General features: G+C 44.0%; 43 protein-coding genes, 4 tRNA genes, 1 pseudogene and 1 riboswitch (2 of these 49 only partly in view). Of the genes and pseudogenes, 24 read left to right on the forward strand and 24 right to left on the reverse strand.

Features of this window, described 5'->3' with window-relative positions:
- On the forward strand, positions 1-559 hold the 3' portion of the coding sequence (rluB, locus tag QWZ04_RS06150) for a 23S rRNA pseudouridine(2605) synthase RluB (protein WP_290326029.1). Its footprint begins 434 nt before the window's first position; the window shows 559 of its 993 coding nt (coding positions 435-993); its start codon lies beyond the left edge, outside the window; its stop codon occupies positions 557-559.
- 90 nt (positions 560-649) lie between these two features.
- On the opposite strand, the gene QWZ04_RS06155 is transcribed toward rluB, so the two are convergent.
- Together QWZ04_RS06155 and efpL are read right to left on the reverse strand one after the other, a co-directional pair.
- The gene (locus tag QWZ04_RS06155; RefSeq protein WP_102521245.1) at positions 650-970 is read right to left on the reverse strand and encodes an HI1450 family dsDNA-mimic protein; all 321 of its coding nucleotides are present in this window, start codon (positions 968-970) and stop codon (positions 650-652) included.
- 1 nt (position 971) lies between these two features.
- Positions 972-1538 (reverse strand): elongation factor P-like protein EfpL, encoded by a 567-nt coding sequence (gene efpL / locus QWZ04_RS06160; protein WP_102521246.1) that lies wholly within the window; start codon positions 1536-1538, stop codon positions 972-974.
- A 236-nt stretch (positions 1539-1774) separates the two neighbouring features.
- Here efpL and QWZ04_RS06165 point away from each other — a divergent pair, with 236 nt between their 5' ends.
- Together QWZ04_RS06165 and QWZ04_RS06170 are read left to right on the forward strand one after the other, a co-directional pair.
- Positions 1775-2554, forward strand: coding sequence for a nucleotidyltransferase domain-containing protein (locus tag QWZ04_RS06165; protein WP_290326033.1), 780 nt, complete (start codon positions 1775-1777; stop codon positions 2552-2554).
- Between the two features lie 179 nt (positions 2555-2733).
- On the forward strand, positions 2734-4833 hold the full coding sequence (locus QWZ04_RS06170) for a PTS sugar transporter subunit IIC/EAL domain-containing protein (RefSeq protein WP_290326035.1): 2100 nt from the start codon (positions 2734-2736) through the stop codon (positions 4831-4833).
- A 104-nt stretch (positions 4834-4937) separates the two neighbouring features.
- Here QWZ04_RS06170 and QWZ04_RS06175 read toward each other — a convergent pair whose 3' ends face one another.
- The 4 genes from QWZ04_RS06175 to QWZ04_RS06190 form a co-directional block, all read right to left on the reverse strand.
- Positions 4938-5999, reverse strand: coding sequence for a succinylglutamate desuccinylase/aspartoacylase family protein (locus QWZ04_RS06175; protein ID WP_290326037.1), 1062 nt, complete (start codon positions 5997-5999; stop codon positions 4938-4940).
- Positions 5959-6921 (reverse strand): 30S ribosomal protein S6--L-glutamate ligase, encoded by a 963-nt coding sequence (rimK, locus tag QWZ04_RS06180; RefSeq protein ID WP_290326039.1) that lies wholly within the window; start codon positions 6919-6921, stop codon positions 5959-5961. Before rimK ends, QWZ04_RS06175 begins: the two co-directional genes overlap by 41 nt.
- Positions 6921-7358 carry an ATP-dependent zinc protease family protein gene (locus tag QWZ04_RS06185; RefSeq protein WP_290326041.1) on the reverse strand — a complete coding sequence of 146 codons (438 nt, stop codon included), beginning with the start codon at positions 7356-7358 and terminating at the stop codon, positions 6921-6923. The genes rimK and QWZ04_RS06185 overlap by 1 nt, the downstream gene beginning before the upstream one ends.
- A 231-nt stretch (positions 7359-7589) precedes the next feature.
- Positions 7590-9965, reverse strand: a complete 2376-nt coding sequence (locus QWZ04_RS06190) for a DNA polymerase II (RefSeq protein ID WP_290326043.1) — start codon at positions 9963-9965, stop codon at positions 7590-7592.
- 437 nt (positions 9966-10402) lie between these two features.
- Between QWZ04_RS06190 and uvrY the strand changes: the two genes are divergently transcribed.
- Genes uvrY through pgsA form a run of 3 tightly spaced genes read left to right on the forward strand, consistent with a single transcriptional unit; the run spans position 10403 to position 13487 of the window.
- Positions 10403-11047 (forward strand): UvrY/SirA/GacA family response regulator transcription factor, encoded by a 645-nt coding sequence (gene uvrY / locus QWZ04_RS06195; protein WP_102521249.1) that lies wholly within the window; start codon positions 10403-10405, stop codon positions 11045-11047.
- Positions 11047-12882, forward strand: coding sequence for an excinuclease ABC subunit UvrC (uvrC, locus tag QWZ04_RS06200; protein WP_290326047.1), 1836 nt, complete (start codon positions 11047-11049; stop codon positions 12880-12882). The genes uvrY and uvrC overlap by 1 nt, the downstream gene beginning before the upstream one ends.
- Before the next feature lie 47 nt (positions 12883-12929).
- Positions 12930-13487: a CDP-diacylglycerol--glycerol-3-phosphate 3-phosphatidyltransferase gene (gene pgsA, locus QWZ04_RS06205; protein WP_290326049.1), complete on the forward strand. Its 558-nt coding sequence runs from the start codon at positions 12930-12932 to the stop codon at positions 13485-13487.
- A 113-nt stretch (positions 13488-13600) separates the two neighbouring features.
- On the opposite strand, the gene QWZ04_RS06210 is transcribed toward pgsA, so the two are convergent.
- A complete protein-coding gene (locus tag QWZ04_RS06210) occupies positions 13601-15679 on the reverse strand; it encodes a GGDEF domain-containing protein (RefSeq protein ID WP_290326051.1) in 2079 nt (692 codons plus the stop codon).
- Between the two features lie 312 nt (positions 15680-15991).
- On the opposite strand from QWZ04_RS06210, the gene QWZ04_RS06215 reads away from it, so the two are divergent.
- From QWZ04_RS06215 to nspC, 9 genes are all read left to right on the forward strand, one after another.
- Positions 15992-16065 (forward strand) — tRNA-Cys (locus tag QWZ04_RS06215).
- Between the two features lie 3 nt (positions 16066-16068).
- Positions 16069-16144, forward strand: a tRNA-Gly gene (locus QWZ04_RS06220).
- 93 nt (positions 16145-16237) lie between these two features.
- Positions 16238-16324 (forward strand) — tRNA-Leu (locus QWZ04_RS06225).
- Positions 16325-16357: 33 nt separating this feature from the next.
- Positions 16358-16433 (forward strand) — tRNA-Gly (locus QWZ04_RS06230).
- A 175-nt stretch (positions 16434-16608) separates the two neighbouring features.
- A complete protein-coding gene (locus QWZ04_RS06235; RefSeq protein WP_290326053.1) occupies positions 16609-16899 on the forward strand; it encodes a hypothetical protein in 291 nt (96 codons plus the stop codon).
- Between the two features lie 126 nt (positions 16900-17025).
- The gene (locus QWZ04_RS06240; protein ID WP_290326054.1) at positions 17026-18201 is read left to right on the forward strand and encodes an HD domain-containing phosphohydrolase; all 1176 of its coding nucleotides are present in this window, start codon (positions 17026-17028) and stop codon (positions 18199-18201) included.
- Between the two features lie 529 nt (positions 18202-18730).
- Entirely contained in the window at positions 18731-21619 is a 2889-nt protein-coding gene (locus QWZ04_RS06245) for a pyridoxal phosphate-dependent class III aminotransferase (RefSeq protein ID WP_290326056.1), read from the forward strand.
- Positions 21620-21630: 11 nt separating this feature from the next.
- Positions 21631-22875, forward strand: coding sequence for a carboxynorspermidine synthase (locus tag QWZ04_RS06250; RefSeq protein ID WP_290326058.1), 1245 nt, complete (start codon positions 21631-21633; stop codon positions 22873-22875).
- Between the two features lie 105 nt (positions 22876-22980).
- Entirely contained in the window at positions 22981-24114 is a 1134-nt protein-coding gene (nspC, locus tag QWZ04_RS06255) for a carboxynorspermidine decarboxylase (RefSeq protein ID WP_290326211.1), read from the forward strand.
- Positions 24115-24139: 25 nt separating this feature from the next.
- Here nspC and QWZ04_RS06260 read toward each other — a convergent pair whose 3' ends face one another.
- A complete protein-coding gene (locus QWZ04_RS06260; RefSeq protein WP_290326060.1) occupies positions 24140-24517 on the reverse strand; it encodes a ParB N-terminal domain-containing protein in 378 nt (125 codons plus the stop codon).
- A 51-nt stretch (positions 24518-24568) separates the two neighbouring features.
- Positions 24569-24964: a DUF3465 domain-containing protein gene (locus QWZ04_RS06265; protein WP_290326062.1), complete on the reverse strand. Its 396-nt coding sequence runs from the start codon at positions 24962-24964 to the stop codon at positions 24569-24571.
- A gap of 246 nt (positions 24965-25210) precedes the next feature.
- Between QWZ04_RS06265 and QWZ04_RS06270 the strand changes: the two genes are divergently transcribed.
- Positions 25211-26167, forward strand: coding sequence for a transposase (locus QWZ04_RS06270; RefSeq protein WP_435433589.1), 957 nt, complete (start codon positions 25211-25213; stop codon positions 26165-26167).
- 386 nt (positions 26168-26553) lie between these two features.
- Here the strand turns inward: QWZ04_RS06270 and gbpA are convergent.
- From gbpA to QWZ04_RS06285, 3 genes and pseudogenes are all read right to left on the reverse strand, one after another.
- A pseudogene (gene gbpA, locus QWZ04_RS06275) lies at positions 26554-28013 on the reverse strand (N-acetylglucosamine-binding protein GbpA).
- A gap of 70 nt (positions 28014-28083) precedes the next feature.
- Positions 28084-28172, reverse strand: a riboswitch (cyclic di-GMP riboswitch).
- 366 nt (positions 28173-28538) lie between these two features.
- Positions 28539-29051: a glycine cleavage system transcriptional repressor gene (locus QWZ04_RS06280; RefSeq protein ID WP_290326064.1), complete on the reverse strand. Its 513-nt coding sequence runs from the start codon at positions 29049-29051 to the stop codon at positions 28539-28541.
- A 364-nt stretch (positions 29052-29415) separates the two neighbouring features.
- Complete coding sequence (locus tag QWZ04_RS06285) at positions 29416-30312, reverse strand: DUF3943 domain-containing protein (RefSeq protein WP_290326065.1); 897 nt, start codon at positions 30310-30312, stop codon at positions 29416-29418.
- 218 nt (positions 30313-30530) lie between these two features.
- Between QWZ04_RS06285 and QWZ04_RS06290 the strand changes: the two genes are divergently transcribed.
- Positions 30531-31766: a CinA family nicotinamide mononucleotide deamidase-related protein gene (locus QWZ04_RS06290; RefSeq protein WP_290326067.1), complete on the forward strand. Its 1236-nt coding sequence runs from the start codon at positions 30531-30533 to the stop codon at positions 31764-31766.
- 81 nt (positions 31767-31847) lie between these two features.
- A complete protein-coding gene (locus tag QWZ04_RS06295) occupies positions 31848-32258 on the forward strand; it encodes a hypothetical protein (protein ID WP_290326068.1) in 411 nt (136 codons plus the stop codon).
- Here QWZ04_RS06295 and yfaE read toward each other — a convergent pair.
- The 4 genes from yfaE to ubiG all read right to left on the reverse strand — a co-directional run bounded on the left by yfaE (position 32255) and on the right by ubiG (position 37283).
- Positions 32255-32533, reverse strand: a complete 279-nt coding sequence (gene yfaE / locus QWZ04_RS06300) for a class I ribonucleotide reductase maintenance protein YfaE (RefSeq protein ID WP_290326070.1) — start codon at positions 32531-32533, stop codon at positions 32255-32257. The two genes, QWZ04_RS06295 and yfaE, sit on opposite strands and share 4 nt — an antisense overlap.
- On the reverse strand, positions 32533-33666 hold the full coding sequence (nrdB, locus tag QWZ04_RS06305; RefSeq protein ID WP_102521266.1) for a class Ia ribonucleoside-diphosphate reductase subunit beta: 1134 nt from the start codon (positions 33664-33666) through the stop codon (positions 32533-32535). The genes yfaE and nrdB overlap by 1 nt, the downstream gene beginning before the upstream one ends.
- A gap of 95 nt (positions 33667-33761) precedes the next feature.
- Positions 33762-36044, reverse strand: a complete 2283-nt coding sequence (gene nrdA / locus QWZ04_RS06310) for a class 1a ribonucleoside-diphosphate reductase subunit alpha (RefSeq protein WP_290326074.1) — start codon at positions 36042-36044, stop codon at positions 33762-33764.
- A gap of 525 nt (positions 36045-36569) precedes the next feature.
- Positions 36570-37283 (reverse strand): bifunctional 2-polyprenyl-6-hydroxyphenol methylase/3-demethylubiquinol 3-O-methyltransferase UbiG, encoded by a 714-nt coding sequence (ubiG, locus tag QWZ04_RS06315; RefSeq protein ID WP_290326076.1) that lies wholly within the window; start codon positions 37281-37283, stop codon positions 36570-36572.
- 275 nt (positions 37284-37558) lie between these two features.
- On the opposite strand from ubiG, the gene gyrA reads away from it, so the two are divergent.
- Together gyrA and QWZ04_RS06325 are read left to right on the forward strand one after the other, a co-directional pair.
- Complete coding sequence (gyrA, locus tag QWZ04_RS06320) at positions 37559-40216, forward strand: DNA topoisomerase (ATP-hydrolyzing) subunit A (protein WP_290326078.1); 2658 nt, start codon at positions 37559-37561, stop codon at positions 40214-40216.
- 200 nt (positions 40217-40416) lie between these two features.
- Positions 40417-41061, forward strand: coding sequence for a tetratricopeptide repeat protein (locus QWZ04_RS06325; protein ID WP_290326081.1), 645 nt, complete (start codon positions 40417-40419; stop codon positions 41059-41061).
- A gap of 184 nt (positions 41062-41245) precedes the next feature.
- On the opposite strand, the gene cydC is transcribed toward QWZ04_RS06325, so the two are convergent.
- The 4 genes from cydC to QWZ04_RS06345 form a co-directional block, all read right to left on the reverse strand.
- Entirely contained in the window at positions 41246-42967 is a 1722-nt protein-coding gene (cydC, locus tag QWZ04_RS06330; RefSeq protein WP_290326083.1) for a heme ABC transporter ATP-binding protein/permease CydC, read from the reverse strand.
- Entirely contained in the window at positions 42960-44744 is a 1785-nt protein-coding gene (gene cydD / locus QWZ04_RS06335; protein ID WP_290326085.1) for a heme ABC transporter permease/ATP-binding protein CydD, read from the reverse strand. The genes cydC and cydD overlap by 8 nt, the downstream gene beginning before the upstream one ends.
- Before the next feature lie 119 nt (positions 44745-44863).
- Positions 44864-45820, reverse strand: coding sequence for a thioredoxin-disulfide reductase (gene trxB, locus QWZ04_RS06340; protein WP_290326088.1), 957 nt, complete (start codon positions 45818-45820; stop codon positions 44864-44866).
- 175 nt (positions 45821-45995) lie between these two features.
- Entirely contained in the window at positions 45996-47705 is a 1710-nt protein-coding gene (locus QWZ04_RS06345) for a hypothetical protein (protein WP_290326113.1), read from the reverse strand.
- 373 nt (positions 47706-48078) lie between these two features.
- Between QWZ04_RS06345 and QWZ04_RS06350 the strand changes: the two genes are divergently transcribed.
- Together QWZ04_RS06350 and QWZ04_RS06355 are read left to right on the forward strand one after the other, a co-directional pair.
- Positions 48079-48723: a 2OG-Fe dioxygenase family protein gene (locus tag QWZ04_RS06350; RefSeq protein WP_290326115.1), complete on the forward strand. Its 645-nt coding sequence runs from the start codon at positions 48079-48081 to the stop codon at positions 48721-48723.
- Entirely contained in the window at positions 48723-49976 is a 1254-nt protein-coding gene (locus QWZ04_RS06355) for a cysteine desulfurase-like protein (RefSeq protein ID WP_290326216.1), read from the forward strand. The genes QWZ04_RS06350 and QWZ04_RS06355 overlap by 1 nt, the downstream gene beginning before the upstream one ends.
- Positions 49977-50073: 97 nt before the next feature.
- On the opposite strand, the gene QWZ04_RS06360 is transcribed toward QWZ04_RS06355, so the two are convergent.
- On the reverse strand, positions 50074-50904 hold the full coding sequence (locus tag QWZ04_RS06360) for a DUF2797 domain-containing protein (protein ID WP_290326117.1): 831 nt from the start codon (positions 50902-50904) through the stop codon (positions 50074-50076).
- A gap of 291 nt (positions 50905-51195) precedes the next feature.
- Here QWZ04_RS06360 and QWZ04_RS06365 point away from each other — a divergent pair, with 291 nt between their 5' ends.
- Positions 51196-52557: a GGDEF domain-containing protein gene (locus QWZ04_RS06365; protein WP_290326119.1), complete on the forward strand. Its 1362-nt coding sequence runs from the start codon at positions 51196-51198 to the stop codon at positions 52555-52557.
- 26 nt (positions 52558-52583) lie between these two features.
- Here the strand turns inward: QWZ04_RS06365 and QWZ04_RS06370 are convergent, their stop codons facing one another.
- From QWZ04_RS06370 to QWZ04_RS06380, 3 genes are all read right to left on the reverse strand, one after another.
- Positions 52584-53309 carry a SanA/YdcF family protein gene (locus QWZ04_RS06370; RefSeq protein ID WP_435433586.1) on the reverse strand — a complete coding sequence of 242 codons (726 nt, stop codon included), beginning with the start codon at positions 53307-53309 and terminating at the stop codon, positions 52584-52586.
- On the reverse strand, positions 53306-53629 hold the full coding sequence (locus QWZ04_RS06375; RefSeq protein WP_290326121.1) for a DUF3392 domain-containing protein: 324 nt from the start codon (positions 53627-53629) through the stop codon (positions 53306-53308). The genes QWZ04_RS06370 and QWZ04_RS06375 overlap by 4 nt, the downstream gene beginning before the upstream one ends.
- A 103-nt stretch (positions 53630-53732) precedes the next feature.
- Positions 53733-55427: an NAD-dependent malic enzyme gene (locus QWZ04_RS06380; RefSeq protein ID WP_290326124.1), complete on the reverse strand. Its 1695-nt coding sequence runs from the start codon at positions 55425-55427 to the stop codon at positions 53733-53735.
- Positions 55428-55753: 326 nt separating this feature from the next.
- On the opposite strand from QWZ04_RS06380, the gene QWZ04_RS06385 reads away from it, so the two are divergent.
- On the forward strand, positions 55754-57671 hold the 5' portion of the coding sequence (locus QWZ04_RS06385) for a helicase-related protein (RefSeq protein WP_290326220.1). It continues 440 nt past the right edge of the window; only the first 1918 of its 2358 coding nucleotides appear in the window; the start codon lies at positions 55754-55756; its stop codon lies off the right edge, out of view.

Below are 57671 nucleotides of genomic sequence, written 5' to 3' on the forward strand. Positions count from 1 at the left end.
TGAAGTGACTGAAGACAACATTCGTAACCTAGTTCGTGGCGTTAAGCTCGAAGATGGTATGGCACGTTTTGAAGACGTGGTGTATGCGGGTGGTGACGGCATGAACCACACATTCTACGTTGTGATCAATGAAGGTCGTAACCGTGAAGTTCGTCGTTTATGGGAATCTCAAGGTTCAACGGTAAGCCGTCTGAAACGTGTTCGTTACGGTGATATCTTCCTAGACAAAAAACTGCCTCGTGGCGGTTGGATGGAAATGGATCTGAAAGAAGTGAACTACCTACGTGAGATGGTAGAGCTTCCACCAGAAGAAAATACCATGATTGATCCAATGAACACTTCTCGTCAGCGTGATCGTTCTCGTAGTCAAAAAATTCGTCGTGCTGTTAAGCGCCACGAAGAGCGCGTAAGCACTCCAGGTGGTCGTTCTAATCAACGCCGCAAACCTGCGACAAAAGGCAGTAAGCCAGGTACGAAGAACACAACGACAGGTGGCAAGCCAGCTCCTCGTAGTGCGAACAAAGACCGCGCCACGAATAAGACGCGAGCAGGTCGTTAATATCGTCCGTTGTTATTGAAGTCATATATAAAAAAACACCTCGCTAAATAGTGAGGTGTTTTTGTATCTCAGTACTTATTTAAGTCTGAATTAATCACGCTTCCAAAGCATATGACAAAACTTGTTGTCTGGATCACGGCTGATAAGCATGCGAGCAAACACGTCGTCTAGTACGTCATCTTCTTCGTTAACAAGGCCAATGCGCACTTCAGCGTAAACTTCTTTGTCTACATCAAAGCCCACTTGTTCTGCCCAATCGTCGCCGGTTTCAACTAACTCCGCTGCACCGCGATCTTCAAACTGAGCGGTAAACAAAATTACGTCAGCAGGTTCTAGGTTTTCAGGCGCCATTTCTAAAAAAATATCGTAGCCTGCGTCGATAACATCATCGTAAGAAATTAGTTCAGACATATTAAGCTCGGTTCATGTATTTTTTTTCAGCAGTGTTAACCACCACACGATCACCTGTAGCGATATACTCAGGCACTTGTACTGTTAGGCCAGTAGATAAACGAGCCGGTTTAGTACGAGCAGAAGCAGATGCGCCTTTAATCGAAGGATCTGTTTCTTCAATGACGAGCTCTACCGTAGAAGGAAGTTCAAGGCCAGCTGTTTTGTCGTTAACCACAACAACCATCATGCCTTGAGTTTCTTCGTTAATGAACTGCAACTCATCTTCAAGTTCTTCTGCTTTGAACGTGTATTGAGTGTAGTCTTCAGTATCCATGAAGATGTACTCGTCGCCATCTACATAAGAGAAAGAAACTTGGCGTTTGAACATATCAACCGTATCAACCACTTCGTCGGCTTTAAAGCGTTCGTCAACACGCACGCCTGTTGCTATTTCAAAGCAACGCATTTTGTAAATTTTAGTTCCACCACGGCCGCCTGGTGTGGTTACTTCAATGTCTTTTACTAACAGTGTTTTACCGTTAGATTCAATTGCAAAACCTTTTTTAATCTCACTCGCCCTTGGCATCGATACGTTCCTATATGTGTTATTTGGTTATAGTTTGATAAGGACAGATTATACCGACTTATTTTAAGTTATTCATCTTCTTGTTATGGGTTTCATTGGCCGTTAGGTATGAGAATCAAGACTAGCTAAAATGGTAAGTAATAAAGTGAGTTAGTGAGTAAAAATCGCATCCATTTCTTGATTGCTAAGCCAAGCTAAGCGAAACTAACGAAGCAACAATTAATCGGAATCCTTTCTTGAACACGAATTCAGCATTACCCATTATTGACCCTAGCGCTCCCTTTCAAGCGGAGTTTGAGCCCGTTATCGATGATCTAAAACGTTACGTGGCGGGTGGCCTTGGCGCCAATCTACACAGTATCTATCTGTTCGGTAGTGTGGCGAGAAAAACGGCTCGAATTGCACACTCAAATATCGACGTTGTTGTGGTAACTCAGCAACCCTTGTCGGAAAAAAGCACTAGCTTAATTAACACCATTAAGTGGCGCTTTGCTCGGGAGTATCCGCAAATTACTGGCGTTTCTTTTCAGTTTGGTGAACTGGCCGATGTACTCAGCCTAGAGGGAATCTTCACTTGGGGATTTATGCTGCGGCATTGCTGCGTGTGCGTGAAAGGGGACGATTTATCTGACCGATTCGGTGAGTTCGAACCGAGTTGGGAGATAGCCAAGCATTGGAACATGGACGTAGAAGATTGGTTGTCTGTTTATCGCAATAAAATTGTTCGAGCGGACAATCTTGATGCTCAACTTAAGTCTCAAAAGTTGATTGCTAAAAAGCTACTTCGAGCCAGTTATTCGCTGATCATGCACAAAGATAAGCAGTGGATTGAAAACCCGGTTGAATGCGGTAAAGTGTTTTTGCGCTATTATCCGAAGAAAAAAGTCGAGATCCAACGTTTGGTTGTTTTGCTTGCTGGCAAGCCTGTGCCCAAGCGCTCCGTCATCGGTATTCTTGATGGATTTGGCGAGTGGTTAGTGAAAGCGTATCAAAAAACCGAGTTTCGAATCGGCTAAATGAGTTAATCATTACAGGTTTCATTTTCAACATGGCAAACTTAAATTCTATTGTTAAATATTAGCGAAAGTTGATGTAAGTTCGGTTTTCGCGGCTGTTTGTCTTAGTGTGTTTCTAACGTTCGACCATTCTTATGCTACGTTTAAAAGATAGGGTAGCTAATTATTTGAGTCCATGGATGCACACGAGATCACATGTTTCCTCCCATAAATACATCGACTTAACCCGCGCGTTTGTGTCGAAAGCGATCCTGCCATCGTTAAGCGCCATCCGAGAGGGGCTACTATGGCTGGTTCCTTGTCTGATGATTTCGTCACTCGTGTTATTCATTGCGGCGATTGGTGAGTTTGTCTATGGCTACAGACCATCATGGGTTCAGTACTTCTTTTCTATCCACGATGAGATCACCTCCGCGTTACCTTATCTCCTTTCTGCGGCCATTTCTTATATTTTAGCGATGCAATGGCGCTTACCTCGGCCACCTGTTGCGTTACTGTCTATCGTCTTTTTAATATTGTTACGTAACTCCCTAGGTGACAGCCAATTGGTACTGACGTTTAGCGTGATTATGGCGGTGGTTACTCCACTATATGCCATACCCATCTTAGCGATGTTATTGAAAGTGAAATGGTTAAAACTCGTTAAATTGGATAGTGCAGGGCAAATTGTAAAAGAGTCGCTCAATTTGGTGCTTCCCGCGATTATCACCGGAATGGTCGTTCTGCTTATTAATTTTGTGTTGATCCATTTTTTGGAGGGATTGGCGTTTGGCCATGTGATCTTTTTTGATTACGCTAACGAACCCTTTGAATTTGGTTTAACTTTCGCGGCATTGAACTCGACGCTTTGGTTTTTGGGGATCCATGGCTACTACGCACTGTTACCGTTTGTGGATGTATTGCAAGAAGCCAGTAATCTTAACTATTCGGTGGCCTCTGCTGGTGGCGATGCTAGCTATCAGATGAACCTTTCTTTCATGGGCTCATTTGTCTTTATTGGGGGGAGTGGCGCGACACTTTCTTTAGTGTTGGCGATGCTCGTCGTGTGCAAAGAAAAAACTCTGCGTTTAATCGCCATCGCAAGTATTCCTATTGGGTTGGTTAACGTGAATGAACTGCTGCTGTTCGGTTTGCCGATTATCTTTAATCCTCGTTTGTTTTTGCCTTTTTTGATTGTGCCGTTAGTGAACGTCGTTACAGGGTTGACGGCAACAGAGCTTGGTTGGGTGTCGGTACCTAGTGCCTCTATTCCGTTTAATAGTCCGATATTTGTCAATGCTTGGATCGCTACTTCTGGAGATTTCGGCGCCATCGTTTTACAGGTAACTAACATTTTATTGGGTGCGTTGATCTATCTACCCGCAGTGCTTCATTTAGAAAAACAATGTCAAACACGTTCTATACGTTTTACCGCACTGGATACAACCTATATGAGGCGTAAAGAAGAAGCCGAAACCTTGAGCGACGACCCCATTCTCGCCGCCCAGAAAAAAGAGAAAGGTTTGGCGAGTGTTGAATTCCACTTGGAAGCCATCAGTAGTAAAGAGTTCTTTGTAGAATATCAACCTCAAATCTGTCGTAAAACCGGGATGGTTAAGGGTTGTGAAGCCTTGATAAGAGCCAAAGATTCAGAGGGAAACATAGAACCACCGATTAAGTTTTTGCCTTGGTTAGAGAAGGCCAACATGATGAAAGACATCGATTTATGGGTGGTGAATCAGGTCATCAAGGATATTGAAGCCTGGCAACGTTTGGGGCGTGATTTGCATGTCACGGTGAACATTACTGCTGATACCCTAGTAGATGACGCATATATTGATCGTATCCTCACGCTAATAGAGCGTGTTAAAGGCAAGGTTAATTTTGAAATTACCGAGGAAACTCTATTGGTTGATGAGAAACAATTGGCCATGGTGTTTAACCGATTAGCGCTAGCGGGAATCAAACTTTACATTGATGACTTTGGGACAGGGTATTCTTCTCTTAGTTATTTAAACCGTTTTGATATTTCAGCAATTAAGATTGACCGCAGTTTTGTACTTGCTCTGAATACGAGTAAAGGCCAAATGTTGTTTGAAAGTATGTTAACCATTGCTGATAAGTTAGATCTAGATGTGGTGGTTGAGGGAGTTGAAACCCAACAGCAGTTAGACTTTATATCAATGAGTGACAGGGTGTCTGTGCAAGGGTGGTACTATTCGCGTTCATTGCCGCGTGACCGATTCATCGACTATGTTGATCAGACTCATCGTGATACTGGTCCGGCTGAACTTAGTTAAGATGGCCGTTATAATGACGAGCTATTAACGATGTACTAAGGCCTAATAATAAAGGCCTTAGCACAAGTGACACATCTTTTTTGAATTTAGACATGACATTAAGTTTAAGACGTAATGATTTGCCCAGTAGTAATTAGGTCGTTGTCCAAGTCGTTCACTTCTTCAATGTATTGATCTAACGTCTGCACTGCTGCATCTGTCTTGTTTCCAAAGTAAGCGAGGTGGAACACGGCGTCCCCCTCGTTGACTAATGGCAAGGTTTGTTGCCCGATAACGATGCCATCTTTGTGAGCAATTATTTGAGTTTCCGTTTCACCCAATGGGGAGCTAATGTGTGCTAGCGTCTGGCCTTGAACCACTTTTTCTCCTAGCGTAACAACGGTTCTTAAAATACCGTCACTGTTCGCGCGAATCCAGCTGGTCGAATTTGCAATGATGGGCTCTGGGTAAGCTTTTCGGCTTGGCCTTAACATGCCCACGGCTTGCATGACGCGCTTAATCCCGAGTAAGCCTGCAGTAATTGAAATGGGCTCAAACCGCAGAGCTTCTCCTGCTTCATAAGTCAGAGTCGGTATGCCCACCAATTCCGCCTCACTTCGTAACGATCCATCTCTTAATGGCGCATCAACGATGACTGGCGTATTAAACGCTTTGGCGATTCGAAGTGTTTCAGGGTTACTCAAATTGGCACGTATTTGTGGCAAGTTGGTTCGATGAATCGCGCCAGTATGCAGATCCAATATGTAGTTGCATCGCAGCGCGACATTATCGAAAAAAGCACTCGCCATTCTTGATGCTAAGGAGCCTTTATCACTACCAGGGAAACAGCGATTGAGGTCGCGTCTATCAGGTAGGTAACGAGATTTATGAATGAAGCCAAATACGTTCACAATTGGCACCGCGATAACGGTGCCTCTTAGTTTGCTAGCGTCGATGGATTGAGACAATTGGCGTACTATTTCAACGCCATTAAGCTCATCACCATGGATGGCCGCATTAACCATTACGACTGGGCCTGCGTATTTGCCATTGATCACTTCAATAGGGATTGAAAGTGGTGAATGGGTATATAATTTGGCGCATTCCAATTCGAATGACAGCCTTTTGCCCGGTTCAATGCAATGATCAAGCAGCTGAAACGATTGATTCTTGCGAGTTCTTGCCATGGGTTAACTCCTCAATAGTGTTCAATTTTTTTACGGTATTTTTCTTACCCGCCGCTTTTTTCTCAATAAATTCGATGATCATGCCAGCCACGTCTTTGCCTGTCGCGGCTTCGATGCCTTCAAGGCCCGGTGAAGAGTTCACTTCCATTACCAGTGGCCCGCGCTCTGAACGCAGTAGGTCGACACCGGCAACACTCAGGCCCATCGCTTTGGCTGCTGCAATCGCTGTTTTACGCTCTTGTGGTGTAATCTTCACCAAAGATGCGCTTCCGCCACGGTGTAGGTTTGAACGAAACTCGCCTTCAGCACCTTGTCGTTTCATTGCTGCGATCACTTTGTCGCCAATAACGAAGCAGCGAATGTCTGCGCCGCCCGCTTCTTTAATGAATTCTTGCACCATGATGTTGGCTTTTAGCCCCATAAAAGCTTCAATAACGCTTTCTGCTGCTTTGCGTGTTTCAGCTAATACAACACCAATACCTTGAGTGCCTTCGAGCAACTTAATCACAACCGGAGCGCCGCCAACCATATCAAGCAGATCTTTTACGTCATCCGGGCGGCTAGCAAAACCAGTAACAGGCATGCCAATGCCTCGGCGAGACAATATTTGCATTGAGCGTAATTTATCGCGTGAACGTGAGATGGCGATTGACTCGTTTACTGCGTATACACCCATGGTTTCAAATTGACGGATGACCGCGGTACCGTAAAACGTCACTGATGCACCGATACGTGGGATCACGGCATCAACACCAGATAATTCTTCACCTTGGTAATGAATTTCTGGTTTGTTTGAGTTGATGTTCATGTAGCAACGTAGAACGTCGACCACTTTTGCTTCGTGACCACGGGCTTCGCAAGCCTCGATCAAACGACGAGTAGAATAAAGGTTCGCGTTGCGAGATAGGATGCCAATTTTCATTATTCTTTTTCCTCTGTTTGTAGCAAAAATGATTCGGTCGGATCTACGATGATGCGGTCGTGCATCGCGGTGCGCCCTAATAACATGCGGAACACCATATTTTCTCTGTTGGTCAGTGTTACTTCTATTGGCCAGCTTTCGCCCGCCATGTTGAGCTCTGTTAAAATCACGTATCTTTTTTCTTCGTGGCCGCCTGAGTCACGCACAACGCGCTGATCAACAACAGGTGCTTCGCATAATGCGACCTCGTCAGTGTGTTGTTGTGGATGAATCCAAAACCGTACCCAAAGCGAATGTTCTTTCGTAAATGTTTCTAATTTAAATGCGTGCAAACAAGACGTGCGCGCACCTGTATCTATTTTCGCTTTGATACCATCTAGGCGAAGTTCAGGTAGGTTGAGGGTTTCACGCCATCCTACGGTGATCTTCTTATTCATCTATTTAATTTAATCGAGTATTTAATAGGGCAGAGTGCCCAAACGACCGATAGTGTAGGGTGGAGCCCTACCTGCCATATAATGCTATACAACGACTATCGGTGAATGCTTGAGTAGAGAGCCTATGATGAGGCGTTTTCTATTAGGAAGCTCAAGTGGCGCGACTATAATGTTCACGCCACGAAATGTCATACGAATAGTTTTTGTCGTTACGACAATATTTATTGATGATTAGAAGAGGCCGAGTTGAGGTGCGTTGAGAGATTCAAAATCTAACCCGATAAATGGCAATATGGCATCGGCTACCGGTTTGAGTTGCTTATCTATATAGTGCTGATAATCAATTTGACTGGTCAGGTAGTCTTTAGGCTCGGGGCCGTTAACCGTAATGAGGTATTCGATTCGGCCGCGATTTTGATATTGTAATGGTCGACCCAATTCCGCATTTTTCTCATCGGCCATTCTTGCTGCACGCACTTGTGGTGGAATGTTCTTTTGATATTCAGATAACTTGCGGCGTAAACGTTTTTGGTAAACCATCTGGTCGTTAAATTCGCCGGCTTGTGTTTTTAATACGTATTCTCGTATGTAATCACTCGGGTCTTGGTCGTGGAATATCATGTCATATAAGGTTTGCTGAAAAGTTTGTGAAAGTGGAGTCCAATCGGTACGCGCACTTTCAAGCCCTTTAAAGATGATTTTTTCTTTGCCTTGTTGTTCAATCAAGCCCGCATAGCGTTTTTTTGAACCCGCTTCCGAGCCGCGAATCGTTGGCATTAAGAACTTTCTATAATGGGTTTCGTATTCAAGTTCGATACAAGACTCTAATCCATGCTGTTCCAAAAGGTGGGCTGTCCACCAATGGTTTATGTGCTCGGTAAGTGCGTTGCCGACCTTGTCAGCTTCGTCTTGGCTACAGGCCGCATTGAGCGCAACGAATGTGGAGTCGGTATCCCCATAAATCACCGCGTAGCCTTTTTCTTCAATGAGCACTTTTGTTTGCTTCATGATTTCATGGCCTCGCATGGTAATGGAGGAAGCGAGGCGCGTATCAAAGAAACGACAGCCTGATGAACCGAGCACACCATAATAAGAATTCATGATGATCTTAATGGCTTGAGAAAACGCTTTGTCGTTGTTCTTTTTGGCTTTATCGCGAGCCGCCCAAAGGTCTTGAATCATCTTTGGTAGGAAATGAGCTGAGCGATGGAATTGCCCGCCTCGAAATCCCGCAACAGAGGTGGCTGTCGTGTTGCCCACTTCAAGTTTTAGCCCTTCAATAAGCCCCATAGGATCGATGAGGAAACTGCGGATGATCGACGGATAAAGACTCTTAAAGTCCAACACCAAAACTGAATCGTACAGGTTTGGTATGGAATCCATTACATAGCCACCAGGGCTTGCTAACCAGTTTTCCGATTGCAGATTTGGGGCGATATAGTTGGCGCGATGCAATTGTGGTAAATAGAGGTTCGTGAATGCAGCTACCGAACCACCCAAGCGATCAAGCTCTACGCCAGTTAACCGGGTGCGTTCAATTGCGAACTCTAGTAAGTGTGTATGCTCGAAGATGCGATTGACCAATTTACAGTCTTGTAGGTTATAGAGGGCAAGTGATGGTTTGTCATCACGGAACATGCGGTTGATTTCGTCCATGCGGTCGTGCACGTTGTGAATGATCTTTCCCTCACCAAGTAACTCTCGCGATACGGATTCTAATGACCAACTTCTAAAGTGATAAGTTGCGGTTTTGAGCGTGTCGATCCCGTCTAGAACGACACGCCCCGGAATGGTAATAAAGCCCTGATTAGAGGTGTTGGATTGCCTAAAATGCGCGTTTTGTTTACCGCGGCCAATTTGAAACGGCAACTTATGCCATTCGCAGCGGCGCATCAGCAGTTTAAAATCAAAATCTACAACGGCCCAACCCACAATAATATCTGGGTCAAAGCGCTCAAACCAAGCGATGAGCGCTTTCAATAATTGCAGTTCGTTCTCTGCCCATTCAATCGGTGTTTCCGCTTCTTGTTGTGGCCCAATCATGATGACACGGCTGTCTTTAGGGCTGTCTAAGCCAACGGAGTACAATATGCCTTTTTCACTGCATTCGATGTCTAACGAAACCGTGTGAAGATGAGGGCGGTAATCCGCAGCTTTGCACTTAGCGTTCACAATGCGAGTGTACCGGGGCTTGGATTGTGCCTCACCAGAGAAACAAATGCCTCCTTGGATGAATCGCTCCATTAAAAATCGGTCTGTTAACCGGATGTCGTACTCGTAACACGGAATATCGTTACTTTTTAGTTGTTCTACGGCTTGCCTTTGTGCCCTTATGGATGAGAAATACACGGCGCTGGTGGAGTGTTGTTCGAACGTTTTTAGCGGTAACTCTTTCAAGGTATGAGGGAGGCTTATTTCTGCTAAAGACTGACTCACACGCTCGATGTCGGCTTGTAGGACAAAGAACACCGACTGTTGCCTAGGTAAAATAAGTTGTGTTGGGCCGTTATCGGTACTGACCCATAATTCAATTTGAGCTTGGCCTGAAATATCTCTTGCTTGTCGAGTTAATACAAAACCGGTTTGAATGCTTACAGGTAGGCTCAATGGAGAACAGCTCAAATAAGAAGAATTATCATGATTATACCAAATGTCACCTAAGAATGGTGAATAGGTTAATTCTATTTGGAGTTGTTAGGCTTGTTTGGGCAATGTCATGCTAAGTCAACGAGCTAGTTTGCGTTTGTCTGGCTTGAAATATCGAGTAAATGGACATAGCGTGATTGATATTAAGATGAGAAAAAAGCATCAATACCAGCAGTAAGAGCTCACTAAGTGAGCAGGGCTTTGTGATAAGGTGATGAAAAATAAACCAATAAGGTGTTTTGTTAACGTCTTTTGGCTTTAGTTATCGCTAAAGTTTGCGTTACGGCACAGATTCAGTGTAAGTTTTTATATGGATTTACGGTATGATGAGCGTACTGTAATTTTTCATCTTAAAGTTAAGATGAAAAGAACCAATTTATAAGTGTGGAGATACAAGCGTGATAAATGTTTTCCTTGTAGATGATCACGAGCTGGTTCGCACAGGGATACGACGTATTATTGAAGACGTCCGTGGTATGAACGTGGCAGGGGAAGCTGACAGCGGTGAAGAAGCGGTAAAATGGTGTCGTACTAATCATACTGACGTCGTCTTAATGGACATGAACATGCCGGGTATCGGCGGTTTAGAGGCCACTAAGAAAATTTTACGTTTTAACCCAGACGTTAAAATTATTGTTTTAACCGTCCATACAGAAAACCCATTCCCAACCAAAGTAATGCAGGCTGGGGCATCGGGCTATCTAACAAAAGGTGCAGGGCCAGATGAAATGGTGAATGCAATCCGTATGGTTAATTCTGGTCAGCGTTATATCTCACCAGAAATTGCCCAGCAGATGGCATTGAGTCAATTTTCTTCTGGATCAGATAACCCGTTTAAAGAGCTATCTGAACGAGAACTGCAGATCATGATGATGATCACTAAGGGTGAAAAAGTTACCGACATCTCAGAGCAGCTGAGTTTGAGCCCTAAAACAGTTAACAGCTATCGCTACAGACTGTTCAGTAAGCTTGATATTAGCGGCGATGTTGAATTAACTCACCTTGCGATTCGTCATGGAATGATAGACACAGAGACTTTGTAGTGTCTGAAGCTGTATTCGATGCAAAATCTTTTCTAAGTACTGTCACCAGTCAGCCCGGCGTGTACCGAATGTATAACGCCGAGTCGACGGTGATTTATGTCGGCAAAGCCAAAGATCTTAAAAAACGCCTTTCTAGTTACTTTCGAATCAAAGTAGACAACGAGAAAACTCGAGCATTAGTTAGCCATATCGACAAAATCGATGTGACTGTGACGCACACCGAAACCGAAGCGCTCATTCTTGAGCACAACTACATCAAGCAGTATTTACCAAAATACAACGTGTTACTGCGTGATGATAAGTCTTATCCCTATATTTTTATTAGTGGTCATAAACACCCGCGTTTATCTATGCATCGCGGCGCTAAAAAGAAAAAAGGAGAGTATTTCGGTCCTTATCCAGACTCTGGTGCTGTTCGAGAAACGTTGCATCTTCTGCAAAAAATATTTCCAGTAAGACAATGTGAAGATACCGTTTATGGTAACCGCACGCGTCCGTGTTTGATGTATCAAATTGGGCGCTGCGCTGCGCCTTGTGTATCGAGTGTGATCAATGATGAAGATTATGCCGAGCTGGTTGGGTATGTGCGCCTATTTTTGCAAGGTAAAGATCAACTCGTACTCGAGACATTAATTGCGAAAATGGAACAGGCGAGCATGGCGCTGCGCTTTGAAGACGCCGCCAAACTTCGTGACCAAATCCAAGCAATTCGTCGTGTGCAAGAACAACAATTTGTTTCTGAAGACAGCATGGACGATTTAGATGTGCTCGGCTTCTCCCATGAAAATGGTATTGCCTGTATTCACATTCTAATGGTCCGTCAGGGTAAGATTTTGGGCAGTCGTAGTCATTTCCCTAAGATCCCGAATAATACGGATAGGCAAGAAGTGTTCGAGAGTTTTCTTAGTCAGTACTATCTCAGCCACAGTGAAACGCGTACCTTACCGAGTAAGTTAATTCTTAATGATGGCTTGTTGTTAGACCAAGAGCCGATGAGAGCCGCTATTAGTAATATTGCCGGGCGTAAGGTGACATTTCATACCAATCCTAATGGTGTGCGCAGTAAGTACCTAAAATTGGCCAACACCAATGCATTAACGGCGATTACCACTAAGATCAACCACAAGATGACCATAACTCAGCGAGTAAAAGCGCTGCAAGAAGAATTCGGTTTTGAGTCTATTCGCCGTATGGAATGTTTTGATATTAGCCATACGATGGGTGAAAGTACGATTGCCTCGTGTGTGGTGTTTAATCATGAAGGCCCAGTTAAGCAAGAGTATCGCCGTTACAACATCACAGGCATTACCGGCGGTGACGATTATGCTGCGATGGGGCAGGTGCTAGAGCGCCGTTACTCCAAGCAGTTAGACGTTGACAAAATCCCAGACATTATCTTCATCGATGGTGGTAAAGGGCAGTTAAACCGAGCTTATGAAATCATTACTCAGCATTGGGAAGACTGGCCCAAGCGACCACGTTTGATTGGCATTGCAAAAGGGGTGACTCGAAAGCCGGGCTTAGAAACCTTGATCACAACCGATGGCGAAGAGTTTAATTTACCCAGCGATGCGCCTGCACTGCATTTGATTCAACATATTCGAGATGAAAGTCATAACCATGCTATTGCCGGTCACAGGGCAAAGCGTGGGAAAACACGTCGCACTAGTTCTCTAGAAGGGATCGAAGGGGTCGGACCGAAACGTCGTCAAGCCTTACTTAAATATATGGGCGGATTGCAAGAACTAAAACGTGCAACTGTTGAAGAAATAGCCAAAGTGCCAGGTATTAGCAATTCTTTGGCAGAAAACATCTATCAAGCATTGAAACAATAAGGAATTTGTCGCACCATTAACCCGCGATGTCTAAGAGCCTAAATACTATGCGTTTTACCATACCAAATATACTTACCTTACTGCGTCTGATACTTATCCCGGTATTGGTGGTGGTTTTCTACTTACCATATCAATGGGCACCAGTTGCAGCTGCAATGGTATTTTGGGTGGCGGGCTTCACCGATTGGCTAGATGGCCTGTTGGCGAGGAAGCTGGGCCAAACCTCTCGTTTTGGAGCGTTTTTAGACCCTGTTGCTGATAAAGTGATGGTGGCAGCGGCTTTGATCTTGATTACGGAAGACTACGCGTCTATCTGGATTACCATCCCAGCGATTACCATGATTGCCCGTGAGATCATTATCTCTGCGCTGCGTGAATGGATGGCTGAGATTGGCAAGCGCGCTAGTGTTGCGGTTTCTTGGGTTGGTAAGGTGAAGACGGTCGCTCAGATGTTTGCACTCTGGGTTCTTATCTGGCAACACAATGAAATGATGGTTTGGGTAGGCTATGCCGCGCTGTATATTGCGACTATCCTAACGTACTGGTCGATGATGCAGTACCTGAAAGCAGCTAAAGACGACCTGTTAGATGAAAAGCATCAGTAGGGTAGATCTTGCTTGTGAGCTAAAGCATTGCTTTAAGCGAAACGATTGGCGATGAATTAAAAAAAAGCGAGCTTTGATAGCTCGCTTTTTGCTTTCTGGAATTTGCGAAATCGTTACAAACAATTGTTGATTGTCTTTGTGTAGTATTGCTCTACATGCCGGTTTCTACCCATGCGCTTGGCCTGATACAGAGCCATGTCTGCTTTATGTAGGCAATCGCTCAAGGTAAGCTTTTGCGTTTGTTGCTGTATGTGCGCAACTCCAATGGACAAAGACAGCCTGTCGGCGCAATGTGATTTTTCATTTGGTAGATTAAATTGATACAACGCTTCTTGTAGGCGAACAATATGATTGTTTACGTGCTCACTGTTGTGAGAGTGCACAATTACAACAAATTCATCACCGCCATACCGATAGACTTTCGCTTCGACACAGCCAAAAAAATCAGAAATGAGGTTAGCGATGCCAACCAAGGTTTCATCGCCTTTAATGTGGCCGTAGTGATCGTTAAATTCTTTATAACAATCAATATCAAACATCAAAACTGACAACTGTTTTGGTGGGTTCAGCATTAAGTCTTCAAAATGAATATCTAACGATTGTCGATTCCATAGCTGGGTTAGATGATCCGTTTGCGATAACTTAGTTAGCTTCTTCCTGTTCAGCTGATTTTCTATGGCAATAGACATGTAGGTTGCTAGTTGCAAAAACAATTCATAGTGATAGGTTTGATATGCGAAGCACTGAATGGACTGCATCGTGAATACGGCTTTTACCTTGCCGTCGATACTTATTGGCGCGAACATGAGGGAGTTATTGTCCTCATGATTGGCCGTGCCATTGAGTAATTGTTGTTTTTTCTCTGCATCCATATTATTGAAATAGAGTGGACGATTTTTGGTGGCACAATATTCAAAAAAAGAAGCTTCATCACCAAACGTCAAAGAGAATGGCTGCTTTATTTCACCCTCATCGTAATAATGCTCGATGTGCATTTGTTGTTTATCTGGGTTGTAGAATGCAATGGCCAACGTATCGATAATAAACAGCCGTGAAAGATCGTTGGTTAATTGCCCAATGATGTCTTTAAAGTTGTCGCATGTACTGATGTACTGGCCAATATTATTGACCATCGATAAATTACTGTTGATGTCTTGTGTCGATTCTAGTTTGAGACGGTCCATATTTAATTGGTAGATTTGTTGTAAATAAGAGGTCTCACGTTCTCTGGAGCTCTGGCGTGCTTTTTGATAAGAATGAAGCAGCAACTCGTAGTTTTTCTGTTTGTCTTTGAAGCTCGATTGCTCGTCCATTCGGCTCAGAAGCAGATCGTTAAAGTCATCTATGAGTTTGTCTGTTCCCACTTGTTTAGCGAGGTTTAGCCCCTCATCTAGGTAAGCATCAAGCCGAGATAACTGATGGGTTTTCAGCAATATATGGCACAGGTCTAGTGTCATTTCCGCTTGATAATATTGATGCTGACAGTTTTTTATCGCATGTATGGCCGCTAAAAATTGCTGCTCTGCTTGGCCATATTGGCCTTGCACTTGAAAGTAGCGACCTTTGGCTTGGTGATAGAAGCTGAGATACCGATCATTCGATTGGATAAGTGGTTCTAGGTGGTTGAACGTTTCTAATGCATTAGACAGTTTGTTGAGCTTAATATAGACATTAGCCACATTAATATGAGAAAGAGTCGAATATTCGTATTGATCTAAGGCTTCGACCAGTGAAATAGCTTTGGTGAAATATTCTAGTGCTTCTGTATTTTTGTCGAGTTGTTCAAGTAGATCACCAATGTTATTTAGTATTAAGGCGTACAAGATGTCATCTTGAAAGTTCTGTATGTTTTCTGCTTTGGTTAAAAACTCGCTCGCATGGAGGTGATCGCCCAACATGCCGAATATGGTACCAATATTAAAATAAGAGAAATGCAATAAGTATTCTTGGTGTGAGCTAGTACAAAGAGCGATACAATCAAAAAATTGCTTCATCGCAGGAATAAGCTCACCGTTACGATATTGAGCGTAGCCCTCGTAAACCGCTTGATATTCCAATGGAACATGGAGGTTATGTTGATTTGCCACTAGGTGTAAGTTCTGCAACTTCTTGAGAACGTCATCGGCACTTACAGTTGTGGGTAAATGGCGGATATCATCGACGAGGTATGACAACCATTTAGCGCTGTTCATCTGTGATTCCTTTCATTCAGATAAGGCGAATTAATGTGCATCAGCGAAAGCTAATTAACTTCCGAGTATAGCAGTGTTTCATAAGACGGCTTAATGAAAACTGTTAAATGCATTAAAAATAGATTTTAACCAATTTGTTTCCTAGTTATGAAAAGGCTAAGCGCTATAAAATTAGCCAAACCGACCATTTTTGAGTGTATTTTGTTCAAACGATACAAAAACGCATAAAATAGGGTTGACGTTGTCGCTCGAATCCGTAAAATCCCATCCCGTACTCAAGACGAACTTACTTATAGTTCTGATGTTTACGGCGGCGTGTTGGCAGAGTGGCTATGCAGCGGATTGCAAATCCGTGGACCTCGGTTCGACTCCGGGACGCGCCTCCACTTGCGATACTAGCTCAGTTGGTAGAGCGCAACCTTGCCAAGGTTGAGGTCATCGGTTCGAACCCGATGTATCGCTCCAAATTATAAGATATGGCGAAAGCGATATCGAAGATGGTGTCTGACCGTTCTCATTGAGAACACATTGGTTAGGAGCATCGCAACAAGTTTGCGTGCCCTGGTGGTGGAATTGGTAGACACAAGGGATTTAAAATCCCTCGGCGTTCGCGCTGTGCCGGTTCAAGTCCGGCCCGGGGCACCATCTATACAAAGTCTGTATTTTAAGTACAGCAATGCGATACTAGCTCAGTTGGTAGAGCGCAACCTTGCCAAGGTTGAGGTCATCGGTTCGAACCCGATGTATCGCTCCAATTTCTCTTAGAAGAAAGTTAAATGCCCAATCAGAAATGATTGGGCATTTTGCTATTTGTTCCATAATTTTCCGCCTTCCGCCTTCCGCCTTCAATATTCTCATCTTTGATACACCGTACTTGTTCCCATAAGCTAAAATAACAGTAAGGCATTATGTGCAGTTGGGAGGCAGTTATGTCGATTACTTCAAAACACACAGGGCCAAATAAGCACTACGACCCAAACTTGGATCTCACTAACGATCAACGTCATCGCTTTACTAGAGTGGCGAACAAGGCCGCGGATCTTCGAGCGCGAAAAAAGGCGCTCTACAAACAGGAACACGACGTTCGCGATGTAGAACATGACCTCGCTGAAGAACCATCTGAAGATCGTAAAACAGATCAACCTAGCTGGTTACGTATCGCGATTTGGAGCGCTGTCATCGGCCTATTGTGGGCTTGGATATTATTCATGACGGGCTGATTCTCCAGAGTTTGAAGTCAGTCCGTTAACATCCGATTTGAAATGCTAATTGTTGATTAATTCAACAATAACTATTGCTGTCTTGAACTATACTTTTGCTAACGGACTTCAATAGGGCAACACGAAATGTTAGATATCAATCAGTATGAGGAAGAAATTCAGCACGAATCTTTAAATGACTTTTTTGACGATTTTAGAGAAGCGCATGAACGTTGTGAGATCATACTGATTGACTTGGAACATACCCCGGGCAGTACAGATTTACTCAACGACCTGTTCAGAGTTGCTCATACCATTAAAGGCAATTTGGTGTACGTTGGCCTCGCATCTATCACGCCGATCATGCAAAGCTTAGAAGATCTACTGGATTACATTCGCAAAGGCTACCTAAATTATGACAGCTTGCTGTGTGACGTTATTTTATTGTCACTAGACCGAACTAAAAAGATGGTAGAAGCAAGAGTCGACGGTAAGCCGCTACCTATGTCGGAAAGTGTCATCAATAGTGTGTGTGAAAACATTACCATGATAGCGGACGTAAGACCGGAAGAGCGGGAGAAGTACGTCAAAAAAATCCTCATCGCGTTAGATCCAAGCGCAGTGATTAAGGAAGATCCGAAATCTGAACAAACCCTCAAATTTAGCCCTGAGTTAGATAACTATCGAGAGCCAGATACGGTTCAATTCAAGCAACTGTCCGAAATGCTGACGGATTATGGCATCGAGCTAGATGAAGATCTTCATTTCTATATGGGTATGGTGACACCGCTTGAAAATCGTAGTCATTATTGGCGCGGGCGTACGGCAAGACAGCTGTTTTTGTGTATGGAAATGAACCGCCTTGCCGGGTACCCAGTGGATAAAACTCAACTTGCTGTTGCCGTGATGCTGCACGACTTAGGCATGTCGTTCATGCCATTGACTATTTTGAATAAAAAGGGGCCGATCACATCGAAAGAGCGCGAGTCTTTGCATAATCACCCAAATTCAGGTTACTTGTTGTTAAACGAATCTGTTCATTGGCATGACGCGGCGGTAATGATCTTGCATCACCATGAACAAGTCGATGGCTCGGGTTACCCAAGCCACCTCTCTCAAGATCAAATCTGTGAGGGGGCTAAAATTCTGAGTATTGCAGATACCTTTGATGCTCGAACACATGAACGCGCACACGTAACCCTATTACGTCGCCCGTTGGTGCGCACTATTGTTGAAATTAACAACTTTAAAGGAACTCAATTTGATGTGAAATGGGTCAACATATTCAACCAGGTTGTTAAGTTACATTTTAAAACTCAATAGGTCATGTACATCAGGTCAAAAGCCCCGACTAGCCTGGTGTAGTGGTGGGTCATTAGGTTGAAAAATATTGGTTTGTTTAACATAGAACTGAGAGGCGATGCATAGGGTCAAAATTTTATTGCGTTGACTATTATTAAAATGTTATTCTCCGCCGCAATCTTGAATGGATTTCATAAAATCTGTTTTTGGGAAACGCACAGTGCCAAGCTGATTGTGACACTGTGTAGGGTAGGTATTAAGCCACACTCCGGCTTAATAGATGGGATGAACAATGCCGTGAATCGGTGTTATGACGGGAAGCCCAACATGAATAATTTTTCTTTGCTTTGCAAGATCAGCTTCGTACTTCCAAACTGCAGTATTATTACTGAGCCTTGATAACACATATCTTTTTTAGCTTTCAAAGCTAACGTATTCCTGTATCTGTCTATTCAGATTTAGGTCTTTGTTACGCGTTGCGTTTAATTCTCATGTGATGGGATAAATGTGCGTATACAAGCTGCATTGCAGCACTTTAAGGTATGACATTATGAGTTCTGTTATTGAACTAGAAACTGCGGTTTCAACCTCTCCATTCGCCACCGATATCCCGACATTCTCGGGTGTATACGACTTAACGCCTGATGCTTTATTGTTAGAACAACAAGAGCATGAGTCTGAAGTTCGCTCGTATCCTCGTCGATTGCCAATCGCCATCAAAAAGGCGCACGGTGTGTTGATCGAAGATACTCGCGGTCAGTTGTTTCTTGATTGCCTCGCGGGGGCAGGAACCTTAGTTTTAGGGTATAACCACGCTGAGATCAATCAAGCGTTAAAAGACCAATTAGATGCGGGGTTACCGTATCAAACCCTTGATATCACCACCCACGCTAAAGATACCTTTATTAAGCGTGTGAAAGCATTCTTACCACAAGATTTTGCTGCCAACTCTGCCATTCAATTCTGTGGCCCATCAGGCGCCGATGCGGTTGAAGCGGCGATTAAGCTTGCAAAACAAACCACCGGCAGAAACACCATGTTTGCTTTCCGTGGTGCTTACCATGGTATGACTAATGGCACCATGGGGATGATGGGCAACACGGGCACAAAAGAGCGCCGTACTGGCTTGATGTCTGACGTGCACTTTATGCCGTTCCCTTACAGTTTACGTTGCCCATTTGGCTTGGGTGGTGATGAAGGTGCTAAAGCAAGCATTCGTTACATAGATCGTCTGTTAAATGATGACGAAGCCGGCATCATGAAACCGGCTGCGATTGTGGTTGAGCCTGTGCAAGGCGAGGGCGGTGTAATTCCCGCTCCAGCATTTTGGCTAAAAGAGCTTCGTCGCATTTGTGATGAACATGGCATTCTACTGATCTTTGATGAGATTCAATGTGGTGTTGGTAAAACGGGCCATAACTTTGCATTTGAAGAAGCCGGCGTTTTTCCTGATATTTTATGTTTATCAAAAGCCATTGGCGGCGGACTGCCAATGTCACTTTTGGTGTTTAACAAGAAGATTGATACTTGGAAAGCGGGTGAACACACAGGCACATTCCGAGGCAACCAACTTGCTATGGTGTCGGGTGCAAAAGCACTGGAGATCATTGAGCGTGATAACCTGGTTGAACACGCTAATGTGGCGGGTCAATATCTGCGGATGGGTCTTGAAAGCATTGCTAAGCGCGTAAACTGTATTGCAGATGTTCGTGGTAAAGGCCTGATGCTTGGCTTAGAAGTTGTTAATGCTAACGGTGAGAAAAACAAATTTGGTGAACCTGCCTCAGATGGTGAACTGACCCTTGCTATTCAACGAGCAGCACTTGAGCGTGGCTTGATGGTTGAGAAAGGCGGCCGTGATGGGTCGGTTATTCGTTTTCTGCCACCGATCATCATTTCATTTGAGCAAATCGATTTTGCTCTTCGTGTAATGGAAGAGGCTATTGTTGCTGCTGGTGGTGGTGTTAAAGCTTCTCAACCTATTCACGAACAATGGAAAAAACACTTCATTCAAACCGGTGAACATGGCGCTGATGAGTTTTCAGCGGTAATGAATCACACAACTTCCGCAATGAAGCAATTGTTCGAGCAAGTCGATAAGCCATACTCTGCGATGGAACCAAACTTGCTGGAATCACTCATCCAGTCAGTGGATCTTGATTCGAGCAACATGAGTTTGCAACAAATTATCTCAGAAACCACGGATTTAGTGGCTAAGAATTCTATTTTTACTCAGCACCCGAATTGCATTGCGCATTTACACACGCCACCTTTAATGCCAGCAATCGCCGCTGAAGCGATGATTGCAGCCTTGAATCAATCTATGGACTCGTGGGACCAAGCGTCTTCAGCGACGTATGTTGAGCAGCGCGTGGTGGATTGGCTGTGTGACAAATACGAACTGGGCGCAGATGCCGACGGTATTTTTACTAGCGGTGGTACTCAGAGTAACCAAATGGGCTTGCTACTGGCCCGAGATTGGATTGCTGATAAACTCAGTGGTCACTCGATTCAAAAACTGGGCTTACCTGAATACGCCTCGAAATTGCGAATTATTTGTTCTAAAAAGTCGCATTTTACGGTGCAAAAATCCGCATCTTGGATGGGGCTTGGTGAGCAATCCGTTCTTACTGTTGATACCAACAGTAACGGCACAATGGACAGCACTCAACTAGAGAATGTTGTCGCACAAGCTAAAGCGGAAGGGCTCATCCCATTTGCTATCGTTGGTACAGCAGGCACCACGGATCACGGTGCGATTGATGACTTGAATAGTATTGCCGATGTGGCAGAGCGTCACGATTTGTGGATGCACGTCGATGGTGCTTATGGTGGGGCTCTTATCTTAAGCAGCCACAAAAACCGTTTGGCTGGCATCGAAAAAGCCGATTCTTTGAGCGTTGACTTCCACAAGTTGTTTTATCAAACGATCAGTTGTGGCGCGGTGCTGCTTAAAGATAAAGCGAACTTCAAGTACTTGTTACATCATGCGGATTATCTTAACCGTGAACATGATGAACTGCCGAACTTGGTCGATAAATCTGTTGCTACCACCAAGCGCTTTGACGCGTTGAAAGTCTTCATGACGATGCAGAGTGTTGGGCCTGATGCGCTTGGCGAAATGTACGACCATTTGATTGAGCAAACCGTCGACGTCGCTAAGCTTGTTAAGGCGCACAGCAACTTCGAATTGTTGGCAGAACCATCGTTATCAACGGTGTTGTTCCGCTGCAATCATCAAGAAGCCCGCGATCTGGATAAGCTAAACCAGGCTGTGCGTGTTGAAGCCTTAGTTCGAGGCATTGCCGTACTTGGCGAAACCACAGTAGAGGGCAACTCAGCGCTCAAATTTACAATACTGAATCCTTGTCTGGCTCTGTCGGACTTTGAAAATCTACTAAATCAAATTGATATACTGGCTCTAGAGCTAGAAAAATAAAGGTATAAATCATGGCAGTTCTTCAAATTGGCGCAGGTGGCGTTGGTTGGGTAGTCGCGCATAAAGCGGCACAAAATAACGAAGTTTTAGGCGACATTACGATTGCGTCTCGCACGATCGCGAAATGTGAAAAAATCATCACATCGATCAAAGGTAAAAACAACCTTAAAGATCCGTCTAAAAAGCTAGAGGCTCGTTCGGTTGACGCTGATGATGTTGACGCTTTGGTTGCGTTGATCAAGGAAGTAAAGCCTGATCTCGTTATCAATGCTGGTCCTCCTTGGGTAAACATAACCATCATGGAAGCGTGTCTGCAAGCGAAAGTGTCGTACTTAGATACATCTGTCGCGGTAGACCTTTGTTCTGAAGGGCAACAAGTACCACAAGCTTACGATTGGCAGTGGGAATTCCGTGACAAGTTTAAAGAAGCGGGCATCACCGGTATTTTGGGGGCAGGCTTTGATCCTGGCGTTGTGTCGGTGTTTGCTGCTTACGCAGTGAAGCACTTGTTCGATGAAATCGACACCATCGATGTAATGGACGTAAACGCAGGCGATCATGGTAAGAAATTTGCTACTAACTTTGACCCAGAAACCAACATGCTTGAGATCCAAGGCGACTCTTTCTATTGGGAAAACCAAGAGTGGAAACAAGTGGCTTGTCATTCTCGTATGCTGGAATTTGATTTTCCTAACTGTGGTTCTCATAAAGTGTACTCAATGGCACACGATGAAGTACGCTCTATGCAAGAATTCATCCCAGCGAAGCGCATCGAATTCTGGATGGGTTTTGGTGATGCCTACCTTAACTACTTTAATTGTATGCGCGATATCGGCCTATTAAGCCCAGATCCGCTTACTTTGCATGACGGCACGGTTGTTCAACCATTGCATGTGCTTAAAGCTCTGCTTCCTGATCCAACATCATTAGCACCTGGTTACACGGGTTTAACGTGTATCGGTACTTGGGTTCAAGGCAAGAAAGACGGCAAAGAACGCAGTGTGTTCATCTATAACAATGCCGACCACGAAGTCGCTTATGAAGACGTCGAGCACCAAGCCATTTCTTACACGACGGGCGTACCTGCTATTACCGCAGCATTACAGTTCTTCCGCGGTGAGTGGGCTGATAAGGGCGTATTCAACATGGAACAGCTAGACCCAGATCCGTTCCTAGCGACTATGCCAGAAATTGGTCTAGATTGGCATGTGCAGGAACTAGAGCCGGGTCAGCCGGATATTAAGGTGCTTAAGTAGAAGTACTAAGTACGAAGAACTAAAAGCGAAGTGCTTGTCACTTCGCGCATAGAGTTTAGTACTTAGCTTTTTCCGTGGCTTTGTTCCATATTAAAGAGATGAATGATGACTCAGCATTCCTTAAAAACCCCTTACTTCATGATTGATGAAGCTAAGCTGGTGGCGAATCTTGAAAAAGCGAAGCAGCTAAAAGAGATTTCTGGCGTAAAACTTGTTTTGGCCCTTAAGTGTTTCTCTACTTGGGGTGTGTTTGACATCATCAAGCCATACTTAGATGGCACAACAAGCAGTGGTCCTTATGAAGTAAAGCTGGGCCACGAGACGTTTGGTGGTGAAACTCATGCTTATAGCGTGGGTTACAGTGAAGATGATGTAAAAGAAGTAGCAAGTATTTGTGACAAATTGATTTTTAACTCTCAATCTCAACTCGCAGCGCACCGTCATTTAGTAGAAAGGAAAGCTTCTATTGGCCTACGCCTCAATCCTGGTGTGAGTTATGCGGGGCAAGATTTAGCCAACCCAGCACGCCAGTTCTCCCGTTTAGGTGTGCAAGCGGATCACATTCAACCGGAAGTGTTCGAAACCCTTGATGGTGTGATGTTCCACATGAATTGTGAAAACAAAGACGTGGATGCATTTATCGGTTTGCTTGATGCTATTTCCGATCAGTTTGGTCATCATCTAGATAAGCTTGATTGGGTGAGTTTAGGTGGCGGCGTATTCTTTACGTGGGCGGGTTACGATATTGAAAAACTGGGTAACTCCTTAAAAGCATTCTCTGCTAAACATGGTATTCAACTATATCTAGAGCCTGGCGAAGCCATCATCACTCAAACAACGGACTTAGTCGTTACTGTGGTAGATATCGTTGAAAACGGGATGAAAACCGCAATTGTCGATTCAGCTACAGAAGCGCACCGCTTGGATACATTAATCTACGACGAACCTGCTTCTATTTTAGAAGCAAGTGAACAAGGTAAACATGAGTACGTGATTGGCTCTTGTTCATGCCTAGCGGGTGACCAGTTCTGCGTGACAAGCTTTGATAAGCCGTTAGAGATAGGCCAAAGACTTCACATTATGGATAGCGCAGGCTATACAATGGTGAAATTAAATTGGTTTAACGGATTGAAGATGCCTTCTATTTACTGCCAACGCAGCGATGGTGAAGTGCAGTTGCTTAATGAATTCGGCTATGAAGACTTTAAGCGTTCGTTGTCACAGTGGGCTGTGAAATAGCAGGATGCGATAAACGTTCAGAAGATCAATAAGGCAGCTCGTCTGCCTTTTTTCCTATATGATCTGGTGCTATGTAGCAATTAAACTTGACCGCTTTAATAGACTGATAACCTAACATGCGAGCTTTACATACTCGATGCATACCATCCATTACTCGTCCTTTATGGCAAAGAATGATTGGGTAGGCCATATCAGCATTATTAATGAGCTTTGCATGCTCAAGTACGTTGTTACAAGTAGGCTTTGCTCCGCCCAAGTCATACCAAAACTCTTCGTCTAGCTCCTGTACCTGCGACAACGGTATTTCGATAACGCTGAGATCTTTTGATAGTTCAATAAGGCGGAAAACGTCCCAAGACATAAGCCCTTGCGAAGAGTTTCTAAAGTGATATTGCTGTCGCATATGATAGCCTTTTTTATCTGATTGATTTGATCTCACAATCAATATCTATATTTACTCATAAACCACCCCTTGATGCTTTAGCCAACCGTGCTCATGATGATTACGCGGGTCTTTGTGAGTCCAGTGGATTACGCCACCTTTTTGATTCCATTCATACTCTCCGTAAAACTCGATGGTATCTCCAACTCGTATACCTGAGATCCTTGGCGCCAAGTCAATGTTATGCGCGACCAATAACGTTTGACGATTATCCAATTTTAAAATGAATTTCTGGTGTCGAGATCCTTTGTTATCGTCAGGAAGTATGCGGGTGACTGTGCCGATTCCGTGGATTTGTACATCACTTTTCTGATTTTCGTAGGCATGTTGTAGTTCATAATCGTTTGCCCAAACTGGCGGGCAAAAAACATAAAATAGCGAGAGCAAAGCTGTGAGTAACTGTTTCATTTTCAATCACATCCGGTGTTAAAGAAATCGAAATTCATTCAAAGTCCATATCCTACCATAATAATAGTCAAGTTGCATATTGAGGGGTTTAACGTTTTGAAAGCGTTTTGAAAGGACACACGCCTTAAGAATGAAAAAAGCATGAAGGTTCGCGCGATTGCTAGCACGTCTATTGCTTGCTTATTTCATCGAATAAATAAATGCTTCATGATTGCGCCTATCGAACACAGAGATAAAGGCCACATCATGACCACTGCACGCAGTCAATTAGTCGATTTGAACATCACACCCTACTATCATTGCGTTTCTCGGTGTGTTCGCCGCTGCTTCTTGTGTGGTGACGATGAACTGACAGGTAAAAGTTATCACCATCGCAGAGACTGGATTGAGAAGAAAATGTACGCTTTGTCCGCAATATATTGCATTGATATATGCAGTTACGCAATCATGAGTAACCATTATCATTTGGTGGTTCATGTGGATAAAAATGAAGCCAAACAGCTTAGCCTTTCCGATGTGGTAATGCGTTGGGAGAAGGCCCATAAGTTGCCCGTTATTATTGCTCGTTGGCAAGAAGGGACGTTAGTTAGCAAAGCAGAGCGAGACGCGTGTGAATTGATTATTGAGCAATGGCGCTCACGGCTATTTGATCTAAGTTGGTTCATGAAAGAACTCAATCATGGGATCGCGTGCCAAGCCAATAAAGAGGACAACTGTACGGGACATTTTTGGGAAAGTCGCTTCAAAAGCCAAGCGCTATTAGATGAATCTGCCCTCGCAGCCGCAATGGTATATGTAGATTTAAACCCAGTGCGCGCAGGTGTTGCCAAAACACTCGAGACATCCGACTTTACCTCCATCAAACATCGCTTAAAATCGTTAGAGCGAAATCAACGAACAACCCCAGGGCTAGCCGTGTTCATTGGTAACTCAAGTCATGAATCGGTAAAAGGTATTCCATTTCGTTTAATCGACTATATTGAATTGGTTGACTGGAGCGGTAGGCAGCATCGAAATGATAAAGCTATGATCGGATGGGAAACTCCGCCTATTTTAGAACGTATTTCCGTCAATCAAATGCAATGGTTAAAAGCCTGCTCGACACTTGAACGTAAACGAGCCAGTCACGTCGGCAGGACTATTAGTATGCAATGTCTTCAAGGTCGCTATAAGCGAGTGAATGGGTTTCATTTAGATCAATAATCGCTCCCCAAATACTGCAACAGGTAAGAAATACATCCTATTTAGCCTAAGAATGATTCCTTAGCCTTTAATGAACTACTCAATGGGCTTGAGTTTCTTCCTGCCCATCTTGCAATTGTTAATTTAAGTTACATACCTTCCCCAAAAATGTCTCCTGTTACTGCTGATGTGCCAATGCATTAGAGTTAAATGAATTAAAGCGACTGTCCCAACAACTACTCGGTCTGTATTACTAAAATAGAGGGGCGTGGGAAGGCTTTTGAAGCGTGTGTCCTTTCAAAAAAAGAGTTTTAAAGCGTGTGTCCTTTTAAAAAGAGAGCGTTGGAAGTTTAGGTCCAACGCGCTTTGTTCAAATAGTGACGTGAGTATGGGCCTCAATATTTTGGTTAGTTGACTTTGTCCCAAGCGGATGACCAATGAGAGCCCGTTGCTGGTTCAAATTGGGTTGCACTTTCAGACCACTGAACGCAATAACCGGAATATGGGAACACTTTACATTGATAGATGTGACCGTCACTGGCAAGCACCTTGGTTCCTTCGGTATATGTTTCTAGACCGTTAGGGAAGACGAAATCGTACTCGCCTTCTGGCGGTGTTTGGGATTCTTTCAAGTGGAAATCTTGAGTGTTCTGATCCAGTACATTGCCTTCGGTATCCTTAGTGACGATGACCAACATGTGATGGCCAGGTTGTGAATCGGTCAAAGTGAGTTGAACACTCTTAGTTTCGCCATCAGCCATTTTTGATACATGTGAAGCAAGTGGTACTCGGTGGTGGTTAAACACAGTGAGTTCAGCTTGGAGATCTCCCATCGCAGTTAAGGTGAGATCTAGTTGTGTTGGCCTTTCTGAAATCACATATTGATCTTCTAGGCCAGAAACGGACAAGCTATAATCCGGCGTTGGGGTATCAATGTGATAGCCGATTTCTACACGAGTTAACCCTGAGCCCTTTTTCAGATAAATTGGGTTAACGCCATAGGTTGGATCAAAGCCGTTATCGGAATTGATTTGTCCCGCTTGCATCAGGATTTGTTGCTGGTTTATCTTGGTGGCAAGCCCATGAGACCAGTTATTTGGCTCTCCTTGTTCTGCTGTTTCGATCTTAAATTCGGTTCGGTACGCAGGGTTTTCACCTGATTGGTCGAAGACTCGTGTATAGACGGAATCCCCAACGTTGAGTGGCATACTTGGATTGATTTGACCACCTTGTTGCCAGTCAGGGAACACAGGTTGATCGCCATCGAATTGAACGTCAATAACGTTGTAAAAAGATGCGGCGGTATCGCCTACATCCCATACGGCTAAGATTACCTGGTAGCCTTCACGAGCGGGCACTTGGCATTGATGACTGACCAATTTAGGTGGTTGAACCATATTGCCTTCGACCACGCAAAATGGGTTTAAATCAAAAGAGCCTCGAGCTAACGGTTGATTGGGATTCCAGTTTGGCTTGGTAATGTAGTATTTCCAATCCTTGGTGACGTGGTTAGCAGTAAACGTCCATTCAAAGTTTTGCGTGCCCGATTGAATCGGACGTTTCACCCAGCGACTTGCGGTCTGTTCATCGAGAGACGCTGCTAACGAAGATTGTGCACTGGCGATTTTGCCATCTGCAGGGCCCGTGGTAGGGAACCCATCAGGACCTTCAACACTTTGAGGTTCATATTGAATCGCCCCACAATGGGTGTTTTTTTGTTGGGTATCATTGGCTGGGAATTTACACAGCGCAACGCGGCTTTCTGCTACACCCCCTTGGTAGGATGAGACGTAACCGTGGCCAAAACTTGTGCTACTGACCCCAAGGAGTGCAATGCAATGATGGATTTACGAGGGAGTTGATTCATCATTTGTCTTTATTCCTTTTATTTGACAAAAAAGATGACACCCCGGCACGCTATACACTTAATCGTATTAAGTGGCGGCCCCGCTATCATAGATACGTGAATATCGACAGACCGGAAGCTTTGCGTCCTATTCTTTCAAATAGTTTGCCAGAAGTGCTGTGAGCCATTGAAATGTAATCAATGAAAACAGCCTGTGCGATAGGTTCGGATAAAATCTGGAATGCTTTTCTCTATTCCCTGTTAGAGAATGTTGTTTTGTTTAATGCTGAGCCAAAAAGCTGGAAAGTAATATGAAAAGAACTTTATTGAGATGGAGAGGTGTGAAGATCGGTCAATAGGGCTGTTGTTCGGATGATGACCTAGTATAAAAGCGTTAAACACGCAGCGCATGTTGTCTATCGCTTGATAGGTTTGGATGGTTTAACTAATGAAACCAACCACCCGCATTGAAGCGGGTGAGGTGTAGGAGTATGACTTGAGTAACCCTCTAAGATATGATCTTTAAAAGATATTAGCCTAAATTACTTAGCCCTCAAGAATAACGCGCGTATCTTCGCTCAGTGACTCAAGTTCGTCTGTGATGTCTTTGATACCCGTTTGGGCAGGTAAACGCAGTGCAATGGTAGAGCTGAATAAACTAGAGCTTACGCCGCCACCCCCTGCAATGAAAACGCGATGGCAATCCATATCAAGAATGTTGACACCTTGCCCGTCCAATACGTGGGTAATTTCGTTCACAATACCTGCTCGGTCGTTAGCATCCACACGTAAGTGGTAAATACTTTCTTTGTCGTGAGCGGAGCTGTCGGCTTCTGCAAATTGAACCATGAGAGCAGGATTGCTACTGAAAGCGTCTTTGACAACTTGTTCATTTTCCTTAGGTAACTGAATCTTAATTACAGCCGCGACTTGGTGCTCAATAAAATTGACTTTACTGATCAGCCATTTCCCGTCGTGTTCGTGGGTTACCGCAGCGAGCTGCTTGATGGTGGAAGGGGACGCTTTACCGACAAAATTTACAATGAATGTGGTGTTCATAGATATTCCCTCCATTTAGGAAACAGTTGTGGCACGTAATGTTTACTTAAGTAGATGATTTTATGTAATAACGACACTACAACCAGTGTAGAAGTTGTGGGAGAAGATTGTTTGACAGGGGTCTATTTTTTGCAATACACCGCTTTTTGACTTCAAAGAATTGAGTAGAAACTTGGAAAGGAAGCAGAACAGTAGAGGGGCGAGTAATAGGACTGAAAGCAAAAAGCGAAGTATTAAGTTCAAATAAGAACCGAACACCTCGCCACTGATCTTAATCTTAGCCTTTAGTGCTTAGCCTTTAGTACTTAGCTTTTAGTACTTAGCTTTTAGTACTTAGCTTTTAGCACTTCACCTTAGCACTTCATCAGAACGTTATAGTCAAATCTAAGCCATAAAACTGACGGTCATAGACTTGGTATGGGTTGATGATTTTGTCTGCCTCAGTTTGGTATCCCGTCCACGGTTGCGAGCGGAAATTAAGGTTGGCGTCGCCACCCCATGCATCCGTTACCCAATAGTGGATATGTCCAACAGGGTTTAAGAAAAACAACGATACATCGCCCATGGTCTCAGAACCCATTACTTCGCCACCGTTAGCAACAATGTTTTGTTCGCCTGTGAACATCATTTCACCGACTACGGCACCGAAAAATGGCGTGATAAATAAATCTTGCCAAGATGGTATTTCTGCAAATGACTCAACACCAAACTCCCAAAATACGGCAGACATAGTGAATGAGTACAAAAATGACTCAAATTCATTAAAGCCCGCGTGGCGGCCGGCAGTGTAGTAAACACCACCAAAATATGGGTGCATGATGTAGTTAAGAATATGTTCATCGCGATCCCACACAGGGCCACCAGAGACGTTTTCTTTCCATTTTGAGCCTAGATTTGATAAATCTCGATCTTCGGCATCCCACTTGGTAATGCTTTCTGGTAAAACGGTCATAATGCCGACAGTTGCAATACTGAGACCCAAAATTGTGTATGTTTGTTCTCTTAGGTATTCCCAATCCTTTTCTTTAAGGGCATATAAGTGCGGTGGCTGCACAGATGATGCTTCTAGCTTCTCATTTTTGTGATCTTCATAGCTAAGAGAAACAGGAATCGAGTCAATACCTGAAATAAGGCTATAGTTTTTTGCCTCATAGTCGATAGTATGACTAGAAAAATCATCTTTAAAATCAAAGTTTAAATTGGCTGCGTGTGCAGATGTGGAACACGCCAACAAAATCGCAGTCAAAGGTTTTAAGTGCACAAACGGCTCCAATCAAAAAACAAGCTATGTAAGGTGGATATTATTCGCTTAACAAATCATAGATGCAAATGATTTATGGGTTAATGTCTTGTAAATTAGTTAGAATTGGAAAGTTAAAATGCAATTGGGGTAACTTTTAACCAGTTGAATTTCGGGTTTAATATTAAATCAATTCATTCGAACTCAGGTGGAGAATGAATGATTATAAGGTTGCAATAATGTTAAAAATAGCAATGCTTAGCACCGGAGAAGAAGTATTACACGGTGATATTGTTGATACCAATGCGGCGTGGTTATCAGAGCAGTTTTATCGCCATGGTTTACAGTTGACGTATCGCAGTACGGTTGGTGACCAACTTGAAAGCTTGGTCAATGAATTCTCTTACTTAAGTCATGATTATGACATCGTGATAGTGAACGGTGGCTTAGGTCCGACGACCGATGATCTGTCTTCTGCCGCGGCCGCACAGACCGCTAAACAGTCGTTAGTGTTGTTTCAGTCTTGGTTGACGGAAATGGAACAAAAGTTCAGCTCACGCGGCCTAGAGATGCCAGACAGCAACTTGAAACAAGCAATGCTGCCTGAACGAGCCAAAATTATAGATAACCCAGTAGGGACGGCGTGTGGCTTTAGTTTAGAGATAAATCAAGCCAAGTTTCTGTTTACTCCAGGTGTGCCTAGTGAGTTTAAGCACATGGTGTCTGAGCAGATTATCCCGCATTTGTTGGAACAACATCCCAACATCTTACCAAATGAATGCAGCCGTATTTATACATTTGGCCTGTCTGAATCCGGTATATCGGACAAACTAGATTTACTTCGCTTACCTGATGGCTATGAGCTTGGCTACCGCTCTTACTTACCGTTTATTGAAGTGAAGTTGTTTGGACCAATGGCAGACATGGAAACGCGCATTAAACTACTTCATATCATTTATGGGCATCTGCAAGACAACGTTGTCAGCGTCGATGAACCGATGATCGCAAATGTAGGCGGCTTGTTGAATGAGCGCCAAGCGACCTTATCCATTGCTGAGCAAGCCAGTGGTGGCTATTTGACAAGCTGGGCTCACGATGACGACATACTTGCCACTCACCTCAAGCAGAGCTGGGTAATGAATGCAGCTTTAAGCGAAAGTATTGTTGAACAAGATCCATTAGCGGCAGCATTGGCCCTTGCGGCTGCCACCAGGGAAAACGGTAAGGCCCATTTTGGTCTGTCTTCTGGTGTCGCTAAAGATGGGGCATTTGCTATTGCGCTATCGACCGCAGAGGGTGAGTGGGGGCAGGTGTTCTCGTTTGGCCGTGACTACAACAAAAAAGCCCAAAGGAAATTAGTTTCGGCAGTTATGCTGGATATGTTAAGACGTCACCTAGAAGGTAAACCGATGTTTGGTAGCTATGGCTCACTGCATAGACAAAAAGAACTGTATGTGCCAGCGTCTGCTCTCTAAAAAATAGTTTTTATCTGCTTGACTTTCAGCTTCCCCTTGGCAAATAAAGGCTGTGGGGGCGCTGACCTTTCAAAGATTTTTATGCAACATTATTTCTACCATTTTTCTCAAAAAAGAGGCTTGGCTTTGAGCTGGAATTGGCTAATATTGATCCGTCAAGGCGGTGATATTTTCACCAATCAGTACTGCTATTATGATTTGGAGGCAATGATGCTTACACAAACAATGATAAAAGTGTGGTACCGAGTATCTGGCAATAAAGTTCTTTTAGGAGAAGCACATAGCGATCATATCAATGACTTAACTGCTATGTGGTTAGCAACGCCATCTGAAGCACTAGATACGCCTAATGGAGGCTATCGAATGTCATTATTTGATGACGGGGGCAAAGCGATAGGTGAGAAAGAAATCTCAGTAAGGACTGCTGAATTGTTACTCAGTAAATATGCAAATTTAGGCAATGATTGCCATTCCCACCGGGCGATGAGTTAAGCGCGCTTACTTTTAAGGCTGTAATTGACTTTTTCGAGCTCTAGAGCGGTTTTTGCCCTGCAAACACAGGGCAATATTTCATTCGGCTGAATAAACGCCATTGCAAAACCAACATACTCAACTTCACCTGAAACCAACTCACAACGACAGGCACCGCAATGCCCGTCTCGACAGTTATATTCTACTTCTAAACCAGCAGATTCCATCGACTCTAGCAGAGTGCGATCCGCTTGAGATGAAATATGAGTAATTGTGTTGATTTTGACTTTGTGCATTACAGCTCGAAATCTCCGAAATCGTCGGCATCTACTTCATTGTCAATTTGGCCAACAAGGTACGAGCTAATTTCAGCTTCCTGAGGCGCAACTTGCACGTTATCTGAAGATAGCCATGCGTTGATCCAAGGAATCGGGTTAGAGGTCGCTTCTGGATACGCTACACCTAGGCCAACCGCTTGCATGCGGATGTTGGTGATGTATTCAACGTATTGGCAAAGAATGTCTTTGTTCAATCCGATCATAGAGCCATCTTTGAATAGGTATTCAGCCCACTCTTTTTCTTGCTCTGCTGCATCTTTGAATAAATCGAAACATTCTTGCTTACACTCTTCAGCAATTTGCATGAAGCTGAAATCATCTTGGCCATTACGCAAGATATTGATCATGTGCTGTGTGCCAGTAAGGTGAAGGGCTTCATCACGAGCGATCAACTTGATGATTTTCGCATTGCCTTCCATTAATTCGCGCTCAGCAAAGGCAAATGAACAAGCAAAGCTCACGTAAAAGCGAATGGCTTCAAGCGCATTGACAGACATTAAGCAAACATACAGTTTCTTTTTAAGGTCATGAAGACGAATAGAAACGCTTTCACCGTTGATTTCATGGGTGCCCTCACCGTAGCGGTGGAAGTCATTAGTCAGTTTGATTAAGTCATCGTAATAGTGAGCGATGTCTTTAGCGCGCTTAAGAATGTGCTCATTTTCCACTATATCATCAAATACTACGCCTGGGTCATTCACGATATTACGAATGATGTGCGTGTATGAACGAGAGTGGATGGTCTCTGAGAATGACCATGTTTCGATCCAAGTTTCTACTTCAGGCAGTGATACCAGAGGAAGTAGAGCAACGTTAGGGCTACGGCCTTGGATAGAATCTAATAGCGTTTGATACTTTAGGTTACTGATGAAAATGTGTTTTTCATGTTCAGGAAGCTTGTTGTAATCGATGCGATCGCTTGATACGTCAACTTCTTCTGGACGCCAGAAAAAAGACAGCTGCTTTTCGATCAGCTTTTCAAATACTTCAAATTTTTGCTGGTCATAACGAGCGACGTTTACTGATTGACCCAAGAACATTGGTTCTTTTAATTGGTCGTTTTTATTCTGAGAAAAAGTACTGTAAGCCATGCGTGCTTATTCCTTTCTAAATGCGCCCTTTGAGTGTTAGTCAAAGGGCTAACTATTGAGTATTGTTGTTGCAAATCTAACGACAATCGGCCGTGTTAGATCTTACAACCGCCGCCTTCACAATCTTCTTCTTCGACTTTAGCGCCTTCGCCTTGGTCGTCGCTCGCACCATCACGGGTGTTATGGTAGTAAAGCGTTTTCAAACCGTATTTATATGCGGTAAGAAGATCTTGAAGCAGAAGCTTCATCGGCACTTTGCCGTTAGCTTGTACGCTTGGGTCGTAGTTTGTATTTGCTGAGATAGCTTGGTCAACAAATTTTTGCATTAAGCCAACCAGTTGGATGTACCCTTCATTTGATGGGATTGTCCATAACAGCTCATAGCTGTCTTTTAGGTTAACGTAATCTGGTACTACTTGTTTCAAGATGCCATCTTTAGAGGCTTTAACTGAAACAAAACCGCGCGGTGGTTCAATACCATTTGTTGCGTTAGAAATCTGAGAAGAGGTTTCAGAAGGCATTAAAGCAGTCAACGTTGAGTTACGTAGACCGTGTGTTTTAATTTCTTCTCTTAACGTTTCCCAATCGAGATGAAGTGGCTCATCACAGATCTTGTCTAAGTCTTTTTTGTAGGTATCAATTGGTAGAATACCTTGAGCGTATTTCGTCTCGTTGAATGATGGGCAAGCACCTTGCTCTTTTGCCAGTTCAAGCGATGCATTCAATAAGTGATATTGGATGGCTTCGAACGTGCGGTGAGTCAGGCCATTCGCACTCCCATCTGAATAACGAACGCCATTTTTCGCTAGGTAGTATGCGTAGTTGATGACACCAACACCCAAAGTGCGACGATTCATGGTCGACTTATATGCCGCTGGCAGTGGGTAGTCTTGGTAATCAAGTAAAGCATCAAGAGCACGAACAACAAGGCGAGACAGCTCTGCTAACTCGTCTAGGTTCTCAATTGCACCTAAGTTAAATGCAGAAAGCGTACACAGAGCGATTTCACCTGAATCGTCTTCAACATTCGTTAAAGGTTTAGTCGGCAATGCGATTTCCAAACATAAGTTGGACTGGCGAATAGGCGCTACAGACTCATCAAACGGGCTGTGTGTGTTTGTGTGGTCAACGTTCTGGATGTAGATACGACCCGTTGACGCGCGTTCTTGCATTAATAGAGAAAACAGATCAATTGCTTTTACTGTTTCGCGCTTAATGCTTGGATCGGCTTCGTACTTAACGTACAGACGATCGAATTCTTTTTGATCTTCAAAGAAAGCATCGTAAAGACCAGGAACATCTGAAGGTGAGAACAAAGAGATGTTACCGCCTTGGATCAAGCGAGTGTACATAAGCTTATTAAGCTGTACGCCGTAATCCATATGACGAACACGGTTTTCTTCAACACCACGGTTGTTCTTCAATACCATTAACGATTGAACTTCACCGTGCCATAAAGGATAGAAAACTGTTGCAGCACCGCCACGTACGCCGCCCTGAGAGCAACATTTAACCGCAGTTTGGAAGTACTTATAGAATGGAATACAACCTGTGTGGAATGCCTCGCCACCGCGAATTTCAGAGCCTAACGCACGGATACGACCGGCGTTAATACCAATACCAGCACGTTGAGAAACGTAACGAACAATTGAGCTTGCTGTTGCGTTAATTGAATCAAGGCTATCGTCACACTCGATCAGTACGCATGAGCTGAACTGACGGGTAGGGGTACGCACACCAGACATAATCGGTGTAGGCAGAGAAATCTTAAACAAAGATGCAGCATCGTAGAAACGTTTTATGTAATCAAGACGCGTGTCTTTTGGATACTTAGCAAATAAGCATGCGGCAACAAGAATATACAAGAACTGAGCGCTCTCGTAGATTTCTTTCGTTACGCGGTTTTGTACAAAGTACTTACCTTCGAGTTGCTTAACTGCCGCGTATGAAAAGTTCATATCACGATTGTGATCGATCAACTCGTCAAGTTGAGCAAACTCTTCAGCGCTGTAATCTTCAATTAGGTGCTTGTCGTACTTACCGCTATCAACAAGTTTACTAACGTGATCATAAAGTGTAGGTGGCTCGAATTGACCATACGCTTTTTTGCGCAGGTGGAATACAGACAAGCGAGCTGCCAAATATTGGTAATCTGGAGATTCTTCTGAAATCAAATCGGCTGCGGATTTGATGATGGTCTCATGGATATCCGACGTAGTAATCCCGTCATAAAACTGGATGTGAGACTTCAATTCTACCTGAGATACCGACACGTTATCTAAGCCTTCAGCGGCCCATGCGATAACGCGGTGGATTTTCTCCAGATCAATGTTTTCTTTGCGACCATTACGCTTAGTCACAGTTAGTTGTTGATTCATTCTGACAGATTTCCCTAACGAAACTGGTTAAAGCCGTATTTCTATGTAATTTTTGTAAATTGATACTCGGCTTTGTGATCCAAATCTACCTTGCTATAGAGGTAGAAACACTACATATGGTGTTGTTCGTGTGAACGGCTACAAGATAGTGCGGATTCAAAGGGAATTCAAGTAAGATAAAAAGGAAGAACTGTGGATAACCTATGACTTGGGTAAATATCGTTAGTAAGCACTAACCGCTCGAATTAGACGGCCTTTATGTCGACAAAAAGTCAATTCAAAGGTTGTTTTAAATGTAAGCAGAGAAAAAAATATTTTCCTTGATCTTTACATGAAATTGGGAGCTAGGCCAAGGTGTATAAAGGCTAAACAGGTTGCTGATCAAATCGTCAAAAAGAGAGCAAGATCTCTTTTTGACGTGAGTAATGCTTGATTCGAAATAAACTGTATGAATCTGCGACTTCGCGCACTAAAATCACAATACAGGACGAATGCTCCCGCTTTAATTCCACCAGTGTTGCTGAATTAAAAACTACGTTGAGTTTGGACGATGTAGTTCACTTCTACATTACTGCCTAAGCGGTAGGTGTCTGTAAGTAGGTTGTAGTGTAGCCCTGTGATGGATTGTTCGATTAGGTCTGTTTGGTCGACCATTTTCAATAACTCTGCTGGGCGGATGAATTTGGCGTGGTCATGAGTGCCTTGCGGAACTAATTTTAGAACTTGTTCTGCGCCAACAATGGCAAATAGGTAAGATTTGGCATTTCGGTTTAACGTAGAGAAAAATACATGGCCACCGGGCTTCACGAGCTTGGCACAAGAACGGATAACTGAAAGTGGGTCAGGAACGTGTTCTAGCATTTCCATGCAGGTCACGACATCGTATTGCTCTGGATTTTCGATAGCATGATCTTCAACCGTACTCTGAATGTAGTTTAGGTTCTTAGTGTCAGTTTCTAATGCGTGTAAGCGGGCAACCTCTAATGGTTCTTTACCCATATCAAGTCCCGTAACATTGGCTCCTTGTACGGCCATGCTTTCTGCGAGAATGCCCCCTCCACAACCCACATCGAGAACTTGCTTGCCAAATAAACCATTGGCACGTTCCAGTACGTAGTTCAAGCGCAGCGGATTGATTTGGTGCAGAGGCTTAAATTCACCTTCCAAATCCCACCAGCGCGATGCCATGTCTTCAAATTTCTTAATTTCTGCTGGATCAACGTTTTTAATCTGGGTCATGGTCATATCATTTCAAATTGAGTTGTTGGCATTATAACGTCAGTCTTACCACTGAAAAGTGCAAATATCAATTCGCGGAGTTTTTAGCGATATAGTGACTAATTTTCATACAGATATGAGTAATTTGTGCAAATACTCGCCGATCGATTCACAACCAAGGTCACAACATGATAAAAGGCTAGGGAAAGAGATGCCGAATGGGGTATTTGTGTGTTATATTTTTCGACCTTGTACGTATTGAACATACGATCAGAATATAGAGGGATAATGGCTCTATGAGCGATCTAGCTAAAGAGATCACGCCCGTAAACATTGAAGATGAGCTTAGAAGTTCATACTTAGACTACGCGATGTCTGTAATCGTGGGTCGTGCTCTTCCAGATGTGCGTGATGGCCTTAAACCTGTACACCGCCGCGTTTTATTCGCGATGAATGTACTAGGTAATGATTGGAATAAATCATATAAAAAATCTGCCCGTGTTGTGGGCGATGTAATCGGTAAATATCACCCACATGGTGATAGTGCTGTTTACGACACTATTGTACGTATGGCACAACCATTCTCGCTTCGTTACATGTTGGTCGATGGCCAAGGTAACTTCGGCTCGATCGATGGTGACTCTGCCGCGGCAATGCGTTACACCGAAGTACGTATGTCTAAAATTGCTCATGAATTATTAGCAGACCTAGACAAAGAAACGGTTGACTATGTACCGAACTACGATGGTACAGAGCAAATCCCTGCGGTACTTCCAACAAAAATTCCTAACCTATTGGTTAACGGTGCTTCTGGTATCGCAGTAGGTATGGCAACCAATATCCCACCGCACAACTTAGGTGAGGTTATCGATGGTTGTTTGGCTTTCATCAATAATGAAGATATCACTATTGATGAGCTAATGGATTACATTCCGGGCCCAGACTTCCCGACAGCAGCAATGATCAGTGGCCGTAAGGGCATTGTTGATGCTTATAAGACGGGTCGTGGCAAGGTCTATATGCGCGCAAAAGCGAATATAGAAGCTGACAAAAATGGCAAAGAAACCATTATTGTTACGGAAATTCCATACCAAGTGAACAAAGCTCGTTTGATTGAAAAAGTTGCCGAGCTAGTAAAAGACAAAAAAGTAGAGGGCATCAGTGCTCTACGTGATGAGTCTGATAAAGATGGTATGCGCATTGTTATCGAATGTAAGCGCGATGCAGTTGGTGAAGTGGTTCTAAACAACCTTTACTCACAAACTCAGCTTCAAACTACGTTCGGTGTCAACATGGTTGCACTTGATAACGGCCAACCAAAACTTTTCAACCTAAAAGAAATGTTGAAGTGTTTTGTCGATCACCGTCGTGAAGTTGTTACTCGTCGTACGATTTTTGAACTGAAAAAAGCTCGTGACCGTGCTCATATTCTTGAAGCATTGGCTCTGGCATTGGCGAACATTGATGAGATCATTGAACTTATCAAGAACGCTGCAACACCTGCAGAAGCAAAAGCGGGCTTAGTTGCACGCGGCTGGGGCTTGGGTAACGTTGCTTCAATGCTTGAACGTGCAGGTACAGATGCGGCTCGTCCAGATTGGCTAGAAGACCAATTTGGTATCCGAGACGGTCAGTACTTCCTTACGGATACACAAGCACAAGCGATTCTTGAATTGCGCCTACACCGTTTAACGGGTCTAGAGCATGAAAAAATTCTTGATGAGTACAAAGCGCTACTAGAAGAGATTGCAGAACTTATGCACATTCTAGCGAGCACTGAACGTTTGATGGAAGTGATTCGCGAAGAGCTAGAAGCTGTGCGTGATGGCTTTGCTGATGAACGTCGTACCGAAATCACAGCAGCAATGCATGATATCGATATGGAAGACTTGATCACGCAAGAAGACGTTGTTGTAACGCTTTCTCGTGAAGGTTACGTTAAGTACCAAATTCTGAGCGATTACGAAGCACAACGTCGTGGTGGTAAAGGTAAGAGCGCAACCAAGATGAAAGAAGAAGACTACATTGAACGTCTTCTTGTTGCTAACACGCACGATAACATCTTGTGTTTCTCGACTCGTGGTAAAACATACCGACTGAAAGTATATCAATTGCCTCAAGCGAGCCGTACTGCTCGTGGTAAGCCAATTGTGAACATTCTTCCACTGGAAGAAAACGAACGCATCACAGCAATTCTACCTGTTTCTGAGTTTAGCTCTGACAAGTATATTTTCATGGCTACTGGTGACGGTACAGTTAAGAAAACATCGCTTGATCAGTTTGCTAACGTACGTGCTAACGGCTTAATCGCGGTTAACCTACGTGATGATGATTCATTAATTGGTGTTGATATTACCAATGGCGAAAACGACATTATGTTGTTCTCGAAATCAGGTAAAGTTGTTCGTTTCTCAGAAGATAAAGTACGTGCTATGGGACGTACAGCATCGGGTGTTCGTGGCATGAAGTTACCAGAAGACGATCAAGTGGTTTCACTGATTGTTCCTGCTAACGAAGGCGACATCTTGACAGTAACAAACAACGGTTACGGTAAACGTACGACGCTTGCTGAATACCCAACCAAAGGTCGTGCGACCCAAGGCGTGGTATCCATTAAAGTATCGGATCGTAACGGCCCTGTTGTTGGCGCTGTTCAAGTTGAAGATGGCGATGAGTTCATGATGATTACCGATGCCGGTACGCTAGTTCGTACCCGTGTTTCGGAAGTTAGCCAAGTGGGTCGTAATACCCTAGGCGTGACGCTTATCCGCACAGCTGAAGACGAAAGTGTTGTTGCTCTGCAACGCATCGACGAAATCGAAGAAGCAGAATTAGCAGAAGGTGAAGAACTGCAAGAGGGTGATGAGCCGAGCAGTGATCAACCAAGCGCTGAATCTTCAGAATCGACGGATTCAACTGACGCTTCTGAAGACGACGACGCTAACGAAGAATAATTCGTAACAATTAATATAAAAACCGGACCTTTGGGTCCGGTTTTTTTGTCGTGTCTAGCAAAACAAAAATAATGGCTAAGGTACAATTTTCTTAGTCGCAGTACTAAACGCTATTCCAACAAGTAAGTCACCCTAGATAAGTCACGAGTAATTCAGCCCGTTTTATTTATCTAGATTGATTTTTGATGAGTAATATCTTTATGGAAAACCTATCTTTTGGCCTTTTATTAGCGTTCGTCGCTTTTTTCATAACCTTTATATTAGCATTGGTTTATGCGCGAAGTGGCAGTGATACAATAGATTATCGGATGGCGGTGACCATTGCCGGAACCGTCAGTTTGTTAAGCCTTTTACTGTGGCTTCCATTGCGTCCCGCCGCTCCTGTTGAATCTGAGAGTGCGGCGAAAGTGCTGACGTTGAATGAGAAAATTGAAGAAGTGCAATCAACGCTTCGTGAGGATCCTAATGATGGTCAAGCATGGTTTGAGTTAGGTCAAGGTTACATGGCTAAGAATGAATTTGATTCGGCTTCAACGTGCTTTGGATACGCCATTCGATTGTTTGATAAGCCAAAACCAACCTTGTTTTCAGCGAAAGCTTCAGCGCTTTATTACGTCAATAAGCAGTCAATCGATCAAGAGATACAACATCTCCTAGATAAAGCACTTAAGCTTAACCCAATGGATGAAACAGCATTGACCTTGATTGCAAACGATCACTACATTAGCTTCCGATTCCAAAAGGCAATTGATACATGGCAAAAGATTTTGGACTCACATAAGGAGTCGGTTGATCGAGTGAGTATTATCCGTTCCATTAACCAAGCTAAACAACAGGTTCAATAAACTAAACGGGAATGTTAGTAAGTAATCCCGGGTAGAAACAATAGAAAAAAACAACAAAAAAAAGCAATAAAAAATGCCGCTTACGAATCGTAAGCGGCATTTTTTTTCGTGGTTCGTGGTTCGTGGTTAACAATTCAGCTCACGATAACCGATACAGAGGCAAGTAAGTTACCCATTAGCTTCATTAAAGCGTTTGAAACAGTTGGTGGTATCGACCTTTTTGCGCAAGCAGGGTGGTGTGATTTCCTTGCTCTATGATCTCGCCAGACTCTAGAAGACAGATATCGTCCATCTCTTCAAGGCCAACCAAGCGATGCGTAATGTAGATTACGGTCTTACCACGATGATAACGGTCGAATAACGCCATCATCTGTTGTTCGGTTTGCTTGTCTAATCCTTCGGTTGGCTCGTCCATTAGCACGATAGGAGCATCATGCAGCAGCGCTCTGGCGATACCGATACGGCGCTTTTCGCCACCAGAAAGCTGACGACCACCGTCTCCTAACCAAGTATCTAAGCCGGTGTCTTCTGTGAGCTTACTTAACCCTACTTGAACGAGCATATCAATGAGCTGATCGTCGGAAGCATCAGGCATTGCTAGAAGTAAGTTGTCACGAAGTGAACCGTTTAGAATATCAACACGTTGGCTGATCACCGAAATTGATTTACGAAGATCGGTTTCCGCCAATGCAGGCAGAGGTTGATCACCTAACGTGATCTGACCTTGCTGTGGATCCCAGCTTCGAGTCAGCAATTGCAATAACGTAGATTTACCCGAACCAGTTTGGCCGAGTATCGCTAGTTTTTTGCCTTGCTCTACTTTGATGTTAATGCCTGTAAGTACTTGTGTATCGCTGTCTGGATAATGGAAGTTAACGTCGGAAAAGTGAACATCGTACTGACTAATGGTTTGTTCACTTGTTTTAGGAAATGTTACATCTGGTTGGGCATGAACAATGTCGTTCAACCTACGAGCAGAGGTGAGTGTCTGACCTAGGTACTGGAACGCACCAGCAATTGGCATGAGCATTTCAAAACTTGCCATGGTAGCAAAGGCAATCAAAGCAATGTATGGATCGGGAGCATTGCCACCCACACCGTCTGCGGCTAACCAAAGCATCAATACTAGCGACCAGCCACTGGCAAGCAAGATAAGCGCATTAGCAAGCCCACCAATAACGGCGTTGCTGTATTGATTTTTGGTCAGTTTGGTTTGTTGCTCTACAATCTGATCTCGGTAGTTTTGCTCAACGCCAAATAGAACTAACTCTGAATGGCCTTGGAGCCAGTCGAGGGTAGCAACACGCAAGGTCGACTTATTAACGGTGAGCTCAGCGCCGTTAGATTTACCTAACTTATAGAACAAAATGGGCCAAGTTAATACGATGGCAAGCAATATACCGCCAAGGGTTAAACCTAACGTCATATCGAACCAGCACAAGAAAATCGTCAGACTGGCAATACCAAGAATGCTGATGGCCACTGGGCTTATCAATCTAAGATAGACGTGGTCCATGGCATCTACATCGGCGACTAGTCGGTTAAGGATGTCGGCATCTCTTAGGTTGCCCACCCGACCAGGGATCAGTGGCGTCAGCTTTTCAAAGAAGAAAATACGTAAATCAGTGAGTAGCTTAAAGGTGGCGTTGTGGCTAACTACACGTTCGCCCCAACGACCGGCGGTTCTCGCCATTGCGAAGCCACGTACAAAAGCGCCGGGCAGCATGTAGTTAAAGGTTTCTCGTGCGATGGTTAACCCCGCGACCGAAGACGCCGCAATAAACCAACCAGACAGAGTAAGCAATCCTATCGAAGAAAATAGGGTAGCAAAGGCAAGCACCATGCCTAGAGATAACCCAAACCAATGCTTCTTATAGAGTTTTAGGTAAGGCAGTAAATCACGCATCTATATCGCCCTTATTATTATCTGACTGCTGTTTGGCACTTAATAGGTCAGCAAACAATCCGTTTTGGTTGGACAGTTGTTGATAATCGCCTGATTGGACTATTTTCCCATTTGCCATAACTAGAATTTGGTCAATATCCTTGAGCGCTTCTAGCTGGTGAGTGATCATAAGCACACTGCGTTCTTGAGTTTCACCCTCAAGGCCTTGCATCACTAATTTTTCACTGCGAGCATCAAGGCTTGCGGTTGGCTCATCTAAAATCCAAAGCGAGCCTTGTTGTAACATTGCGCGAGCCAGTGCCAAGCGTTGTGCTTGCCCTACGGATAAACCACCAGAACGATCGCTTATTGGGTAATCTAGACCGTGTTGAGACACAAACTCTTGGCTAAATGATTTTTCAAGAGCTGATGCCAGCGCGTGTTGGCTAACGTCTTTTTTGCCCAAGGTGACATTTTCTTCAATTGTGCCATGCAATAGTAATGGATTTTGACCAACCCAACTGATGGCTGTTCGCCACTGTTTTATATCGAGCTGTTCTAATTCAATGCCGTTAACCACTAAACTTCCTTTATAAGGAAGAAAGCCGAGTAGAGCATTGATTAAAGTTGTTTTGCCTGCGCCACTTGGGCCAACAATGGCAGTGCGTTGTTTTTGAGACAGAGTGAAGTCAATAGGGCCAATAAGCTTGGTACCCTCTGGGCTATAGACTTCGAGACCTCGTGCTTCAATGGTCAGATTTTCTTTGTCTGAAAGCTGTTCACTACCAGATTTAGTGGCCGATGTTTCTGTTGATAGAAATTCAACAATGCTTTCTGCTGCGCCAACCGCTTGGGCTTTGGCATGGTAGAAAGTGCCTAGATCTCGTAGAGGTTGGTAGAATTCTGGAGCAAGGATCAGAACAAACAACCCAGAAAATAGGGTAATGCTTGCGCCGTAATAGCCAAAGTTTAATTCGCCGATATAGCTGAAGCCGAAATAAACCGCCGTCATCGCAATGGAAAGAGAAGTGAAGAACTCAAGTACAGCGGAAGATAAGAACGCGACGCGAAGCACTTCCATTGTTCGGGTTCTAAACACTTCCGAAGTCCCACGTAGAACATCACGTTCCGCATTGGCTCGGTCAAACAGTCGAATGGTTGTCATTGACTGAAGTCGGTCATAGAAATGGCCGGATAAACGCTGCAATGCCTTGAAGTTTTTACGGTTAGCATCTGATGCTTTCATACCGACTAAAGCCATGAACAGCGGAACCAAAGGTGCAGTAATCAAGAAAATGATGCCCGCAGCCCAGTTGGTTGGGAACACAACCGCCAAAATAACAAATGGAATCATGACCGATAGTGAGACTTGCGGTAAATAGCGAGCAAAGAAATCTTGCATGTCTTCTACTTGTTCAAGTAGCAACGTTGCCCATGCACCGGCTGGTTTTCCTTTGATATAAGCCGGCCCCAGTTCCCTTAGCTTGTCTAGAATGAGGCTGCGTATGTAAATACGGATTTGTTCGCCGCATCGATAACCGGCGATTTCTCGGCCCCACGTACAAATAGCACGCCCGACAACTGATACTGCTAACCCGGCAAAGTGGGGGATCAGTTCATGCTTATCGGTGTTTTCGATAATAAGGTGATGCAATATTGAGGCGATTAAGGCTGCTTGAGCAAGCAGAAACACACTTGATAATACGCCAAGCCCAACAGCAATCATAAGCCAGCGTTTGGCTAACTTACTTTGCTGTCGCAACCACTTATTCAAGGTGCGTTGTTGTTGTTTGTTCATGTATAGAAGGCTTAATGATTAAATTATAATATTTTTAAGAATGGGCATTATACAAAAACAAATCCGGCGGGAATACCGCCGGATTTTAAGGTTTTGATATTAAGGTGCAAAAATCGCGATTATTTTGTCAATCCATCAAGGAACCGCTCTGCATCAAGCGCGGCCATGCAACCGGTTCCCGCTGAGGTGATGGCTTGGCGGTAGTTATTGTCCATTACGTCGCCAGCGGCAAAAATACCAGGAATGCTGGTTTGAGTAGCATTACCCTCTAATCCTGATTGAACCGTAATATAGCCATCTTTCATATCCAATTGGCCTTCAAACATCGATGTATTTGGTTGGTGACCAATAGCAATGAACGCACCCATCACCGCAAGATCTTCAGTCGCTTCTGACTTAGTATCCTTTAGTCGAACGCCAGTTACGCCCATATCGTCGCCCAAGACTTCGTCTAAGGTGCGATCGGTATGAAGGACGATGTTGCCGTTTTCTACCTTGTCCATTAAACGATTAATAAGGATTTTTTCAGCTCGGAATGAGTCTCGGCGGTGTACTAAGTGAACTTCAGCCGCAATGTTTGACAAGTAAAGTGCTTCTTCTACAGCGGTATTACCACCACCGACAACCGCGACTTTTTGATTGCGATAAAAGAACCCATCACAAGTAGCACAAGCCGATACGCCGCGGCCTTTGAATGCTTCTTCTGATTCAAGACCAAGGTATTTTGCAGAAGCACCGGTCGAGATAATTAACGCATCGCAGGTGTATTCGGCTGAGTCGCCTTTAAGCTGAAATGGACGCTGGCTAAAATCGACACTCGAGATGTGATCGAATAGGATTTCGGTTTCAAATCGCTCAGCGTGCTCTTTCATTCGTTCCATTAATGCAGGACCCGTTAACCCGTGAGCGTCACCAGGCCAGTTTTCAACTTCTGTCGTAGTGGTTAGTTGACCACCTTGTTGCATACCGGTAACCAGCACTGGGTCTAAATTCGCGCGCGCAGCGTAAACAGCGGCGGTATAGCCCGCAGGACCGCTACCAAGAATCAATAATTTGCTGTGCTTAATATCGCTCATTGGAACTCCGAAATTCTAGTAAATATAAATGCTTGAGAGATTGTAGAAAATAGTGGAGGCGAAGAGAAGCAATAACAAGGGGATGAGAGGAATAAATAGTTATAGATTAGAAGAAAAGAAGCTGGCATACCTACCAGCTTCTTTTAACTATTACTCTATTAACAGCTGTTTACCGTTACTTTTCTACGATTAGATTGGTTACTGATACAGAAATGCCTTTATCGGTAACGTCATATTTCATGCTCGCATTTAGATCGTTTTGAATGAAAGCATCTAGCTCTTCAGGAATCGGTTCGCCAGACTCTTCTAACATGGTAAGCATTGGTGTAAATAACTTGTTGTAGTCGATGAATACGTCTGTCATGCCATTTTGTTCAATTGGCTTGTCTAGTAAATCATGACCAAATTTAGCCGCTTGCTCGCCGGTGTAAACCACCAAATGATTGGCCTTAGCGACCGCATAGGCTGGTGCGATATCACCTAGCATACCCACTAACTCTGCGGGTAGTGCTACGGGGGTTCCGTCTGTCGGGATTTGGATAGACGCCAATTCCGGAATCATCATCGCCGCGTTTTGAACTAATGCTGCTGGGTTGTCTGCGCTAAGGGTGATCGCCGCGTCGAGTTTCGTCAGCTCTTCTGAATATTCACCTTGTGAGAAGTCGTAATCGAACAAGCTAAAGCTAATGCCTTTTAGACCATTAACAAAACCAGACGCCATACCAATCATCATTGCAGGGTTGGCTTGCTTCATCTCTTGTTGGAATTCTGCCAATGGTTGGCATTGGTACGGAACCGCTTGAATATCCGTCAAGATGTTAGTAACAGCAGGAGTCAGTTGGTTAACATCAATACCCAAACCGAAGAAAAGAGCGCTTTGTTTAATTAAGTCGCTTTGCGGTATAAAACCACGTAGAGATTGAAGGGCATCAAGAATGACTTTGTTGTTGCTCTCGATGATGAAGTTACCACTGATCATACCGTTCTCGTGGAAGCTTCCTCCCGCGACGGTGCGTGGCCAGTTTGCTGCAATGGACTGAATGTCGGTTTGGCATTCAGGTGTTTGAATGAACGCCATTGAATCGCTTGCTTCAATTTCATTCATTCTGGTGATTTGTTTAGCTAACAGGTTGCCATCGACGGTAGTGATCCCTTTCGCGAGTTGTTGATGGTCGATGTAGGAAATGTGCTCCGTACTGATGGTTGGGTGCTTCGTTTTAATGTTGCTAATGATGCTTTCTGATGCAACAGAGTGGGCTGGTTTCTGTAGGCCTAACGCCATTTTTAAAGGGTTGAGATCGCCCAACTTTGGAACATCAACAGTAATTGTCGCGAAACCGTCAGTAATGGCGATGACGAGATTAACCTCGCTTACTCCGTCTTGTTCTGCTATCGAGTAACTACGGTAGTTAATTGCATCTAACGTCTTTTGGGTGTGAGCAAACTGACTCTCTGCTTCAATTTTGTCCATTGTGGCCCAAAATGCAGCGGCTTTTTCGACTTCCATTTTTATGACAGGAACAAAGCCAAGCGTATAAAAGTAGTTATTGATGGAATCAGACGTACCGAAAATGGCCTTAAACTGAGCTGGGCTTTCTACGGCCTCAAGGAACGAATCGTAGAAGCTTAAGAAAAACTGCTGCTTACTGGTGATGTCGCCAGATTCGGTTTCCATGAACGCCAACATATCATCATGTGACGGCATATTTGCAATCGAAGACAGGTAGTATTCTAAAGGTGTAGGGGTTAACTGTGCTGCCAAAATTGCAGTATCAGCCGGGACTTGGTTGAGTATCGAAACAGATGAGTTACTTTGGTTTTCTACGTAAAAAAAACCACCAGCACCAATAGCTACGACGCCAGCGGCAATAAGCATTTTATTCACAAGTTTTTCCTTTTTATAAACATGACTGAAAAGAGCATAATCGGTAGCTAGTTTCATAACAATGACTTACCTATTATTTAATTCTGTTTGTCACGGTCTTAAGACTTACTTCACATTGTATTCGCTATTTCTCTAATTCAGCTAATCAAGATAAATGAGTTTTATGACTAGTGAACCATGCTGGTTTTTTAATGACCGGAACGTCAAAACTGGTCGTTTGAACTGCATTTTAGTTGGATTTTGGCGTAATAAGCTGATTAATTATATTTGGTGAAGTTATGTGCTGTCTAATGTTGATTGTGCAGGATCTTCTTGTAATAATGAATGTAAATAAAATGTTGCATTTGTTGTTTATTAAAAGGTAGGGATCACCATGACAACCCGTTTCGAAAGTACGTTGCAATTGACCAGTTTAACGCCGCAATCTATAGCAAGGCTTGCCCCTTCTTTTGCCAAGTTGCCGAGCACAGCACATGCTGATGGCACCTACCGATTAAGACGATATTCGGTGGTGGAATTTGAAGGGACACACCTAAAAACAACGGGCAAAAATGATTTTGTTCAGTCTGGTGATATTAATCATTTTCAAGGCGATGTCGTTCGTCAGTTCGAGCCCATTGATGCTGACATTCTTAATAGCTCTGAATTTTTTGATATGTGCTCAGTCTTTGCTGCAGCGTCTCGATTGCCGATGAATCACGAAATCGAAATACATCAGATGCGAATCACCACTAAATCTGAAGAAACACAGGTGGCGCCAGAAGGAATTCATCAAGATGGGTTTGCCAACATAGCGATAGTGGGTGTTGATAGAAATAACATTGTCGGTGGAGACTTAATGCTCTATAAAAACAACAATGAAGCCCCATTTTTCCGTAAAATTTTAGAAAATGGTGAAGTCGCAATGTTAGACGACAGCGCACTCTGGCATAACGCCGAGCCAATCCGGTCAATTGTTCGCGAGCAAGAAGGCCATATGGATGTGTTTGTTCTTACTGCACTTGGAGCAAAACATTGATGACCTTTTCAGTCGATAAAATGAGATCGCAGTTCCCTGCACTAAAGCAAAGTTTTGTGCGTGGTTCAGATGCTGCTAGTGGCGATCGCCATCAAGCTGTATTTCTAGATGGCCCTGGAGGATCGCAAGTCCCTCTGCCTGTATTGGATGCCATGCATCAGTATTTGGGCCATTACAACTCGAATTTAGGCGGTCACTTTTTTTCTAGTCAGATCACGACAGATTTAATGCTGAAAGCGAGGGAGGCTGCGCAGTCGTTCTTGAATGCCCCATCGAGCAAGCAGATTGTGTTTGGTGCGAACATGACGTCACTAACATTTCAACTTAGCCGTGCGATCAGCCGAGAGTGGAATAGCGGTGATGAAATCATTGTTACTGATCTTGACCATTACGCAAACGTGTCTCCGTGGAAAGAAGCTGCGCAAGACAAAGGCGTCAACGTACTTACTGCTGGTGTTACTAAACCAGAATGCCAGTTAGATATGAATCAACTTGAATCTTTAATATCTGCTAAGACGAAGTTGATTGCCGTGACCATGGCTTCTAATACAACTGGCAGTGTTGTGGATATCGCTACTATTGTCCGTATGGCAAAACAGGTAGGGGCGATGGTTTATGTAGATGCGGTGCATTACGCACCTCATCAGTTGATTGATGTTCAAGCGCTAGGTTGCGATTTCTTAGTGTGTTCAGCTTACAAATTTTTTGGGCCTCATCTTGGACTAGCGTATGTAGCAGCACCATGGATCGACAGCTTGACGCCCTATAAAGTCGAGCCTGCGCCGAACACTGGTCCTAATCGCTTTGAAACCGGAACACAAAACTTCGAAGCTTTGGCGGGGTTTTGTGCAAGCGTTGATTATTTGGCCCAATGGGGAGCGCCGTCATCGACTCTCAGAGAACGTTTACAAGCTAGTTTTGCACATTACATTCAGTATGAAACCGAACTGAGTGACTACTTCCTTGAGCAGTTTTCATCATTGGAAGGGGCGACGTTATATGGCTTAAATAAAGCAGGGCCAGAACGTACGCCAACTTTTGCTTTTCGACTTGATAATGTGTCACCAGAACAAGTGGCTAAAACGTTGGGCGAAGAGCATATCTGTGTTTGGAATGGTCACTTTTATGCCATTGGGTTAGTTCGTACCTTGGGGTGTTTAGAAAGTGGTGGCGTGATTCGAGTAGGGTTAATGCACTACAACACCAAAGCTGAAATAGATAGATTGTTTGATGTGCTGAAAACACTCGTTTAAGCAAGATAAATAGGGAGATATTCCAAACAAAAAGGCAGCAGTGGTTTCTCCATCTGCTGCCTTTTTTGACGTTTCATTTCAGTCCGTCACTATTGGTTTAGTCTTCGCTTTCACAAGTGATTTCGTAGGAACCAAATTTACGGATATTGATGACGCCTGTATCCAGCATTAAATATTGACCTTTAATCCCTTTCAAAATGCCTTTCACTTCAAGATTTTTGTCAAAATTATGAGACACAATTTTGGTCGGGTGCTCAGTAACCGGATAAGCGATAGCCGTAATATCGTTATCGAGCACCTCTACGGCATCGTCACCATACTTTGCTTTGATCTCTTCAAGAGCGGAAGCCAGTTGTGGCAAAATTTGTGCAAACTGATCTTTTAGAGCAAGTGGTTCACCGTCTTGTTTGAGCAGCGTACGCCAATTGGTTTTGTCTGCCATTTGCTTTGCGATTTCGATTTCAATAAGCCCAGAAATATGACGAGTTTTTACTTTGAAAATCGGCAAGCCTTGTGTGGCTCCTTGGTCGATCCACCGAGTCGGGATCTGGGTATGGCGAGTAATACCTACTTTCATGCTTGATGTATTAGACAGGTACACATAGTGATCAACCATGCAGTTCTCTTCACCCCATTGAGGCTCTCTGCAGGTGCCTTGTTCATAATGACAGGTTTCTGGTTTCATGATGCACATGTCGCAGCTTGCCAGTTTTTTCATGCAGACAAAGCAGTGACCTTGCGAGTAACTCTTTTTGGTTTTTTTCCCGCATGAACTGCAAAAAATATTACCTGTGTGCGTGAGGGTGATGGTTTTACCTATGATGGGATTGAGTGCAATTTTCTGATCGCCTACCGGCAAAAAATACTCAACCTCGCCGTTGAGTGTTGCTTCCATTTTTCTCAACGTTCCGATTTCTGACTTCGACATTACTTTTCTCTTTTTATGTTTTAGCCGCAATTATAGCAACACGAATAGGTCGCGTCTCGCTACGATGCGACTCACATTTCCTTTATGGGATGGAACTCTGAATGAGCTGATATTGAAATAACTGGCTAGATTGATGACTATTTCTTCGGTTGAGCCAATAAAGTGTTACAAAGCTCGAAAACCAGTACGATTTAGATGGTATTTACGGTACAAATACGGTGTCATAGCGTGGTCACGATGTGATCTTAGTTCAATAATTGAAGTGTTTTTATTGGGTTGGAATTGGCGAGTATGAATCTAAAACATGATTTGAGCTCAATGCAAAGGTTTGTGTTGGGGTTGTTGTGTACCACTGTCATTGTAATCGGCTTGTATTTTTACTACGGGCAGAGCAAAAGCTTTTTATTGAAGCCTTCCGAGTATACTTTTTATTCGTCGGATGACCGTCAGTCGGGCGGCGGTAGTACTTCGTTTATTCGGCTGGCTGATGACCAGAGCAACAGCAATCAAGCGAGCCTTGAATGCGACCTCGTAGAAAGCAGTTATCGCTGGCCTTATTGTTCTACGTCTGTGTATTTTAATGAAGATAGGAAAAAAGGTTGGGATTTCTCTGACGTCCACACCTTGTATCTTGATATCGACTACGAAACCAAACAAGAGGCCCCACGGTTACGGGTTTATTTACGTAACTTTAATCCGGCTTATTCATCCGTTGAAGATGAATATACGGTTAAATATAACGGAGTAGAATTCACTCCAGGTGTAGGTAATGGTGAAATAGCCATTCCGCTTAAAAACTTCCAAGTCATGACTTGGTGGTTGTCTGATCATGACATTCCCATAGCACACGCAGGGCCAGAGTTTAGCAATGTAACCTTGTTTGAAATTGCGACTGGGTCCGGTGCTAAATTGGGCGCTCACAATATCACCATTAATAGTATCCGCTTTGAGGGGAGTTACCTTGATGGGGAAACGCTGATGTTGGTTTTGTTGCTTTCTTGGGTGGTACTTGCTCTGCTGTATGCAAGAGAAGAGGCCAAGTATTCAAAATTAGAGATCCAGAGATCCGAAGATAGAGAAAGGCACTTGCAAGCGGTGAATGATAACCTGCGTATACAGAATCACGAAATTTCTGAGATGGCACAACGTGATGCACTCACTGGTGCACGAAACCGACATTCAGTGCGTCGTTGGTTAAAAAGCATGACTAAGAACGTTCAATGGGAAAATGGACGCTTCTCGATGATCTATTTGGATATTGACCATTTTAAAGCGGTTAACGATACGTTTGGCCATCAAGTTGGTGATGATATTTTGCGAGAGTTCGTGATGATTGTAACGTCGTCGATCGACAGTGAAGAGCACTTGGTTCGTTGGGGAGGGGAAGAGTTTATCGTGTTTTGCCCTAATTCAACACTGGATCAAGCTATCGACCTTGCCGAGCGGATACGCCTGAATGTGAAGCATCATATTTGGGTACACGGAGAAGAATTAACGTGCAGTGCAGGGGTTGCTGAAATGGGTGAAGAGCGTATTACAGAAACCATCGCCCGTGCTGATGAAGCGCTTTATGCCGCGAAACAAAAGGGCAGAGATAGAGTAGAAGTCAATTCTGGCTTAGTTATTCAGAAACAAGACGTTTCGTTCATGTAGCCCTGTCGTGCCACTAAACACTCTTGTTACTTAATTTGTGAATGAGTAACTTGCTCAATAATCGGTTCTTTCGGGCCGAGGTATTTAGGCGCGGTATCTATAATGTACAAATCAAGCCACGCTTTTGCTCGGGCAAGAACCTCCCTCATGCGAACGTATAAACCAGCGCTACCGGACGGGCCTGGAACGGCCAAACAGACCGCATCAATTTTGTTGTAGTTGGCAATGTACAACGCGCGTTCGCAATGAAACGCTTGGGTGACAATAACAAAGTCATTGGCATCGAATATTTCTTTTGCTCGTATAACAGAATCCAATGTTCTAAATCCTGCATAGTCGAGGTGGATGGCTTCTTCGGGAATATCTACTTTTAATAAATCCCTTTTCATCGTCCACGGTTCATTATACGAGCGATGAGCGTTGTCGCCGCTGAGCAAAAAATGCGTGACTTTGTCTGCTTTGTATAGCTCTATAGCCGCGTTGATTCGGTGGCTATAATAGGTATTAAGGCTTCTGCCGATGTATTTACTGGTTCCGAGGACTAAAGCAACATCATGAGCAGGCAGAGAGGCAATGTCTTGATAGATTTGTTCTTGAGTTTGCCAGCTCACCCAGCGGTCAATTGCCGCTAAAACGCTCGCAGTCGCTACGACAAGCAGTAGCATGCAGCCGAACAACAATTTGGCTTGTTTGAGTACTGAAGAGAGCGACAGTCGTTTGAATAAATCACTGGAACGGATCATAAATTTCATACTTGGCGGTTCTTTTGCGCCCAAATCCCTATGAATAAAAACCAAACTATTAAACCAATGGCGAGCATATCATGGCTCACCTGATGGAGTGCTTGATTTAAAGCAGGGGAGGCCTTAACAATCAATAACCCGTAGCCAAATGCATTAACGAGAATGAAAATCAACGTTCGTATTATAAAGTGATAGCTCGAAAGATTACGACGTAACATACGATTAATATCGGCACCAAACACAACTAAGCTACAGGCGATAATAGCTGTGGAGATATCACCTAAATAAGGTGTGAGAAAAGAACCAAAATCAGAAAGAATCGCTAACATCTAGGGCAAAAATTCCTTTTAGAAGATTGAATTAGTGAGACCTAGTTATAATACAAAAAAGAAAAGCCCCATAGGGGCTTTTTGTCATAAAATTGCGAAATATTTAAAATGCTGTGCGCTTATAACGGCGATAAACCGGTTGCCAGAAATATTGCTCTATGGCTTTGCTTAACGCTTCATCGGTAATTTCTAATGCAACACCTTGCTCCATGGCTTTCTTTGCAACAGCAAAAGCAATGCGTTTAGAAACTAAGTGAATTTCTTCCAGTGGTGGTAGCAGTGCACCATTGTCGTTTTTCGCCATTGGTGAACATTCCGCGAGTGCTCGGCTTGATTCCATCAGCATTTCATCGGTGACACGTGAAGCCGATACCGCCAGGACACCAAGGCCAATACCCGGGAAAATGTAACTGTTATTACATTGGGCTATCGCATAACGTTTGTTGTTATGAATAACCGGGTCAAATGGGCTACCCGTTGCAACCAGTGCTTGACCATCTGTCCAACGAATGATGTCGTTTGGTGTCGCTTCTACACGGCTTGTTGGGTTAGAAAGCGGGAAGACGATTGGACGTTCGCAGTTCGCATTCATTGCTTGGATGACTTCTTTGCTAAATAGGCCCGGAGCACCAGAAACGCCGATCAATACGGTAGGTTTAGCATTCTTGACGACATCAAGCAGAGAAAATCCTGCTTCTTCACTGTCACTTTTCCATTGTGTTAAATGGTCATTTTTTTGCATTAAGCGACGTTGGAAATCAAGTAGGTTTTGCATACCCTCTTGCAGCAAGCCCCAACGATCAACCATATAAACTTGCGAGCGAGCTTGTGCATCAGATAAACCCTCAGAAACCATTTGAGCGATGATTGCTTCGGCAATACCGCAACCTGCCGAGCCTGCCCCCACAAAGGTCACTCTTTGTGCACTTAATTTACTGCCTGCAGCGTGACACGCTGCGATGAGAGAACCAACAGAAACCGCGGCAGTACCTTGGATATCATCGTTGAAACAACAAATGCGATCTTTATAGCGCTCAAGCAGTGGCATGGCGTTCTTTTGTGCAAAATCTTCGAATTGTACCAAGGCATCTGGCCAGCGTCGTTGAACCGCTTGAATGAACTCTTCAACAAACGCATCGTACTCTGCACCCGTAATACGAGGATGGCGCCAGCCCATATACATTGGGTCTGCTAAACGTTGTGGGTTATTGGTACCGACATCAAGTACGATTGGGAGCGTATAAGCTGGGCTAATTCCACCACAAGCGGTGTACAGTGCCAACTTACCGATAGGGATCCCCATACCACCAATACCTTGGTCGCCCAAACCTAAAATACGCTCGCCATCGGTAACCACAATCACTTTAACGTTGTGGTTTGCGGCGTTGTTTAATAAGTCATCAATGCGATCTCTGTTGGGGTAAGAGATAAAGAGGCCACGACCACGACGATAAATGTTAGAGAAATTCTCACATGCTGCGCCTACGGTAGGCGTGTAGATAATTGGCATCATCTCAGTAATGTGATTTTGAACTAAACGGTAGAACAAGGTTTCGTTGGTGTCTTGGATGTTACGCAAGTAAATGTGCTTATCCATGTCGTTTTCGAAATTCTGATATTGCTTATAAGCACGATCAACTTGTTCTTGAATGGTTTCAGTATTCTCTGGAAGCAAGCCCTCTAAGTTAAAAGAGATTCGTTCAGAGGCACTAAAAGCGCTGCCTTTATTGAGCAAAGGAGTACTTAGAAGAGCAGGACCTGCATAGGGGATGTATAAGGGACGTTTATCGTTATTCATGTGGGACTCGATGGCGGATAGAAAGTGATGGCTAAGACGAAATAATAACGGTTTGGTTATCGGCTTGTAAACCGAATTAAGCGTATATGTCCTGTAATTCAAATAAGTTTTTATGAACTTAAAATAATTTATGAATTTAAACGCAATTAGCTAAGAGTAAAGATCATAAATGGAGAAAGTGCCTGTATACAATAGAGACAGTGCATAGTAAGAAAAAGACGAATCCCTGCCGAGTAGAAAAGTATGATCGTCGCCGTTGCTATTGCGTTGATGTATAGTAAGTAAATTCGAGAACCAGTCTTTAGATCGTTTTATATATGCAGCCAATAGCCTCACTTCCCATCGATGCGAGTAAACAAGAATTCGAGCGCCTTATCACACAACACCACCTTGTGGTCGAGGCTGAAACCGGGTCCGGTAAATCAACTCGGTTACCCTTGTGGTCAGCGGAATTTGGTCGAGTTTTGGTGATTGAGCCACGCCGAATTGCCTGCACGTCCTTAGCGGAGTTTTTGGCCAAATCGGAACGCTCTGAGTTAGGGGCGCGCATTGGCTACGCCATTAAGCTCGATGCTCGCTATAACGACAACACACAAGTCGTGTTTGTCACGCCCGGTGTCGCGTTAAGGTGGTATTCTGAAAATAGGCTGGTGGACTTTGATATCGTGATGGTGGATGAATATCATGAGCGCCGCTGGGATACCGACTTATTAACTGCACTTTTAAAAAAGCACAATCAGCACCGGATTATTCTTACCTCCGCAACGATAGAGAGCCAGCGATTGGCGAATTATATCGACGCAAAACCCCTGATTGCAAAAGGTCGAACTTATCGTGTCGATATTCAATACAAAGCCCGAGACGCACACTTATTGCCGGATGTTCGTGATATTGAAAAGCGTGTCTTTGACCAAGTTGTTGAGCTTCTCCCGACAACCGATGGTGATATGTTGGTTTTTCTTCCAGGTCGTAAGGAAATTCAACAGTGTGTCAGCCTGCTTAATCGAATTGAATCACTGATTGTCGTTCCGTTGCATGCATCGGTCACCGATGAACAACGACGCATCGCACTCAATCAACAAACGGGCCAGAAAGTTGTCGTGGCAACAAACGTAGCTGAAACCTCCCTCACAATTCCTAATATTTCAGTGGTGATAGATTCAGGCCTAGAGCGAAGAACGCTTCAGCGCAATGGCCGTACAGTATTAAGCTTAAAAAGTATTTCTCAAGCCAGTGCGAAACAAAGAGCTGGCCGAGCAGGGCGTGTGAGGGAAGGAAAATGCGTTCGCTTGTTCGGGGCAAATGCGCCTTTAGAGTTAATGACACCGCCAGAATTACAGCGAGAAGAATTAACTGAACCCATGCTTGCTTCTGCATGCTGTGGCGAAAACATCGAAGCACTGACCTTTTTAGACTCACTGCCTGATAAGTCGTTAGTTAACGCAAAGAATCAATTATTAACGATGAAAGCCATCGATGACGCTGGCTGTGCTACCGAACATGGAAAGCGTCTTTATCCACTGCCCATTGATGCCCTTTATGCCGATTTGCTCACCCGGTTGCCCACTCGTGCGCTGACAGAAGCCATGGTGGATCTTAGTGCTGCGCTATCGGTGCCGGCTCGATTGTATAAATTGCCAAACAATCTTGATGACCATGATGATATCGACCAATGGGAACCGCAGCGTTGTGATGCCATGACGCTGATTAAATTGGTCAGAGGTGACGTACCAGAATGCATGCATGTTGAACCGTTCGCCCTAGTCGAAGCTCAGCAGTTAGCCGAACAGATGCGGGCGGCGCTAGAGTTGCCGGAGTTGTCGGTTGCTTCACGGTGTCATCGTCAGCAATTGGCTCGTGAAGTGGCATTGTTACATCCTGAGTTGGTGTTCGTTCGACGAGAGAAAAGAAGACAAGCGTTAGGTAATGGCTATAGTGAAGTCAATGTTGGTAAAGACAGCCGCTTTAGTGAAAAAGCAGAAGCTGCGATTGTGTTAGACCAGCACAGCTTACCAGGGCGAGGGGTGAAGCAAACACTCAACCTCGCAACCGTTATGATGCCTATCTCTCTTGACGATCTTGTCGAACTTGATATCGGTGAATGGCAACAAACAGACACGCATGTGGAAAATAAGCAGGTGATGTCGTCGATGATCAGAGTTTATGCTGGACGGGTGATTGAGCGTAAGCATACCCAAGCAACAGGAAAAGAAGCCATCATCAAAGCCTTGAACGCCAATCAGC

Origin of the sequence: Vibrio tapetis subsp. quintayensis (genome assembly GCF_030409945.1) — a bacterium.
Taxonomy (GTDB): domain Bacteria; phylum Pseudomonadota; class Gammaproteobacteria; order Enterobacterales; family Vibrionaceae; genus Vibrio; species Vibrio quintayensis.

Coding starts and splice junctions, on each gene's coding strand:
- QWZ04_RS06155 (WP_102521245.1), bottom strand. CDS start 970: ATGTCTGAACTAATTTCTTACGATGATGTTATCGACGCAGGCTACGAT.
- efpL (WP_102521246.1), bottom strand. CDS start 1,538: ATGCCAAGGGCGAGTGAGATTAAAAAAGGTTTTGCAATTGAATCTAAC.
- QWZ04_RS06170 (WP_290326035.1), top strand. CDS start 2,734: ATGCACACGAGATCACATGTTTCCTCCCATAAATACATCGACTTAACC.
- QWZ04_RS06175 (WP_290326037.1), bottom strand. CDS start 5,999: ATGGCAAGAACTCGCAAGAATCAATCGTTTCAGCTGCTTGATCATTGC.
- rimK (WP_290326039.1), bottom strand. CDS start 6,921: ATGAAAATTGGCATCCTATCTCGCAACGCGAACCTTTATTCTACTCGT.
- QWZ04_RS06185 (WP_290326041.1), bottom strand. CDS start 7,358: ATGAATAAGAAGATCACCGTAGGATGGCGTGAAACCCTCAACCTACCT.
- pgsA (WP_290326049.1), top strand. CDS start 12,930: ATGCGTTTTACCATACCAAATATACTTACCTTACTGCGTCTGATACTT.
- QWZ04_RS06210 (WP_290326051.1), bottom strand. CDS start 15,679: ATGAACAGCGCTAAATGGTTGTCATACCTCGTCGATGATATCCGCCAT.
- QWZ04_RS06235 (WP_290326053.1), top strand. CDS start 16,609: ATGTCGATTACTTCAAAACACACAGGGCCAAATAAGCACTACGACCCA.
- QWZ04_RS06240 (WP_290326054.1), top strand. CDS start 17,026: ATGTTAGATATCAATCAGTATGAGGAAGAAATTCAGCACGAATCTTTA.
- QWZ04_RS06245 (WP_290326056.1), top strand. CDS start 18,731: ATGAGTTCTGTTATTGAACTAGAAACTGCGGTTTCAACCTCTCCATTC.
- QWZ04_RS06250 (WP_290326058.1), top strand. CDS start 21,631: ATGGCAGTTCTTCAAATTGGCGCAGGTGGCGTTGGTTGGGTAGTCGCG.
- nspC (WP_290326211.1), top strand. CDS start 22,981: ATGACTCAGCATTCCTTAAAAACCCCTTACTTCATGATTGATGAAGCT.
- QWZ04_RS06260 (WP_290326060.1), bottom strand. CDS start 24,517: ATGCGACAGCAATATCACTTTAGAAACTCTTCGCAAGGGCTTATGTCT.
- QWZ04_RS06265 (WP_290326062.1), bottom strand. CDS start 24,964: ATGAAACAGTTACTCACAGCTTTGCTCTCGCTATTTTATGTTTTTTGC.
- QWZ04_RS06270 (WP_435433589.1), top strand. CDS start 25,211: ATGACCACTGCACGCAGTCAATTAGTCGATTTGAACATCACACCCTAC.
- QWZ04_RS06280 (WP_290326064.1), bottom strand. CDS start 29,051: ATGAACACCACATTCATTGTAAATTTTGTCGGTAAAGCGTCCCCTTCC.
- QWZ04_RS06290 (WP_290326067.1), top strand. CDS start 30,531: ATGTTAAAAATAGCAATGCTTAGCACCGGAGAAGAAGTATTACACGGT.
- QWZ04_RS06295 (WP_290326068.1), top strand. CDS start 31,848: ATGCAACATTATTTCTACCATTTTTCTCAAAAAAGAGGCTTGGCTTTG.
- yfaE (WP_290326070.1), bottom strand. CDS start 32,533: ATGCACAAAGTCAAAATCAACACAATTACTCATATTTCATCTCAAGCG.
- nrdB (WP_102521266.1), bottom strand. CDS start 33,666: ATGGCTTACAGTACTTTTTCTCAGAATAAAAACGACCAATTAAAAGAA.
- nrdA (WP_290326074.1), bottom strand. CDS start 36,044: ATGAATCAACAACTAACTGTGACTAAGCGTAATGGTCGCAAAGAAAAC.
- ubiG (WP_290326076.1), bottom strand. CDS start 37,283: ATGACCCAGATTAAAAACGTTGATCCAGCAGAAATTAAGAAATTTGAA.
- gyrA (WP_290326078.1), top strand. CDS start 37,559: ATGAGCGATCTAGCTAAAGAGATCACGCCCGTAAACATTGAAGATGAG.
- QWZ04_RS06325 (WP_290326081.1), top strand. CDS start 40,417: ATGGAAAACCTATCTTTTGGCCTTTTATTAGCGTTCGTCGCTTTTTTC.
- cydC (WP_290326083.1), bottom strand. CDS start 42,967: ATGCGTGATTTACTGCCTTACCTAAAACTCTATAAGAAGCATTGGTTT.
- cydD (WP_290326085.1), bottom strand. CDS start 44,744: ATGAACAAACAACAACAACGCACCTTGAATAAGTGGTTGCGACAGCAA.
- trxB (WP_290326088.1), bottom strand. CDS start 45,820: ATGAGCGATATTAAGCACAGCAAATTATTGATTCTTGGTAGCGGTCCT.
- QWZ04_RS06350 (WP_290326115.1), top strand. CDS start 48,079: ATGACAACCCGTTTCGAAAGTACGTTGCAATTGACCAGTTTAACGCCG.
- QWZ04_RS06355 (WP_290326216.1), top strand. CDS start 48,723: ATGACCTTTTCAGTCGATAAAATGAGATCGCAGTTCCCTGCACTAAAG.
- QWZ04_RS06360 (WP_290326117.1), bottom strand. CDS start 50,904: ATGTCGAAGTCAGAAATCGGAACGTTGAGAAAAATGGAAGCAACACTC.
- QWZ04_RS06365 (WP_290326119.1), top strand. CDS start 51,196: ATGAATCTAAAACATGATTTGAGCTCAATGCAAAGGTTTGTGTTGGGG.
- QWZ04_RS06370 (WP_435433586.1), bottom strand. CDS start 53,309: ATGAAATTTATGATCCGTTCCAGTGATTTATTCAAACGACTGTCGCTC.
- QWZ04_RS06375 (WP_290326121.1), bottom strand. CDS start 53,629: ATGTTAGCGATTCTTTCTGATTTTGGTTCTTTTCTCACACCTTATTTA.
- QWZ04_RS06380 (WP_290326124.1), bottom strand. CDS start 55,427: ATGAATAACGATAAACGTCCCTTATACATCCCCTATGCAGGTCCTGCT.